This is a genomic window from Duganella sp. 1411, assembly GCF_017833525.1.
Lineage (GTDB): Bacteria > Pseudomonadota > Gammaproteobacteria > Burkholderiales > Burkholderiaceae_D > Rugamonas.
On sequence record NZ_JAFICD010000001.1, the window covers coordinates 1,439,737 to 1,495,360 of the forward strand.

Consider the following 55,624-nt stretch of genomic DNA (forward strand, 5'->3'; position numbering starts at 1 on the left):
GCGAACTGACGGTTGCGCAGCAGGTTGCCGGCGCGCAGCCGTTGCTGGATAGCGCGGGTGTCGCCGTCGGTGGCGTCGATCAGCGCGCCGGCCAACTTGGTGGCCAGCTCCAGATATTGGTCGCCGGCATGCTTGACGGCGATGCCGATCAAGTCCTCCAGCAAGCCATGCCGCGGCGAGACCGGCTGTTTCGCCGCGACGTTGGTCATCGGAATTGTTGAAGTGTCAGCCATGGCATCGGCCTGCTCAGTTATCGATCCGTAAACCTCATTCTTACACAGTATTTCCACATGGCAATACCAACAAGGAAAGAATCCCGGTTTTTTTGCAGTGTTTGCACACTGTGTAGCACTTTCCTCGTTCCAACAGCTGCTTTGACGAGGCGCAAAGAACAAGCTTGGGCTTTGCTTAACATCATTATCTGACCCGGCGTTCCCGGCCCGGTTCCCCCACCTGCGCGCCCCCATCAAGGATACCCATGAAATTCCTGCATAACCTGGAAACCTCCAGCAAACTGTTGGTCGCCTTTACCGCCGTGCTGGCGCTGACCGTGCTGCTGGGCCTCAGTTCGCTCTACCGCATGGGCGACATCAACGGCGCGTCGACCCGCTTGTCCGGCACCTGGCTACCCCAGACCATCGCCGTGCTGTCGCTCAAGAACGATCTGCAGGAATTGCGCAAGCTGGAGCACGTCGTTATCAGCGACAAGGGCAGCATCGACGGTGCCGAGCAAAAACTAAGTCTCGCACTATCCGCCTTCCGTGACAATGCCGACAGGCTCGGCAGGACCGTCAACGATGCAAACATCAAGGCCCAGGCGACCGATTTACAACGGATGGCCGCTTCCTACTTGGCCGAGCACGACAAAATGATGGCGCTGGCCAACGAAGGCAAAAAGGACGAGGCGGTCGCGCTGCTCAAGGGATCGTCGCTGCCGCTGCTCGAGGCCGCCAACGACCAGCTCGACAAATTACTTTCCAGCAATATGGAAGGCAGCCAGCAGGCGGCCCGCGACGCCGACCGGCTGTACGGCGTGGCGCGCGTCATCACGCTGGGCTTGCTCGGCGTGGCGATCAGCCTCGGTGTGCTGCTGGCGCTGTGGCTGGCGCGTTCGATCTCGGCGCCGTTGCAGCAGGTGATGCTGGTGGCGCAACGAATCGCCGACGGCGACCTGGGCACCCGCATCGAGGCGGGCCCCAACAACGAGACGGGCAAGCTGCTGCGGGCGATGCAACACATGAACGACAGCCTGCAAACGATGATCTCCCAGGTCCAAAGCGGCGCGCGCGCGATCGGCGAGGCCTCGGCCGAAATCGCCGAGGGCAACCAGGACCTGTCGACCCGCACCGAACAACAGGCCGCCTCGCTGGAGGAGACCGCGTCGTCGATGGAGCAGCTGACGGCCACCGTCAAGCAAAACGCCGAGCACGCGGTGCAGGCCAACAAGCTGGCCGTGTCGGCGTCGGCGGTCGCGGTGCGCGGCGGCAACGACGTCGAGCAGGTGGTCGGCACGATGGCGTCGATCAACGACAGCTCGACGAAAATCGCGGAAATCATCGGCGTGATCGACGGCATCGCGTTCCAGACCAACATTCTGGCCTTGAACGCGGCGGTGGAGGCGGCGCGCGCCGGCGAACAGGGGCGCGGATTCGCCGTGGTCGCCTCCGAGGTGCGCAACCTGGCGCAACGCAGCGCGGCGGCGGCCAAGGAGATCAAGAGCCTGATCGACGACTCGGTCGACAAGGTGGTGCGCGGCACGCGGCTGGCCGACCAGGCGCGCCTGACGATGGACGAGGTGGTGGGCAGCGTGCAACGGGTGACCGGGCTGATCGGTGAAATCGCCGACGCCAGCGCCGAGCAGACCGCCGGCCTGGAACAGGTCAACCAGGCGATCGCGGCGATGGATCAGGCGACCCAGCAAAACGCCGCGCTGGTCGAACAGGCGGCGGCCGCCGCCGCGTCGATGCGCGATGAAACAAGCAAGCTGAACGAGGCGATCGGCGCGTTTGCCGTCAGCGGCGCCGCCGCGACCGGCCCGGCCGTCGGGGCCTCCGGCGCGCTCGACACGCGCGGGCTGACGGCCATGAGCGGCATGGACCTCGAGCACATCGAGGACATCGAGGACGCCGAGGACGCGCCGCCGGCGCCGCCGGTACAGCCGGCCGTCGCAGCCCGCCGCGAACGCGCCAAGCCGTCCTTGCCGACCGCAGAAAAACGCCCGCCGCGCCAGCCGGCGGCCGCCGGAACCGCCGCGCCCAAGGCGCAGACCGCCCGCCCGAATGCCCGCGCCAAGCCGTCAAGCGGCCTCGGCAAAGCATCCGGCAAGCTCAGCAATGAAGTCGAGTGGGAAGAATTTTGACGACGCGGGTTTTAACGACGAGTGCGAGGCATGATCCTACAGCCGACCAAGACTCGCTCCGATAGCAAGTGCCTGAGCGAAAACGCATCATTGCTGCACCAGAAACGCGCGGTGTTTCCACCGGTTTTCGACAAACACCGCGCGTTTTTGGCGAGTACGTTCTTTCACTTTCGTAAAGGAATCAAAATGAACTCGAATCAAAAAGGCGGCAGCAGCAAGCAAGGCTCCAATCAAGGCAGCAGCAAGCAATCGGGCGACCAGGGTTCTTCCAGCGGCTCGCGTTCCGGCACCCAGGGCGGCACCCATGAGCAACACGTGGAAGCTGGCCGTCAAAGCCACAAGAACGACACCAACAAGCAGTCGGGCAACAAAAACCGCTGATTGATTGGCGGCGCTGTACCACCCCGCAACGCCAAGCGGGGTCGTACCCGTTCGTTCGGGTACGACCCCGAAGCGCAGCGGCTAGCGGCTTGACACTGCTGCTGCGGGGGTGATGCTTTAAATATTGGCCACGCGCTGGCCGCGCGGCGGCACGAAATCGCGCACCGCGTTGACCATCCCCACCGCCACCCCTTCGGCCGCCGTCAGGTGCAGGTCGGAATACGCGTGCGTGCGCCAGTGTTCCTCGGTCAGGCGCACATGGTCGCGCAGGATCTGCTCGGTGCGCGCGTCGTCGGCCTGCAAGCCTTCGACGATGATGCGCAACGCGTCCGGGCGGGCGCCGTGCGGCGCGCTGGCGTGCGACTTGTGGACCATGAAGCGCGCCGTGTCGCTGGCATACCGCTCCTCGCCGGCCAGGAACAGGATCACCGCGATCGACGCCACCGCGCCGGCGTTATAGGTGATGATCTTGATCGGCAGCTTGCTCAGGTAGTTGTACAGGCAAATACCGTCGCTGACGTAGCCGCCGTTCGACTGGATCAGGATGTGGGCGGTGGTGATGCGGTCCTCGGTCATGTCGGCGACGGCGTCGAAGACACGGCGCACCATGTCGCTGTTGACATCGCCGGACAGCGTGAACCACGCGTGGCCCTCGTAGGAATTTGGATCTTGGCTCATGGGTGGGCTCTCGAATAAGTGTGATTTATTCTAGCAAATAGTTGTTTATATGGCGTTTTTATTGTCGTCCATTCGTGCGCGCCTCCGCCGCCGCCCCGCCAGCGGCTTGCCCGCAAGATTGACATCGGGGCCCTTCTGACATATATTCCCGAGTCTTGATCGGGAGAGGGTTGCCGGGCGAATTCGCCAGCGCAGCCGCCGAAGGGGCACTACCCAAAAACTCTCAGGCAAAAGGACCGATCAAGGGACCAGCGCGGCCGCCAGCGGATGTCATCATCCCCGGCGGGATGCCAACTGGACCAACTCTGGAGAGCGGCCGCGGCACACGCCGGCGGCCCACCGAAGGGGCGCACGGGAATCGAGTCCAACTCGCCCCGTAATCTCTCAGGTACCAAGGACAGAGGGGTCTGCGATCATTGTGGAAACAGCTTTTTAGCCGTTCCTTGTATGTTCTGTTAACCCCTTTTCGATTTGGACCGAGGAATTATGACGCTCAAAGCCACCCCACTCAACAACGCACACCGTGCCGCCGGCGCCAAGATGGTCGATTTCGGCGGCTGGGACATGCCCGTCAACTACGGATCGCAGATCGAAGAACACAACGCCGTGCGCACCGACGTCGGCATGTTCGACGTCGCCCACATGTGCGTGGTCGACATCAAGGGCGCCAACGTGCGCGCCTTCCTGCGCGGCCTGCTGGCCAACAACGTCGACAAGCTGCAGGTGTCGGGCAAGGCGCTGTACTCGTGCATGCTCAACCCGCAGGGCTTCGTCATCGACGACTTGATCGTCTACTTCATCGACGAGAGCTGGTTCCGCCTGGTCGTCAACGCCGGCACCGCCGAAAAAGACGTGGCCTGGATGCAGGCGCAAAACGCCGCCACCAACAGCGGCGTGACGATCACCCAGCGCCGCGATGGCGACCCGGCCAGCGCCATGGCGCTGATCGCCGTGCAGGGCCCGAACGCGCGCGCCAAGGTGTGGGAAGTCATTCCGGAATCGAAGGCCGGCACCGCCGACATGAAACCGTTCAACGTCGCCTTCGCGCACAGCGCGGCCTTCGGCGAGGCGATGATCGCCCGCACCGGCTACACCGGCGAGGACGGCTTCGAGATCGGCGTGGCCGCCGGCCAGGCCGAGAAGCTGTGGAACGCGCTGGCCGCCGCCGGCGTCAAGCCGGCCGGCCTGGGCGCGCGCGACACCTTGCGCCTGGAAGCGGGCATGAACCTGTACGGCCAGGACATGGACGAAACCGTCAATCCGCTCGACGCCGGCCTGGCCTGGACCATCGACCTGGTGTCCGAGCGCGATTTCATCGGCAAGGCCGCGCTGCAGGCAATGGGCCAGAACGCCCAATTCGTCGGCCTGATCCTGCGCGAAAAAGGCGGCGTGCTGCGCGCCCACCAAAAGGTGATCGTGGCCGGCACCGACGCCGTCGGCGAGATCACCAGCGGCACCTTCAGCCCGACCATGCAGCAGGCCATCGCGCTGGCGCGCGTGCCCAACGGCGTGGCCGTCGGCGACACCGTGCACGTCGAGATCCGCGACAAGAAGCTGGCCGCCTCGGTGGTCAAGCTGCCTTTCGTTCGCAACGGTAAAATCCTGGCTGTTTAATTAGTTTAGTAGTCCGTACCAGCACCCTGACCCCTACCCCTCTGGAGCCTTACATGAATATTCCTGCAGACCTGAAGTACACCGAATCCCACGAGTGGGTGCGCGCCGAGGCTGACGGCACCGTCACCGTCGGCATCACCGAGTACGCGCAGGACGCGCTGGGCGATATCGTCTTCGTCGAACTGCCGAAGGTCGGCAAGAGCTACACCGCCGGCGACGACGCCGCCGTGGTGGAATCGGTCAAGGCCGCCAGCGACATCTACGCGCCGGTGTCGGGCGAAGTCATCGCCGTCAACGAGGACGTGGCCAGCGCGCCGGAATCGATCAACACCGACGCCTACGCCGCCTGGCTGTTCAAAATCAAGCCGGCCGACGCCGGCGCGATCGACGGCCTGCTCGACGCCGCAGCATACGGCAAGACCACCGAAGCGTAATTCCGTTTTTCGAGAGCCGGCGTCTTGCCGGCCTTCTTTTAACCCGCACGGCCAGGCGGGGTCGGACCCGACGGGTCCGACCCCAGGCTTGCGGGTTTGCCTCCTCTCTTTTGGCCCTGACAAATCATGACCCGCACCAGCCTGACCCAACTCGAAGCCCGCGACGCCTTCATCGCACGCCATATCGGCCCTGACGCCGCAGAACAGCAAGCCATGCTGGATGTCCTCGGCTACGCCTCGCGCGCCGCGCTGATCGACACCATCGTTCCCGCCAACATCCGCAACAAGGCCACGCTGCCGCTGGGCGCGTTCACGCAGCCGATGCCGGAACAGGAAGCGCTCAACAAGCTGAAAAAAATCGCGGGCAAGAACAAGGTCTTGAAGTCGATGATCGGCCAGGGCTACTACAACACGCTGACGCCGGGCGTGGTGCTGCGTAACATCTTCGAAAACCCGGCCTGGTACACCGCCTACACGCCATACCAGCCGGAGATTTCGCAGGGCCGCCTGGAAGCGATCCTGAACTTCCAGCAGACCATCACCGACCTGACCGGCATGGGCATCGCCAACGCCTCCATGCTCGACGAGGGCACCGCCGCCGCCGAGGCCATGACCTTGATCCAGCGCGTCGGCAAATCGAAGTCGAACGTGTTCTACGTCGCCGACGACGTGCTGCCGCAAACGCGCGAAGTGGTCGAGACCCGCGCCAAGCCGCTGGGCATCGAGGTCAAGGGCTTCCACCCGGCCGAACTGTCCGGCATCGGCGAAGCCTTCGGCGTGCTGCTGCAGTACCCGGGCGTCAACGGCGTGGTGCGCGACTACAAGGCCGGCGTCGAGGCAGTCAAGGCCAAGGGCGCGATGGTGGTCGTCGCCGCCGACCTGCTGGCGCTGACCATGCTCACGCCGCCGGGCGAATGGGGCGCCGACGTCGTCGTCGGCAACAGCCAGCGCTTCGGCGTGCCGCTCGGTTTCGGCGGCCCGCACGCCGGCTACCTGTCGACCCGCGACGAATTCAAACGCAGCATGTCCGGCCGCCTGGTCGGCGTCACCATCGACGCCCAGGGCAACAAGGCCTACCGCCTGGCGCTGCAAACCCGCGAGCAGCACATCCGCCGCGAAAAAGCCACCTCCAACATCTGCACCGCGCAGGTGCTGCTGGCGGTGATGGCGTCGATGTACGCCGTCTACCACGGCCCCAAAGGCCTGCTGCAGATCGCCCAGCGCGTGCACCGCTACACCGGCGTGCTGGCTGCCAACCTGAAGACGCTCGGCTACACCGTCACCAACGACACCTTCTTCGACACGCTGACCGTGGCCGTCGCCAACGCCGAACAGCTGCACGCCTCGGCCCACTCGCACGGCGTCAACCTGCGCGTGATCGACGCCTCGCACGTCGGCGTCTCGCTCGACGAGACCACCACGCGCGAAGACATCGCCCTGCTGTGGACCGTGTTCGCCCATCCGGTTGGCGGCCCGGCCCACGGCCCGGCCTTCGACACGGTCGAAGCGGCGGTGGCCGAGTCGTTCCCGGCGTCGCTGGCGCGTTCGAGCGAGTATCTGACGCACCCGGTGTTCAACCGCTACCACTCCGAAACCGAAATGCTGCGCTACCTGCGCAGCCTGGCCGACAAGGACCTGGCGCTGGACCGCACCATGATCCCACTGGGTTCGTGCACGATGAAGCTGAACGCCACCAGCGAAATGATCCCGGTCACCTGGCCCGAGTTCTCCAACATCCACCCGTTCGCGCCGGACAGCCAGACCGTCGGCTACCGCGAAATGATCGGCCAGCTCGAAGAGATGCTGTGCGCGGTGACCGGCTACGCCGCCATCTCGCTGCAGCCCAACGCCGGCTCGCAGGGCGAGTACGCCGGCCTGCTGGTGATCCAGGCCTACCACCAGTCGCGTGGCGAGGGCCATCGCAACATCTGCCTGATTCCATCGTCGGCGCACGGCACCAACCCGGCGTCGGCCAACATGGTCGGCATGCAGGTGGTGGTCACCGCCTGCGACGCCAACGGCAACGTCGACCTGGCCGACCTGAAGGCCAAGGCCGAACTGCACTCGAAGAACCTGGCCGCCGTCATGGTGACCTACCCTTCGACCCACGGCGTGTTCGAGGAAGGCATCCAGGAACTGTGCGAGATCGTCCATGGCCACGGCGGCCAGGTCTACATCGACGGCGCCAACATGAACGCGCTGGTCGGCGTGGCGGCGCCGGGCGCGTTCGGCGGCGACGTCTCGCACCTGAACCTGCACAAGACCTTCTGCATTCCGCACGGCGGTGGCGGTCCCGGCGTCGGCCCGATCGGCGTCGGCGCGCACCTGGCCAAGTTCCTGCCGAACCAGCGTTCGAACGGCTACATCCGCGACAACGCCGGCATCGGCTCGGTCAGCGCCGCGCCGTACGGTTCGGCCAGCATCCTGCCGATTTCGTGGATGTACATCGCGATGATGGGCGCCGAAGGCCTCACCGCCGCCACCGAGACGGCCATCCTGAGCGCCAACTACATCGCCCGCCGCCTGTCGCCGCACTATCCGGTGCTGTACTCGGGCCACGACGGCCTGGTGGCGCACGAGTGCATCATCGACCTGCGCCAGCTGCAGGACGCGACCGGCATCAGCAACGAGGACGTCGCCAAGCGCCTGATGGACTTCGGCTTCCACGCCCCGACCATGAGCTTCCCGGTGCCGGGCACCCTGATGATCGAGCCGACCGAAAGCGAATCGAAGGCCGAGATGGACCGCTTCATCGACGCCATGATCGCCATCCGCGGCGAGATCGCCAAGGTGGAAAGCGGCGAATTCGACAAGCTGGATAATCCGCTCAAGTTCGCGCCGCACACCGCCGAGGTGCTGACCGCCGACAAGTGGGAGCGCAAGTACAGCCGCGAAGTGGCGGCCTACCCTGTGCCGTCGCTGCGCAAGCAGAAGTACTGGCCGCCGGTCGGCCGCGCCGACAACGTCTACGGCGACCGTAACCTGTTCTGCGGCTGCGCGCCGATGAGCGACTACGAGTAAGCATCGGCTGGCGCGGCAAACGCCGCGCGCCCCGAAAAAAAGCAGGCGGACCTCGCGGTTTCGCCTGCTTTTTTTGTTGTAAGATGGATATTCTTTTATCTCGGGGGAGCCGAACGATGCATCCACTGTCTCTGCCACGCCTGTATTTGCTGCGGGCAGTCTATCTGATGATCGCGTTGGGACTGGCCATGCTCGTCGGACCGGGCATCATCCATCATGACAAGCCGTGGGAGTTCATGCAGGGCGTCGTTAACTGCATGCTGGCCGCTTTCGGCTTGCTGTGCGCGGTCGGCGTGCGCTACCCGCTGCAAATGCTGCCGGTGCTGCTGTGGGAGCTGATTTGGAAAACGCTGTGGCTCTCGATCGTCGCGCTGCCGGCGTGGCGCGCCGGCCAGATGGACCAGACCATGGTGGAGAATGTGTTCGCCTGCCTGCTGGTGGTGGTGATCCCGATCGTCATGCCGTGGGGGTATTTGATCGAGAATTATTGGAAGCGTCCGGGCGACCGTTGGCGCGGGGCTGCCGACAGCCCTGCCACGCGCGCTTGACATTGGGGCCGCTGGCACGCTGGCATGGCCGATTACGGCGTCCCCGCCTCATCCGCCCTACGTGGTTCCTTGGTCGTTCGGTTTCGCGGGGCCGCGGCGCGCGTGAGCAAAGATGAACCGCGTTGCCCGCAGCGCCGCCAGCATACGCCGTGCGCGTTCAATTCCTGATCGAGGCCAGCCGCAGGCGCACCACGCGCGGCGAGCCCGGTTGCTGTGGGGAGTTCGGCTCCTGACCCTCGTCGAGTTTGAACATCGCCACCGCCTCCGACAGGTTCAGCGCCTGCCGCTGCAGGCCGGTGGACGCGGCGGCCGCCTGGCGCACCAGCGCCAGATTCTGCTGCGTCACCTGATCCATCTCCAGGATCGCCATGTGCGCGCCCTGCAGCTCCTCCGCGTTCTCGGCGCTGGCCTCGCTGATCTGGCCGATGATGTCGCCCACCTTCTGCACCGAGGCGACGATCTCCGCCATGCTGTCGCCAGCCTCCTCCACCGAGCGCGCGCCGCCCTCGATCTCGGCCACCGACTCGGCGATCAGCGCCTTGATCTCGTGCGCCGCCGTGGCCGAGCGCTGTGCCAGCGACAGCACGTCGCTGGCCACCTGCGCGAAACCCTCGCCTTGGGCGCCGGCGCGGGCCGCCTCCACCGCCGCGTTCAGGGCCACCAGATTGGTCTGGAACGCCAGGCCGTCGATCACGCCGACGATATCGACCACCCGGCGCGAACTGCCGCGGATGGACGCCATCGTCACCACCAGCCGCTGCACCACGCTGCCGCCGCGCACCGCGAAATTGGTGGCGCAACGCACCAGCTGATTGGCCAGTTCGGCGTTGTTGGCGGTGCGCGCCACCGTGGAGCTGAGCTCGCGCATCGCGCCGCTGGTCTCGCCCAGCGAGCTGGCCTGCTTTTCGGCGCGCTGGGTCAGGTCGGCGCTGCCCTGGGCGACCGAGCGCGAGGCGGTATCGATCGACTGGGCCGACGCCAGTATCGTCTTGAGCGTGGTGTTCAGATTGCGGATGCTGGTGTCGAGCGCGCGCGACGTCTCGGAGATCTCGTCGCGGCCATACACCCGGTTCTTCACCGTCAGGTTGCCCTCGGCCAGATCGATCGCCGCCGCGCCGATCTCGCGCACCTCCTTGAGCAGCGCGTTACGCACCACCATCGTCACCAGCAGCGACAGCACGATCGACACTGCCACCATGATCGGCATCCACACCGACACGCTGGTGAACTCCGATTCGGCCTCGGAGAACGCCCGTTCGCTGAGCGACTGTTCCAGCTTGGAGAGCTCCTCGAGCCGCTGCGACACCACGTCGAACGCCCGCTCGGCCTTGAACATGGCGTTGGCGGCCATCGAGTGGTCGGCGATTCCCAGCTCGATGACGTCGGCGACCGCCTTCACGTACTGGGCGTGCGCCGCCTGCGACTGCGCCACGAAACGGCGCTCGGCCGGATTCGATTGGGTGACCATCTCCAGCTGCGCGAACTGGCGGTCCAGCACCGCGTGGCGGTTGTGGATGCCGCGCACCAGCGCGTCGACGCGCGCGGTGGCGAAGCTGGCGTTGATCCAGGTGAGCAGCTGGTAGATTTCGGTGTGGGCGCGGTTGGCGCCGGCCACCAGGTCGGCGGTGGCCTTCAGGCGCACCGCGCGCTGCTGCACCATGTTCTCGAGCGATTGGTTTTGCCGCACCATCCCGAGATAGGCGCCCGCCGACAGGACGATCAGCAGGATCAGCACCACCCCGGGCGCCAGCAGCAGTTTGGGACCTATACGCAGTTTGCTAAGCATGACAATTGGCCATTCAGTGTTTGTAGATGCCGGCTTCCAGCGCCACGTCGCCCACCCGCAGCACGTAGGTGCTCTTGGGTGCGACCTTGCCGGTTTCCGGATTGCGGAATTTGTAATCGACCCAGCCCTTGCCCCGGCCCCTGGCCACCGCCACCATCTCGTGGCGGAAAGCCTTGCCGTCGGCGTCCGGCACGTCGAGGAAATCCTTGCCGATCAGCGCGGTGGTGGGATGGGCGATGGTGATGCCGCGCAGGTCGCGCATCGCCAGATACAGCGAGCCGTGGTAGAACATCGGGTCCTTGCGGTTGATGCGCGCGATCATCTCCTCCTTGCCATAGGTTTTGATGAACTGCGCCCCTTTTTCGGCCAGCGCGACGGCATCCTTTTCGCAAGGCTCGGCGTGGACCGACAAACAGCTTAACAATGTGACGATTCCGAATATGGCGCGCATGATTTTCCCCCGCAGGTAACATGCTGTAATCTACGCCCCGTACCCCCACGCAATCTTGCGCTGTCTCAACTCGGCGCCAGCGCTACCAATAAACAACAGGAAACAAGCACCCATGATGAAACCCACAACCAAGGCGGCGCTGGTGTCGGCGCTGATTTTCCCCGGCTTGGGGCATCTGGTGTTGAAACGGCCGCTGCGCGGCTGTCTGTTCATCGTGCCGGCGCTGCTGGCCGTCGGCTTCCTGCTGCGCACCACGCTGACGCTGGCCAGCGCCCTGGTCGACGAGATCAACAACGGCACGCTGGCGATCGACCCGATCCAGATCATCGCGCGGATCCACGCCTCCGGCGTCGACAACGCGGCCGCCAACGCGGCCTCGCTGGTGATCGTGCTGTGCTGGGTCGGCTCGGTTGCCGACGCCTACTGGCTGGGACGGCGCGGACAGGCGTAGAATCGGACGGCGCTCCCGCGCTTCGAGGTCCAATCCATCACAGAAAAGGATACGCCATGAGACAGCCGCCGCCCGTCCGCCGCCGCCGCCCCAAGATTCAGTTGCTCCTGCCGATAATGCTGCTTGCCGCCAGCGTGGTGACGGCGACCGCGCTGGCGCAAGCGCCGGGCATCCGCCGCACCGTGATTCAAAAGGGAGAGGTCTCGGTGCCCGGCCGCGAGGCGGTCGTGGTCCGCGTCGAACTGGATAAGGGCGCAACGGCCGGGCGCCATTCGCACCCGGGCGATGAAATCGGCTACGTGGTGGAGGGCGAAAGCGACTTGCTCGTCGACGGCGAGGACCCGCGCCGCATCAAGGCCGGCGAATCGTTCATCATCCCGGCCGGCACCGTGCACGACGCCGTCAACGTCGGCGCCGGCATGGTCAAGGTGGTCAGCGTGTTCGTGGTCGAAAAGGGCAAGCCGCTGGCGAGCGCCGCCAAGTAGCGCTCCCGCCTCGTCAATCGGCCAGGCGGCCGACGGGGAACGCCGGTGGCAGCATTGTGACCATGGACCGCCACTGTACCCACAGCGCCAGGAAGGTGCCGGCCGCGATGACGCCGGCCGGCATCAGCCACGGAAAATCGGGATGGCGGTGGTTCATCGCGACAAACAGCGCAAACGTCACGACCAAGGCCACCGCCCAGCCGATGACGATGCGATTGGGGCGCAGCCGCGCGTAATCCGGCAGCAGGAGGCAGGCCAGGGGCAACGTCAGCGAGGCCAGCGCCAATGGGTAGGCGCGCGGTACCAAGCTGCCGGTATGCGCCATATCGATGCAAACCAAACCGGCCAGCGCCACCAGCCAAATCCGCGTAAAGCGCCACAGCAAGGCCCCGGCGAACACGCGGTTGAAGTCGCGCGCCGGCGGCGCCGCCGGCGCCAGTCGATACAACGCCTGCTCCCCGGCGCGGGCGCCAGCCACCGTCAGCACGGCGAAGGTGTACGACTGGACCGACCACAGGATCGAGATTTGCAGCAGGTGGTAGCCGGGCAGCCAGCCGAAAAACCTGAACTCGGGAGCTTTCGCCAGCAATGCCCCAACCGCCACCGCCGAAAAAGCCACCATCGAAAAGAGCTGCCATCCATCGTGCACGCCCGTTCCCAGCGCGTGCAGCATTTTGCGGCCCGGCGCCCCCGGCCGCGCGCTGTCTCGACGCAAGGCGCCCGCGTAGCCCGCGCTCCAGAAGCGGCGGCGTTTGCGCGCCCGCAGCGCGGCGCCTTCCGCCCCGGGCGTGCGCCACATCTCGATCCGGTCCTGCGAGGCGAAGTGCCGGTCGCCTCCGCGCGGCAGAGCCCATTTCAGCCCGAGTGCCAACAACGCAATGCCGAGCGCGATGCCGAGCGCCGACAGCGCGGGCTCGCTCAAGGCCGACACCAATGCGGCCAGCCGGTCCAGCCACGCTTCGGGCAGCAGCTTGGAAAACCACCAGCTGGCCACCGGCAGCGCGGCCGCCAGCGGGAAGCGCTGCGCCAACAACAAGAACGGGAACAACAGGCCCGCGCCCGCCAAGGCCAGGCCGAAATGGCCAAAAAACAGGCTGGTCACGCTTGCCAGCACCACGCTGGAGGCGACCGCCAGCACCACGCAACAGGTTATCAGGCGCCGCCGCAGATGCGGCACCAGGCAGGCGTTCGCCGGATGGTTCTGGCGCGCGGCGCTGACCACGAAGGTGCCGCCACACATCATCAACAGTATCAACAGCGCCAGGCAGCAAAAAGCATCCCCCACGGCGGCGCTGTGCATGACCGCGCGTGAAAACCAGAACACGGCGGCGGTGGCGGCGCCCAGGATGCCGACCAAACGCGCCAGCGAACGCCGCGCGGGCGCATCCCCAATCAGCTGATGGAACAGCGGCATGTAAGCGCGCAGGACGCCGGCGCTCATTTGGTCACCTCGACGAACAGGTCTTCCAGGTTCAGGGTTTCGACCCGCAGGCCGGGGCCCGCGCGCAGCGCCGCCGCCTCCGCGTCCGTCAGACGGGCCAGGATGGTGGCGCCGCCGTCGGGGCCGTGGTGGCGCCGGATCTCGTCGCCAAAACGCAGGCCGGCCAATGCCGCGGCGGTTCCCGTGACGCGGTGCGCGCTTTCGAGCAGCTCGTCGAGCGGCGCCTGCAAGGTGATCTTGCCCCCCTGCAGAAACGCCACGTCCAGCGCCACCCGCTCCAGGTCCGACAGGATGTGGGTCGAGAAGATCACCGTCGTATCGCGCTCGATCACGTCGTCCACCAGTTCATGCAGGAAGTCGCGGCGGCCCACCGGATCGAGGCTGGCGACCGGCTCGTCGAGCACCAGCAGCCGCGGGTCGTGCGCCAGCGCGCGGATGATCGACAGGCGCTGCTTCTCGCCGCCGGACAGCTTGCCGATCCGCTGCTGCGCCGACTGCCCGTCCAGGCCCCAGCGCCGCATCAGGCCCGCCACCTTGGTGGCGTTCCAGCGCGGATACAAGGCCTTGAAGTAGTCGAGCATCTGCACCGGCGTCATCCACTCGAACAGGTCCGACTTCTGCGGCACGTAGCCGATTTGCGCGCGCACGGTGTCGCTCAGGTCCGTCACCCGCTCGCCGAACAAGGCGGCGGTGCCGCTGTCGGCCTCGCGCAGGCCGAGCAGGCAGGCCAGCAAGGTCGATTTGCCGGCGCCGTTGCGGCCCAACAGGCCGATCACCTTGCCCGGTTCGATGGTCCAGTTCACACCTTGCAGCACCTGCTGTCCGCCGAACGATTTGTGCAGGCCGGCGACATCGACGATGGATGATTTCATTGTTCTTCCTTGAGGATTTTTTTAAAAAGGGCGAGGACGGTGTCGGGATCGAGTTCGAGCTGGCGCGCCTCGGCCGCCGCCCGTTGCAAGGTGGGACGCAGCAGGTCTTCGCGCCCGCCCCGGTTGCGCGCCTGCGCCGGGCGCTCGGCCACCAGCATGCCGATGCCGCGCGCGCGCGACAGCACGCCCTCGGTTTCCAGCATGTTGTAGGCCTTGGAGACGGTCATCGGGTTGACGGCCAGCGCCAGCGCGACTTCGCGCACCGACGGCAGCACGTCGCCGGGCGCCAGCACGCCGGCGGCGGCCAGCCGGCGCGTTTGCTCGATCAGTTGCCGGTAGATCGGGTCCGACGAACCGACGGCGATCGTAAATAATGTGGCGGTATGGGCGGTCATCGATCGGTGTATGGCTTCATGTATTGGTGTATTAGTCGAATAATACATCAAACCGCAAAGCCGTGCGACGAAATTTCGCCGACGGTAAAATCGCTGGCTTATTGCTTGTCCTGGTTTTTGAGGGCGCCGCGCACATTGGTGGCGACCAGGCACAGTTGCAGCGCAATCAGCGCGTAGGCCTGGTCGTGCAGGCCCCACGCCACCCACAGCGCATTGCTGGCTAGAAAGCACCAGAACCCGACTTTGCGCCGGGTGTGGTGGGACGACGCCACCAGCCACGCGGCCAGCACCGTCACCGCCATCGCCGGCCACTGCAAAAGATTGATCCAATCTGTCATGGGCACAGCTTATGCGGGGCGGCGCCCGGCCTATGTGCGTTAGTTCACGGCCGCCGCGATTTGCCTCGGCACCAGCGCGCCATGCGCGGTACGCGCTGCATATAATGCAAGAAAACTGGAACGGACACGGGAGTTGAAAACATGTTCGATATGGAATTGCCTTGGTGGGAATTCGTCTTGCGCGCCAGTATCGTGTATGTCGCCTTGCTCATCATGATGCGGTTTTCCGGCAAGCGCACGGTCGGCCAATTCACGCCGTTCGACCTGCTGGTTGTTATGCTGCTGAGCGAGGCGGTATCGTCGTCGCTGTCCGGCGGCGACGACTCGATACCGGGCGCCTTGATCCTGGCGCTGACGCTGATCGTGCTGAACGTCGCGATCGCGGTGGCCACCTCGCGCAGCGAAAAAATCGCCGCCATGGTCGACGGCGAAGCGGTGCTGCTGGGGCGCGACGGCAAGGTGTTCCAGGACGCGATGCGCCGCAACCACGTGGCCAAGGGCGACGTCGACCAGGCGCTGCGTGAGGCCAACTGCTCGCAGGACAAAATGAAATGCATCTTCCTCGAAGCGAACGGCCAGATCACCGTCCTCCACGACGAATAAACCAACAAGGAGCACCATGCGCATCGCCACCTTCAACGTCAACGGCATCGGCAGCCGCCTGCCCGCCCTGCTCCAATGGCTGGCCGAAAAACAGCCGGACGCCGTTTGCCTGCAGGAGCTCAAGGCACCGCAGGAGAAATTCCCCGAAGCGGCGATCAACGAGGCCGGCTACCAGGCCATCTGGCACGGCCAGAAAAGCTGGAACGGCGTCGCCATCCTGGCGCGCGGCGTGGCCCCAATCGAAGTCGGACGCGGCCTGCCGGGCGATCCGGACGACGAGCAAAGCCGCTACATCGAAGCGGTGGTCAACGGCGTGTTGATCGCCGGCCTGTATCTACCGAACGGCAATCCCGCGCCCGGCCCCAAATTCGACTACAAGCTGCAATGGTTCGAACGGCTGATCACGCACGCCGCGCGCCTGCTCGACAGCGGCACGCCGACGGTGCTGGCGGGCGACTTCAACGTCATGCCCACCGAGCTAGACGTCTACAAGCCGGAGCGCTGGGTCGACGACGCGCTGTTCCGGCCGGAGGTGCGCGAGGCGTTCCACCGGCTGGTCGCGCAGGGCTGGACCGACGCGCTGCGCACCATGCATCCGGGCGAAACGATCTACACGTTCTGGGACTACTTCCGCAACGCCTATGGCCGCAACGCCGGCCTGCGCATCGACCACCTGCTGCTCAGTCCCGACCTGGCGCCGGCGTTGAAGGCGGCCGACGTCGACCGCGACGTGCGCGGGCGCGAAAAGCCCAGCGACCACGCGCCGGTCTGGATCGAGCTCGATATCGACGGGGGCAAGTGATGGAACAGGAACCGAAACGCGAACAGAAATGGCCTGATCACATTTGGCTGGTGCGGCACGGCCAAAGCGCCGGCAATGTCGCGCGGGACGCGGCCGAAGCGGCCTCGCACCTGCTGATCGACATCGCCGAGCGCGATGTCGACGTGCCCTTGTCGGAGCTGGGCCGGCGCCAGGCGGGCGCGCTGGGCGACTGGTTCCGCGCGCTGGGCCCGGACGCGCGGCCGACGGTGGTGCTGTTCTCGCCCTACGTGCGCGCCCACGCCACGGCGGGCGCGGTGCTCGACCGGCTCGGGCGCGAGGGCCTGTGCGCGGTGGTGGCCGACGAGCGGCTGCGCGAAAAGGAATTCGGCATCCTCGATCGCCTCACGCCGCTGGGCATCCGCGACAAATATCCGGAGTTGGCCGAGCAGCGCCAGCACGTGGGCAAATTCTATTTCCGTCCGCCGGGCGGCGAAAGCTGGTGCGACGTCATCCTGCGGCTGCGCAGCACGCTCGACACGATCAGCCGCGAATACCGGGGCGAGCGGGTGCTGATCGTCGCCCACCAGGTGATCGTCAACTGCTTCCGATACTTGCTGGAGCGGCTGGACGAGGAAGGCATCCTGGCGATCGACCGCATGGGTGACGTGCCCAACTGCGGCATCACCGAATACCGCTACGATCCCCGCGCCGGCAAGCACGGCAAGCTGGTGCTGGTGCAGGCCAACTTCGTCGCGCCGCTGGAAGAAACGGGCACGCCGGTCACGCACCAGCCGGACATGCCGGCCGCCCCCAAATCATGAGCGCGCCCAATCAACAAACTCCGGGGTCAGGTCCACCATTTCTACACGACCCCGACCGTACGGAACTTCTACAGAACAGCCCGTGTAGAAATGGTGGACCTGACCCCGGAGTGGAAGTGGCGATCACGGCGGGTTCGTTGCGCGACTGGAAGTTGCCGATGCCGGGCGTGGACGCCGACAAGGAGGTGCGCGGCCATGTGTTGATCGTGGCCGGCTCGCGCGAGATGCCCGGCGCCCTGCTGCTGGCGGCGACCGCCGCGCTGCGGGCCGGCGCCGGCAAGCTGACCATCGCCACCGCGGCCAGCGTGGCGCCGCAGTTGGGCGTGGCGCTGCCGGAGGCGCGCGTGATCGGCCTGGCCGAGACGGCCGATGGCGGCTTGCTCGCCGATGGCGCGCAGAGTTTGTTCAAGGCTTGCGAGCGCGCCAGCGCGGTGCTGATCGGGCCGGGCATGCAGGACGAGGCGGCCAGCGCGGCGCTGGTGCGCGCGCTGCTGCCGCATTGCGCACACGCGCCGTTGGTGCTCGACGCCGGCGCCATGTGTTTGGCGCGCGATGGCTTTCGCTTCGATAGTCCGGTGCTCTTGACGCCTCATGCGGGCGAGCTGGCCGGGTTGACCGGTGGGGACAAGGAGGATATTGCCCAGGCGCCTCAGGTGGCGGCGCAGCGCGCGGCGCGTAATTGGCGGGCGGTGGTGGCGCTCAAGGGCGCGGTGACGGTGATCGCGGAGCCTTCCGGTAGGCGCTGGCGTCATGAAGGTGGCAATACGGGGTTGGCGATTTCCGGGTCGGGCGACGTGTTGGCGGGGTTGATCGCGGGCCTGGCCGCGCGCGGGGCGGCCTTGGAGCAGGCGGCGGCGTGGGGCGTGGCCTTGCATGCGATGGCCGGCGAGCAGTTGTCGCTGCGGCATGGGCCGCTCGGTTATCTGGCGCGCGAGATCAGCGGCGAGGTGCCGGCGCTGTTGCGGGCGCTGGCGGCGCATTGATGCGGTGTTGGCGGAGCGGTGGCGGATTACGCTGCGCTAATCCGCCCTACGTGTTTCCTTGGTGGGTTGGGGTTGGGTGTCCGCAGGCCCGCGCGAATGCGGACCACGGAGACACGTAGGGCGGATTAGCCGGAACGGCGTAATCCGCCATGCGCGCGTCGCCAAAGACGGCGCGCCCACCAATTACGGCGTTACACCAGCTTGGCCGAGTGCTCGCGCGTGGCGTGGAACTTGAGCTTTGGCCAGCGCTCCTCCGTCAACCGCAAATTCACGCTCGACGTGGCCAGGTACGCCATGTTGCCGGCGGCGTCGTACGCCACGTTGTGTCCGAGCGCGTTCTCGAAGTCGGCCAGCGCCTTCTTGTCGTCGCTCGAGATCCAGCGCGCGCTGCTGATGCTGGTGCCCTCGAACACGGCGTCGACGCCATATTCGTTCAGCAAACGGCTGGCCACCACCTCGAACTGCAGCACGCCGACCGCGCCCAATACCAGCTCGCCGCCCTGCACCGGCTTGAAGACCTGCACCGCGCCCTCCTCGCCCAGCTGCTGCAGACCTTTGTGCAATTGCTTGATCTTGAGCGGATTGCGGATCCGCACCGAGCGGAAAAAGTCCGGCGCGAAGTACGGAATCCCCGTGAACGTCAACAGCTCGCCCTCGGAGAACGAGTCGCCGATCTGCATGTTGCCGTGGTTCGGCAGGCCGATGATGTCGCCGGCGTACGCCTCCTCCACCTGCTCGCGCGACGACGCCATGAACGTCACCACCGACGAGACCTTGATCTCGCGCCCCAGGCGCAGGTGCTTGACCTTCATGCCGCGCTCGAAACGCCCCGAGCACACGCGCAGGAAGGCGATGCGGTCACGGTGCGCCGGGTCCATATTGGCCTGGATCTTGAACACGAAACCGGTGAACGGCTGCTCCTTCGGATCGACCGCGCGCACCGTGGCGTCGCGCTCGCGCGGCGCCGGGGCCCAGTCGACCAGCGCCGACAAAATCTCGCGCACGCCGAAGTTGTTGATCGCCGATCCGAAGAACACCGGCGTCTGCACGCCCGACAGGAACTGCTGCAGGTCGAACGGGTGCGAGGCGCCGCTGACCAGCTCCACTTCCATGCGCAGCTGGTCCATCTCCAGCGGGAACATCTCCTGCAGGCGCGGATTGTCGATGCCCTTGATGATCTCGAAGGCGCCGTCGGCCTTTTCCTCGCCGGCCTTGAACAGCATGATCTCGTCATTCAGCAGGTGGTACACGCCGCGGAAGTTCTTGCCCATGCCGATAGGCCAGGTGACCGGCGCGCATTGGATCTTGAGCACCGATTCCAGCTCGTCGAGCAGTTCGAGCGGATCGCGCGTCTCGCGGTCCATCTTGTTCATGAAGGTGACGATCGGCGTGTTGCGCATGCGGCAGACGTCGAGCAGCTTGATGGTCTGCGCCTCCACACCCTTGGCGGCGTCGATCACCATCAGCGCCGAGTCGACCGCCGTCAGCACCCGGTAGGTGTCTTCCGAGAAGTCCTGGTGGCCCGGGGTGTCGAGCAGGTTGACCACGTGGTCGCGGAATTCGAACTGCATCACCGACGAGGCCACCGAAATGCCGCGCTGCTTCTCGATCTCCATCCAGTCCGAGGTGGCGTGGCGGCCCGATTTACGCGCCTTGACGGTGCCGGCCATCTGGATCGCGCCCGAGAACAGCAGCAGCTTTTCGGTCAGCGTGGTTTTACCCGCGTCCGGGTGGGAGATGATGCCGAAGGTGCGGCGGCGCTGCACTTCGCGCGCGATCAGCGCCGGCGTTTTGGCGCTGGCCACCGGGGCGGCGTCGTCGTTATTTTCGGGTATTGCGGTGTCGATATCGTTGACCATGTGTGCGCGATCTAAGGCGGTTCTGCAAAACCCTCGATTTTACCGGCAGTTGGCCCCGCCGTGTGAATTGTTTGGCGGCGCCGCCCGGCCCCAACCCCGGTTTACTCCCCTTTGACGCGGCGCCAGCCCACCCGGTGCGCCTCCGCCGCCACCTCCTCCTGGCCGTCGTTGTTGACTTTTCGACCATCGGCTAAGGTGGTGATCAGCTTTAACTGGCCGTTCGGCAGGCGCACGATGATGAAACCGACCGCCGCCGAGGTGTTCGACAGGGTGATGCCGGCCGGCCGGGTGCCGATCGACTGGCCATTGCAGACGTTGACCTGATACAGATTGCTCGAGCCGCCCACCGAGCAGGACGAGGAGGACGTCGGCAGGTTGGTCACCACGTTGGCCACGCCGCTGACGATCTGCGGGTCCAGGTTCATGCGCTCGCCCGGCACCAGCGCCCAGTCGAAGAACCAGCCGTCCTTCTGCGTCAGGTCGACCGGATTGCTGGTGATCGCGTAGCTGTTGGTGTTGCTGCTCGACCCGAGCAGGCTGAGGGTCTGCTGCACCATCGTCGCACCGCGGACGTTGCTGATCGTCGCGCCGCTGTCCTTGAGCAGATACAGGCTCTGGATCGCCGTGTTGGAGGTGTCCGGGATATCGAGCAGGCGCCCGGTGCCGTACAACACCACGCGCACGCCCTGCACGCTGGTGGTCGTCACGCCGCCCGTGGTGGTGGTGGTCGGCACGCCGCACATCGTCACGTCCGGACGGGTGGTGATCGGCTTGTTGACGCCGGCGTCGCCCATTTTGAGCACCGTCACCGCGCCGCTGTCGGCGGTCAGGTCGAAGCGCCACATCTGGCCCTGGTTGTCGCCACCGTAGACATAGGTGGCGCGCGGATCGGCGCCGGGGTCGTCGGAAATGGCGGTGATCTTGGCCAGCCCGGACGGCGTGGCGGTGTCGCCGGAATTGGTGCTCACCTTCTTCAGCAGCTCGCCCGTGTAGGCGTCCAGGACGTACAGGTAGCCCTTGCCGTCGCCGCCGCTGACGCCGTCCGTGCCGGTGATGTTGTTGTAGCCGGAGGTCAGGAACACCACCCAGCGGCCGTCGGCCAGCGTGCCGAACTGCGGATTGCCGAAGGTCAGCCCGAGGTCCGGATCGTTGAGCGCGCACACGGCCGGATCGGCGCAGAACTCCCACAGTTGCTTGGGCGCGGCGCCGGTGTCGGTGATGTCGAGCGCGTAGTAGCCGCGGCCGCCGCCGTTCAGGCCGGCCACCAGGATGGTCTTCCACTGCTTGCCGGACGGCGTGGCGGCCTTGACGTCGGCCACCTCGGGCGTGCCGTCGGTGGTGTACTGGTGGTTGGTGCCGTAGGTGGTGCTGGCCAGCGCCGCCAGCTTTTTCATCGTGATGCGCGGCACGTAGGCCCACACCTCTTCGCCCGTGCCGGCGTTGAAGGCGTGCAGCATGCCGTCGTTGGCGGCGGTGTACACGGTGCCGGCGCGGTAGGTTGGGCTGTCCGGGTTGCCGTACTTGTCCTTGAAAGCGTCGTAGTCGGCGTCCGGGTAGTCGCCCAGCGGCGCGCGCACGAAGGCCGGCTTGGACGAGGCGATGTCGCCCAGCACGATCGGCACCGGCCCGGTGGCGCCGGCCGGCGTGTTGGTGGTCAGCGTGTAGGCCCGGAACAGGTTGTCGTCGGCGTACTGCTGCTGGCCGCGCAGCCAGTTGACCAGGTTGTTGCCGTCGTTGACGATGGCCTTGTCGGCGGCCGACAGCAAGGTGCACTGCGACAGCGCCGCGCATTTATTGCTGAACCAGCCGGCGGTGATGCCGCTCATGTTGGCGAAGCGGAACTCGAGCAGGTCGGCGCCGGCCGTGCCGGTCGGACTCGTCATGTAGATGCGGCGCGTGTCGGTGCTGCCGGCCACGCGCTTGCCCAGCGTGTCGCTGGTGGTCCACACCGCCGCCGCATTGACGCTGCCGTCGGTGATGTCGATCTTCTGGTCGGACAGCTCGCCGTACCATTTCACGGTGGTGAAGGTGTCGGAGAAGATATCGTTGTCGGTGCGGGTGATATTCGGCGTCGAGGTCGCGGCGGCGGCCGCCGCGCCGGTGCGCACCTGCATGTTCGACAGCGCCTCGCTCAAGCCGCTGACCACGTCCTTGGGCTCCTGCGCGCTGAAGTACTTGCCGTGGCCGTTGATGGCCGCGTGCCACAGGTCGTCGACCCGCTCCTGCACCGTGCTGGCGGTGCTGCCGGTGTTGGGGTCGGGCCAGACGTAGGCGCCGTTGCCGTTCCACGGGCAGCCGCTGGTGGCGCCGGTGATCAGGTTGTAGAAGTCGCCGCCGGCCTTGGCCGCGGTGTCGTAGTTCGGCTCGTAGTTCATCACGCCGTCCACGCCCAGGCCCAGCGTGTAGGTGTTCATGTGCAGGTGGGTGTTCTCGCCGCTGCCGGCCGGCACCGAGCCGGGACGCGTCATGTCCGGCTCCAGCACCGGCCGCAGCGACACCGTGGTGGTGCTCGATCCGCCGTTATACCAGTGCAGCGCCACGTCCGAGATCGACGGCTGCGCCTGCGCCCGGGCGTCGACGCAGCCGCGCGCCTGGGTGCAGAAGCGCGCCGGGTTCTCGACGTTGTCGTTGTTGACCACGTTGTTGGTCGAGCTGCCGTTCCAGTAGCCGTCGGTGGTCAGGATCAGGAAGTTTTGCTGGCAGGGGTATTGCACCACCTCCTGGCCGGCGCCGTAGTCGTACGGCGCCAGGTTGGCGAACATGCGGCCGACGTTGTCCATCGCGGTGCGGATCGGCGTCGAGCCGGAAGTGGTGGTGTTGTACAGGTTGTCGTACCAGGTGGCGCGCGCGCTGCCGGTGAAGTCGGCCGGCTTCTGGTCGATCGACTGGGCGGCGCCGGCGCTCGACAGCCTGACGTAGCCGACCTTGTAGTTGCCGGTGATGGCCGAGAAGGCCAGCCCGACCGAGGTCTTCATCATTTGCAGGCGGCTCTTGTAATACACGTACCAATTGGCGAAGTTGGTCATTTCCTCGTCGTAGGTGCAGCTGGTGGCGGCGGCGCAATCGGTGCGGTCGGTGCCCTTCGGATAGGTCTGGCCGCTGACGATGTTGACGCGCACAAAGGGATTGGGCGCGCCCGAGCCGGCCGAGATGGCCGCCGTGGTGGTCGGAATGCCGTCGTTGACGGCCGCCTGGTAGCCGCTGGTGGCGCCGCGCGTCCAGCTGACGCCGCCCTGGTTGTCCATCGTGAAATTGCTGATCGCGGCGCTGTTGGACGTCGCGCCGTAATCCAGCAGGCAGACGCTGGTGTTGGTCAGCCCCGGGCACAGCGTGGTGCCGCCGAGATAGGCGCGGATGGTGCCGCCGACGCCGATGCGGGTGGCCAGCGCGTTGGCCACGTAGCTCTGGCTGCGGTTGCCGCCCATGCTGAGGTAGGCCGGGTTGCTGGTGCTGGTGCCGCCGACCAGGGTCGTCGTGCCCAGCGACAGATTGCGGATGATGGCGCTCTGGTTGTTGCCGGTGGCGGCGTTGCTGGTGCCGGTGAAGGTGATCACCGACTTGGCCGGCACCATGGCGCTGGCCACCACCTGCGGCGCGGTCACCGTCAGGCCCCAGCCGGCGCGCGAGGCGTCGCTGGTGACGACGCAGCCGCTGACGGTCTTCGGCGTGCCGGTGCACGTGACCGGTAACACGGCGACGATGTTGTCGGCCGACAGGGTGATGCCGAACACGCTGCAGGCGGGCACGCTCGACTGGCTGATCGGCGTGCGCACGCAGGCGTACATCTGTTTCCCCGTGGGGTTGCTGGTGGCGATGATGTTGGCGGCCAGCGCGCTGGCCACCGTCTGCTGCTTGAGCAAGGTGTTGGTGCCGCTGTTGGCGGGGATCGTGGCGTTGGTGATGGTGGTCTGGACGCTGGCCGCGTCGGTCAGCACGACGCTGGTGATGCTCATCGAGGCCGCCGTGGCCGAGGCGCCGATGGCGATGGTGCCGTAGGCGGCCACCGCCCCGGCCGGCGCCGAATAGCTCGGGTAGATGAACGCGCCGACCCGCTTGCCCTGGCACTGCGTCAACAGCCGGTCGCTGCACCAGCGCACCTTGACCGGCACCGGATAGCCGGCCGGCGCGGTCGCCCCGACCGAGGTCGACTGGCAAACCTTCATCGTGTCGTCGGTGCAGAACTGGCCGACGCCGATGGTGTAGTAGTACGGGCCGGTGGTGACGGCGTTGGCGGTTTGGTAAGTCGCGTCCGGATAGGTGTAGCTGGAGGTGTTGGTCCTGCAGGTGCCGCCGGAGCACCAGCGCAGGTCCGGGAAGCCGGTCACCAGATTGAGGTTGGCGGTGACGCTGGCGCCGGCCAGGTCATGCTTACTGACGCCGAAGCCGTCGCCGCTGACCGAGGTCCAGTCGACCGTGTTGGCGCGGTTCTGCTCCGGATAAAAGCTGCCGTCGGCCTTGATCGGCACCGCGTAGCGGATCTTCGGATTGTAGTATTGCTTGTTGAAGTCCGGGCTCATGAACGGCGGGTGGCCGACCGCGCAGGCGGTGATGCCCGCCTGCAAGGTGGCGCCGCTGCGGCACAGGTTGTCGTTGACGTAGTCCGGCGTGTAGGTCTGGTCCATCGAGCCGGAGTTATCGAACAGCAGCATCAGATTGGGCTTGACGGTGCCGGTGCCGGTGATGTTGAGCAGCGGCACCTGGGCGATCTGGGTGGCGGCGGCGCCGGCCGGGAGCGGCGCCAACGCGTACGACAGGGCCAGCGCCAGCGCCAGCCCGGGGATGAATCTGTTCATGGCGGTTCCCTTCCTCTCGACGGCCTTCACTCAAGGCCCCTTCAACACCACGGCTTGCGTCACCACGTTGCCGCCGCGCGCACCGTTGATGCGCGCCGTCACCACGTAATGGATTTGCGGCTGCTGCAAAAATTTCGGCGCGCCTAGCGCCAGCGACGTGCCGAACGGCTGCGAGGCCTTGCTGTTGGGGCGCGCCGACGTCGTCCGGCAACTGTTGTTGACGTCGTTGTACGCGCCCGGGAAGGTGCACATGCGGTGGATCACGTACTGGACCTGGTCGCCGGTGGCCGGATTGGCCGGCAAGGTGACGGCGCCGATCCAGAAGGCGGCGTTGCTCACGGTCCAGGTCGGCGTCAGGGTCGCCACATAGCCCTGGGCCGGCTGGTTGACCAGCAGGTCGGCGCGGTTGGTCACCGAGCGCAGATAGGCGAAGCCGGCGTGCAGACCGGCGTCGGCCGACTTGCCCAGCGCCGAATCGTAGGCCAGGTTGGCGGTGGTCATCGTCGTCGACGTGCTCGACTTGAGCAGGTAGATGCTGCTCACCAGCATCACCGTCAACATGATCAGCATCACCGGCAAGGCGATGCCGCGCTGGCGCCGTGGCGCACGCAAGGGTCGCATCATGGCCTCCACTGCGCGTTACGGATCGGCACGATCGTCTCGAACACGCGGTAGCGATAGCACTTCCAGTCGACCGTATCGCCCAGCACGGCCACGTTCACCTGCACCGGCGCGGCCGCCACCGTGGCCGGCGCGGCGCCGGCGAACACGGTCGGCTGCACGGTGGTTGCGCGGCACTGGCCGGAGCTGTCGGGCTTCTCGGCGGTCTTGCTGCGCGCCACCACCGCCAGCCGCACCGAACCGATGCGCTGGTAATCGCCGGCGCCGCCGACCACGCCGTCGTTGTCGGCGTCGATCATGGTCGAGCTCCACACGCCGATGCGCATGCCGCTGGCGGTGGACGCCTGCGCCGCGCCGTTGCCGGGCGTGTTGGGGTCGTAGTCGGCCAGCGCCCGGTTGTCGAAACCGTACTGCGCCTTGAGCGAGACCACGTTGTCGATCACCGACGCGCCCTGCTGCGCCGAGCCGGGCATATCGGTGGCGCGCAGCCGCAGGATGCCGTTCTGCACCGACCAGGTGTGGAAATGCAGGCGCCGCGCGCTGCCCAGGTTATAGATGTAGCTGACGTTGAGCGGATACGCCGTGGTCAGGCCCACCTGCGGATTGAACGGGAAGTCGGCGCCGCTGGCGACCTGCAACTGGTTGCCGTTGACGCCGATGCCAAAGCCCGACAACTGGAACAAGGTGCAGCGCCGCGCGCCGGGCGTGATCGGCGCCACCACCAGCACGTCGCCGACGTTGAAGTCGTAGGGATTGCGGCTGTCGACGGTCAGGGTGCTCTCGCCGGGCACATAGTTGGTCACCAGCTTGGTCGAGCCGACCGCCGTTTGCGACGAGCCGCTCTGGAACGACACCACGTCGCTGTTGACGCCGTTGGACTGGATCACCACCGGCGCCAGCGGCGTGATGTTGGCGCCGCCGCGCTGATCCACCGCCAGTTGATAGCCGTTGTTATCGGAAAATACCGTATCGCAGCCGGCCAGCATCGTATCGTTCAAGCCCCAGCCGGCGTCGGCGGCGTCGCCGCTGAGCGAGAACAGCGCCAGCATGCCGTTCTGCATCGAATCGGAGCCACCGACGGCGGCGTCCTTGTTCTGTTCGCCGCTGACGACCAGCCGCGTGGCGAACACCAGCGCCAGCAGGCCGATCACCACGCTGACCATCAGCTCGACGAGCGAAAAGCCGCCGCTGCCGGGCCGGCGGCGCGCGATGGAGGATACGGGGGAAGGATGGGCGCGCATGTCAATTGGCGATATAGGCGGTGACCAGATGGCGGTTCTGGTCCGTGTTGGCCTTGCGCTGCCAACGGATGGCGATATCGACCTGGGTCTGGAACGTCTGCCGGACCACGGTGACGGAGACGAGGGCGCCGGGGATGGCCGCGCGCGTCTCGGTCAGCCACGGCGCGATGGCGGCGCCGGGCGTGCCGTTCTCGGCCAGGTTGTAGCTGGCCAGGTTGGCGGCATCGGCCGTCATCACGCCCAGCAGCTTCTCGCCGGCCATGGTGGCCTCGGCGCGCATGCCGGCGTCGGACAGCGCCGAATACGCACGCGCCTGCAAACCGATCGTGCCCAGCAGGCCGATGCCCAGGATCACGATGGCCAGCATCGCCTCCAGCAGCGCGATGCCGCCCTGGCGGCGGCGGGCGGGAACGGGCCTCATGGCGGGCACCCGCGGTTATCGGTATCGGGCAAGGTCGGATTGCACTTGGTCGCCATGCCGGCCAGGGTCACCACCAGCGCCACCGGCGGCACGTCGGCGGCGTAGGCGGTGGACGGATCGAGGCGCAGGCTGTTGACGCGCCCGGCGAACAAAGGATCGACCCAGCCCAGCGGCGTGTAATAGACCTGGTTGCTGCCGACCGGCTGCGTGGTCGGCTGCAGGATCTCGGCCGGCGGCAGCGCGTCGGCGGCGCGGAACACCGATTTCCAGCCGGCGGCGCCCTCCGGATCGCTGGCCGAGGGCGCGTCGGTGGTCGACCACGCGCCCTGCGTGGCGGAGCACTGGGCGGCCTGGGTGGCGAAGCAGATATCGACCTGCCAATCCAATTGGCCGGTGTTCCCGTTCGGCGTCAGCGAAATGCGGCTGAAGGCGTTGTGGGCCACGGCCTGGCGGCGCGCCAGGCTGAAACCGTCGGCGTAGAACTCGCTGGCGCCGCGCGCGCGGTTGGCCAGCAGCCAGCGGCTGGCGTTGGGAATGCCGATCGCCAGCATGATGCCGAAAATAGTCATCGTCACCAACAGCTCGACCAGCGTCACGCCATGCTGGCCGGGCCGGGACGCTGGCGTCAATTGGTGCATGCGCCACCTTTGTGGTCGACCCAGCAGGCGGCGTTGACGCCCCAGCCGGGGGGCGAGCCGGTGGTCGCGTGGGTGCCGTTCTGATCGATGGTGTAGACGAAGCCGGCCATTTTACCGACGCCGGTCGCGGTCAAGGTATAGGTCGACGCCGACGCCGCGCTGAGCGAGTAATTAAAGTAGGCGGTATTGGTGGGAAAGGCATTGGCCGTGCCGAAGCCGAGGTAGGTGCGGTTGTTCGACCAATACTGTTCGGCCGCCGGCTGGGCGCCGCCGAGGGCGGTGAAGGCCTCGCTCAAGCGGCCGCGGATAACGTAATCGCCATACGCCGGAATGGCCACGGCCAGCAGGATGCCGACGATGGCGACGGTGACCATGACCTCGATCAGCGTAAAACCGTTGCGCAAACGTTTATTCATGGCCGGCTCCCGAAAGTTATCTTCTGGAACCAGTCTACGCCCCCAAGCTTGCATTACCCTGAGGAAATGCTGACAAACACCTGACAAACAACAACTCCGGGGTCAAGTCTAACATTGCTACACGACCTAGACCGTAAGCGGCGATCCTCCGCCCTTACAACCGGGCTGGCAACTTCGGGGTCAAGTCTAACATTGCTACACGACCTGAACCGTAAGCAGCGATCCTCCGCCCTTACAACCGGGCTTATGTAGTAATGTTAGACTTGACCCCGGAGTTGGGGAAGCGGACCGTGAACAGCGCGCCCTGGCCGCCGGCGGCGTCGCCGATGTCGAGGCCGGCGCCGTGGACCACGGCGATGTCGCGCACGATGGCCAGCCCCAGCCCGCTGCCGTGGCTTTTGTCGTCGAGCCGCACGTAGCGGCTGAACACTTGCTCGCGCTTGGCCGCCGGGATGCCCGGGCCGCTGTCCTCCACCGTCAGCCAGCCGTTACCCGCCGCGTCCGGCCGGCAGCCGACCGTCACCGTGCCCCCCGCCGGCGTGTAGCGGATCGCGTTGTCGATCAGGTTGTCGATCAGGTCGCGCAGCAGGAAACGGTCGCCGTTGACCTCCACCGGCCGCAGATCGAAGCCGATGTCTATCCCCTTGCGCGTGGCTTGCTCGACGAACGATTGGATCGCGTCCTCCACCAGCAGGTTCAGCGCCACCGGCTCCAGCCGCGTCCTTTCGAAGTGGTTCGGCTCGGCCCGCGCCAGCGCCAGCAACTGGTTGGTCTGCCGTATCATGCGCTCGGTGGCCGATAGCATCAGCTTGACCGAGTGCGCCGTGTCCGGCTCGGCGTGGCGCGCGCCCAGCCATTCGAGCTGCGTCTTGAGCCCGGCCAGCGGCGTGCGCAGCTGGTGCGCGACGTTGGCCAGGAAGTCCTGCCGCGCCTTGGCGCCGTCGCCGACCTTGTCCAACAGCCCGTTGAGGGCCGATACCACCGGCTCCAGTTCATACGGGACATCGGTGAGCGCGATCGGCGCGAGGTCGTCGCCGTCGCGCGCGTTGAGGCCGGCGCGCAGGCGGTTCAACGGCCGCAGCCCGTTACTCACCGAGAACCAGATCAGGCCGATGCAAGCGAGCGCGATCAATACTTCCAGCAGCACCAGCCCGCGCACCACGGCTTGCCGGATCTGGTGCGGCATGTTGTCGACCGCGATCTGTGCCGTCGGCGCGGCCCGGGTGGCGCCGGCCGGCCCTTGCCCTTGCCCCGGCGCCTCCGACTGGCCAGTCTCGAGGACGATCCGCGTCGGCAGCCACGCCAGCATGTAGGCCAACGCCCCACCCGCCAGGTTGATCAGCAGGATGGGGACGATCAGCGTTTTGAGCAGCCGCACCCTGATGCTAGTCATCCGCCCCCCGCGCCGCGGCCGACTCCAGCATGTAGCCGAAACCGCGGATGGTGCGGATCGAGACGCCGGCGTCGGCGATCTTCAGCCGCAGCCGCGAGATGTAGACCTCCACCGCGTTCAGCGTCAGGTCGTCGCCCCACGGCAGGATCGCTTCGATGATCTGCTGCTTGGACACCACCCGCGCGCCGTGCTGCAACAGGTATTCGAGCACCGCCCATTCCCGCGCCGACAGCTCGACCGGGTTGCCGCGCACCCGCGCGCGCCGGGCGGTCAAATCCAGCGCCAGTTCGCCCAGCGCCAGCACGGTCGGCTTCGGCGTGTTGCGGCGCGCGAGCGCCCGCAGCCGCGCGACCAGCTCGGCGGTGGCGAACGGCTTGACCAGGTAGTCGTCGGCGCCCAGCTCCAGCCCGCGCACGCGGTCCTCGACGGCGTCGCGCGCCGTCAGCAATAGCACCGGCACCAGGCTGCCGCGCGCGCGCAGCCGGCGCACCACGTCGAAGCCGTCGATGCCGGGCAGTCCGATATCGAGCACGACCACCTCGGCGCCGCCGGCGCGCTGCAGCAGCGCGTCGGCACGGGCGCCGTCCCCGACCACTTCGACGACCATGCCGTGGCCGCCCAACACACGGCTCAGACCGTCCGCGAGGACGGCGTCGTCTTCCACTACGAGTACATGCATGTTGTGCGCCCTTCGACTGGGATTTGTGCATTATGCACCGGGGCCGACAGGAAATATAGCTGCGGTGTAGGACCAGACCTACAGCCAACCATGTTGCAAGCCTACATTTGTGCGTCCACTCCTCTTATGTTCGCAAACTAACATTCCCCCTAAAGTGGCATCAACGCGTCAGCTATCCCCGACGTGATGTGTATAGCCAGAGATTAGTGAGGAAAATATGAACAACACCCAAGTCAACGCAACCGAGAAATCCACCGTGTCGAGCACCATGGCGGTCGATTCCAAAGAGTTTAAGGTTGCGTCGCGGCCTGTTGTCAGCTACAGCGGCACCCAGCAGAACGAACTGCTGGCCGCGCTTCCGCGCGAGGTGCTCGAATCCCTGTTCGAACATCTGGAACTGGTCACCCTGCCCTTTGGCAAAGAGCTGTTTGAATTCGGCGGCGCGATGGAATATGTCCACTTCCCCACCACCGCCATCGTGTCGCTGCTGTACGTGATGGAAGACGGCGCCACCACCGAGATCGCCGTGGTCGGCCACGAGGGCGTGGTCGGCGTGTCGCTGTTCGCCGGCGAGCGCGCCATGTGCAGCGCCGTGGTGCAGGCGGCCGGCTACGGCTACCGCATGAAGGCGCAGCACCTGCGCGACGCCTTCAACCAGGGCGGCGCCCTGCCGGCCCTGCTGATGCGCTACAACACCGCGCTGTTCGCGCAAATGGCGCAGAACGCCGTCGGCGGCCGCCACAGCTCGATCGAACAAAAGCTGTGCCGCTGGTTGCTCGACCGTCTGGACCGTTCGCCATCGAACGAGCTCAAGGTCACGCAGGAAATGATTTCGATCATGCTGGGCGTGCGCCGCGAGAGCATCACCGCCGCCGCCGGCAAGTTGCAGGACGAAGGCTTGATCACCTACCGCCGCGGCAACATCACCGTGCTTGATCGCTCAGGCTTGGAGGATTATGCGGGTGAGTGCTATAAGGTGGCGAAGACGGAGTACGATCGTCTGCTGGTGGATGTAGCACGCTGTTAAGCACATCGGTGAGGGCGGCCGGCAGCGGCGGCAACGGCGCCGGCGCCGCCGTCACCGCCTCATCGAGGATGGAAGCCCGCATGCGGCGTTCCTGACCCGGCGCCGGCGCGGCGTCCTCGCCACCGCCATCGCGGCCGTCGGTGCGGCGCAGCGGAATGGCCACCTCGATACACGTCCCCGCATCGTTACGCCCACGGCGTATCGTCATCGTCCCACCCAGCAGCAAGGCGCGCTCGCGCATCCCCAGCAAACCGTGCGACATCGGCTTGACGATGTTATTGGCGTCGATGCCGATGCCGTCGTCGATAATGCGCAGCATCAGCGCTTCCTGGTTGCGGTTCAAGGTCACCGTCACGCGGCTGGCCTTGGCGTACTTGCGGATATTGGTCAGCGACTCCTGCACGATGCGGAACAGCGCGATCGACAGGTCGCCCGAATCGCGGCCCAGCGCCTCGATGTCGGCGGCGACGTCGCAATCGCAGCGCACCTTCGACATCCGGCTGAATTCGTCGCAATAGCTTTCGATGGCGGCGCACAGGCCAAGGTTGTCCAGCAGGCTGGGTCGCAGATTCTCGACGATGCGGCGCTTCATCTCCACCGCCTCCATCAGGGTGCCGCGCGCGCGCTTGAGCTGCACGGCCAATTCCGGCTGGTTCTTCTGCAACTGCTGGGTGACGGCGGCGATATCCATGCTGATCGACGTCAGGAAGGCGCCCATCTCGTCGTGCAGCTCGCGCGACAGCCGGACCTTCTCCTCCTCGCTGATGCTGATCAGGTGGCGCGACAGCACCGATAGCTGCTCGGTGCGCTGCTCGACCTGCGATTCGAGCGTCTCGTTGGCCGCCTGCAGCGCGTGCTCGACCTGCGCGCGGTTGGCGAAGCTGCGCCGCACCAGCTGGTAGAACATGATCAGCACCACGATGGCGACGGCGTTGATGCTCATGCCGAGCAACACCGCCTTTTGGTATTCCTGATAAAACATGGCGCTGCGCGTGGCCATGGTTTCGTTCTGCTCCTGCTCCATGATGACGACCTGCAGGCGGATCTCGTCCATGCTGCCGCGCCCGTCGCTGAGCTTGGCGATCTTGACGATCTCGTCCAGGCCGCCCTCGCGGTAGACATCGATCGCCTGGCTGACGGTGGTCAGGCGGCGGCGCACCAGGGTTTGCAGCTGGGTCAGGTTCTTGAGCTGGGTCGGATTATCGGCCAGCAACTTTTGCAGTTCCTTGAATTCGTGTTCGCTGTCGGCCAGCGCGCTGCGGGTCGGCCCCAGATAGGCGTCGCTGCCGGACAGGAAATAGCCGCGCATGCTGCTTTCGGCGTCGAGCACGAGCACGTTCAGATATTGCAGCCGGTCGGCCACGCGCGCGCTCTGCCCCAGCAGCACCTGGGCGCCGCGCAGCGCCTGCAGATTGTAAAACAGGCTGAAGCCGTTCACGATCAGCAACAAGGCGCAGGTCACGCACAAGACGGTCTTGTACAGCGGCAAGCGATGATGCGGCGCTGTTTCGACGGTGAAATACATCCACTTCCTTCGCGACGGGGTTTAGATGCCAGGCAACACGCCATGCCGGGTCATTATAGTCCGTTAGGGAAATAGATGCAGTAGCCGCGCACCCCAAGAGTGCGCAACTGTATCCTTTAAGCAAGCGGCCTGGAGCGTGGCCGGCGGGGCTGGCGTCAGTCCAGCAAATTGTTTTTCATAGCGTAATATGTTAAATCGCTATTCGATTGCATCCCCATCTTTTCCATGATGCGGGTGCGGTAGGTGCTGACGGTTTTGATGCTCAATGACAACGCCACGCCGATATCGGACACCGTCGCCCCGCGCGCCAGCCGCAGGAACACCTGGAACTCGCGGTCGGACAACTCGGTGTGCAGCGCCGTGTTCGGATCGCGGTCGAAGCTTTGCGCCAGCAGTTCGCCGACGGTCGAGCTGACATAGCGCCGGCCCTGGTAGACGGTGCGCACGGCGGTGATCAGCTCGTCGGCCTCGCATTCCTTGTTCAGATAGCCGTTGGCGCCCATCTTGAACAGGTTCAGCGCGTACTGCTGGGCCGGATACCCGGACAGGATCAGCACCGGCAGATCGGGCTGCCCCTGGCGGATGGTGCGCAAGGTATCGATGCCGCTTTGGTCGGGCATGGCGATATCGAGCAGCAGCACGTCGCAAATCTCGCGGCGCGCGATATCGAGCGCCTCGCGCCCGGTGCCGGCTTCCGCGACCACGTCGAAATCGTCCGACGCCGAAAAAATCTGTTTAAATCCTGCTCTAACTATTTGATGGTCGTCACAAATGGCAACGCGTATCATTGTTTCCCCTCGTCTTGTCCGGCTCGCGCCCGCTCGGGCCCGCCGGACTTCACGCCACCGTGTATATCAGCGTCGCTGATAAATGAATAATATTGAAAGTATATCAGGAATTAGCTTCTTGCCACCCCGCGCGCAGCGGTGCGCGCGCTAGTCTTGCTGAAGCAGACTGAGGATGGAAAGCAGTTCGCTGCGTATCATTTCGCGGTCCAACGGAGCGGGAACGGCTTGCGCCTCCTCGCCGGAACCGCCATCATACTCCGCCGCCGCGCCATCGTAGGCACGGCTGTCGAGTTTATTGCGCGCCCCGCTGATGGTGAAGCCCTGTTCATACAACAGTTCGCGGATGCGGCGGATCAGCAGCACTTCGTGATGCTGGTAATAGCGGCGGTTGCCGCGCCGTTTGACGGGCTTGAGCTGGGTGAATTCCTGCTCCCAGTAACGCAACACATGCGGCTTGACGCCGCACAGCTCGCTGACCTCACCGATGGTGAAGTAGCGCTTGGCCGGTATCGGCGGCAGGACGACCAGTTCGGACTTGGCGAGACGATCGTTCATCGCTTCTCAGCTCCCACTCAGGCGGCGCGCGCCATCGGATTGCTCTCTTCGACCATGCCCTTGAGTTTTTGACTGGCATGGAAGGTCACCACGCGGCGCGCCGTGATCGGGATTTCCTCGCCGGTCTTGGGGTTGCGGCCGGGGCGCTGCGGCTTGTCGCGCAACTGGAAGTTGCCGAATCCGGACAGCTTGACGGCCTCGCCACGCTCGAGCGCGTTGCGGATCTCGTCGAAGAAAGTCTCCACCATGTCCTTGGCCTCGCGCTTGTTCAGGCCGACCTGTTCGAACAGCAGTTCGGCCAGCTCCGCCTTGGTGAGCGTGGGCAAATCTTTTTCCGCATCCTGGCGTACCTTGGCGACCTGCATGGCGCGATGCAAATCGGCAGCCAATGCGGATTGGAGTACGGCGGAATCAACGTCGTTGTTATTAATTTTCCTGCCCTGCCTTATCAAAGAACGAATGAGTCCGGCCTTGTGCCGGACTCCCGAATGATCAAAAAAAGAAACCGCGTCGGTCTGCTGGACGTCTCGCCGGCGCGTCAGGTGCGCAGGCGGGCGCCGTGTTTTTGCTTGGCCGCATCGCCTGCGGCGCTCATCACCGCCTCGACGACATCGTCCTGCAGCGTGTTTTGAGTATCTTGCAAGCTAAAGCGGAAAGCAAGCGATTTCTCGTCCGACTCCAAACCTTTTCCACGATATTCATCAAACAAAACAATGGCTTGCACGATCTTTCCTTGCGGACTTGCTTGCACGGCAGCATTAAATGCGTCCAGCAAATCCTGTGCCGGAACGGCCTGCTTGACGACGACGGCCAGATCGCGGGTGGCGCCGGGGAACTTGGAAATCTCCACGTATTCTGGCACAGGTCGTTGCTGCAAAGCAACAGCATCCACTTCGAACACGACCGCCGCGTTCGGCAGCTCGTACTTCTGCAGCCAGCGCGGATGCAGCTCGCCGATGAAGCCGATCACTTTGCCGTCGAGCACCACGTGCGCCGAACGGCCCGGGTGCAGCGCCGGATGCTCGGCCTTGACGAAGCGCGGCTGCAGCGGCGCGAACAAGTGCTCCAGGTCCGCCTTGAGGTCGAAGAAATCGACCGCGCGGCTATCCTGGCCCCACTGCTCGTCCGCCACGCTACCGTAAGCGATCGCGGCCACGCGCTTCGGCTGCCGGTAGCCGGCCACCGTCAGCGGGCCGTCCGCCACGCTGTCGTCGCGCTGGTACACCGCGCCCACTTCGAACACGCGCACGCGGTTGGTCTTGCGGTTCAGGTTGTAGCGCACGTTGGCCACCAGGCTGCCGACCAGGGTCGAGCGCATCACGCTCATCTGGCTGGCGATCGGGTTTTGCAGCTTGATCGGATCGGCGTTGCCGCCGAAATCCTGCTCCCACGCCGCTTCGACAAAGCTCATGTTGACCACTTCCTGGAAGCCCAGGTCGGCCAGCTGGTGGCGCACCGCGAACAGCGACCGGGTGTTCTCCGGCGCGAGGATCATCGTGTTGGCGGCCACCGGCGCCACGGTCGGGATGTTCTCGAAGCCGTAGACGCGCGCCACTTCCTCGATCAGGTCTTCCTCGATCTCGATGTCGAAGCGGTAGCTCGGCGAGGTCACCGAGAACACCCCCTCCTCCAGCGTGAACGGCAGCGCCAGGCGGGTGAAGATGTCGGCCACAAGCTTGTCGTCCAGCGCCACGCCGATGACTTTCTGCGCGCGCGCGGTGCGCATCTTGACCGGCTCGCGTTGCGGAATGTTGACGATCTGGTCGTCGACCGGGCCGACCTTGGTCGCCGGCGTGCCGCAGATCTCTATCAGCAGCGAGGTGATGCGCTCGATGTGCTCGACCGTGGTCGCGTAGTCGACGCCACGCTCGAAGCGGTGCGCCGCGTCGGTCGAGAAGTTATATTTGCGCGCGCGGCCCTGGATGGCGTTCGGCCACCAGAACGCCGCTTCCAGGTAGATCGATTCGGTGTCGAGCGACACGGCCGTGGCGTCGCCGCCCATGATGCCGGCCAGCGATTCGATTTCCTTGTCGTCGGCGATGACGCCGACCCATTCGTCGATGTTGACCGTGTTACCGTTCAACAGCTTCAACGTCTCGCCGCTCTTGCCCCAGCGCACGGTCAGGCCGCCGTGGATCTTGGCCAGGTCGAACACGTGGGTTGGACGGCCCAGCTCCAGCATGACGTAGTTGGAGATGTCCACCAGCGCCGACACCGAGCGCTGGCCGCTGCGCTCGAGGCGCTGCTTCATCCAGTCCGGCGTGGCGGCCTTGGCGTTCAGGTGGCGGATCACGCGGCCGGAGAAGCGGCCGCACAGGTCCGGCGCCGCGATCGTCACCGGCAGCACTTCGTCGCTGTTGACGGCGACCTTGCGGGACTGCGGCGCGTGCAGCGCCACGCCGGTCAGCGCCGACACTTCGCGCGCCACGCCCAGCACCGACAGGCAATCCGCCTTGTTCGGGGTCAGCTTGATGGTGAACTTGAGGTCGTTGAGCGCGTAGTAGTCGCGGAAGTTCTGGCCGACCGGCGCGTCGTCCGGCAGCGACGGCAGCGTGCTGCCCTCTTCCGGCAGCCGCAGCTCCTTGGCGCCGCACAGCATGCCCTGCGACTCGACGCCGCGCAGCTCGCCCACCTTGATCTCATACGGCTTGCCGTCGGCGCCCGGCGGCAGCACCGCCGGCGCCACGGCGACCACGACCTTCAAGCCCTGGCGCATGTTCGGCGCGCCGGTGACCACCTTGAGCAGGGTGCCGGTGCCGATGTCCAGCTGCAGCAGGGTCAGGCGGTCGGCGTTGGGGTGCTTGGCCACCTCGCGCACCTCGGCCACGACGACGTTGGAGAACGGCGGCGCGACCGCTTCGACCTCTTCCACTTCGAGGCCGGACATCGTCAGCAGGTGGGCCAGTTCGTCCGAAGTCATCTTCGGATCGACCATGGTACGGAGCCAGTTTTCGGAGAATTGCATAATCAAGCCTTCAAAGAGTGTCCAGCGGGAGCGCCTGCCGTGCCAGCCGGCCGCGCTCGACCGCGTGTAGTGTACTGAACAGTGTTCTTAGTTGAACTGCTTCAGGAAGCGCAGGTCGCCCTCGTAGAACAGGCGCAGGTCGCTGACGCCGTAGCGCAGCATCGTCAGGCGCTCGAGGCCGGAGCCGAACGCGAAGCCGATGTACTTTTCCGGGTCCAGGCCGAAATTGCGCACCACCGTCGGATGCACCTGGCCCGAGCCGGAAATTTCCAGCCAGCGGCCCTTCAGCGGTCCGGAGCCGAAGGCGATATCGATCTCGGCCGACGGTTCGGTGAACGGGAAATACGACGGACGGAAGCGCACCTGCAAGTCGTCGGTCTCGAAGAAGGCCTTGACGAAGTTCAGGTACACGCCCTTGAGGTCGGCGAAGCTGATGTCCTCGGCGATCCACAGGCCCTCGACCTGGTGGAACATCGGCGAGTGCGTGGCGTCGCTGTCGACGCGGTAGGTGCGGCCCGGCGCGATGACCTTGATCGGCGGCGTGTGGCTGCGCGCGTAGCGCACCTGCATCGGGCTGGTGTGCGTGCGCAGCAGCAGCGGCTTGCCTTCGCTGTCGTTGCCGTCGATATAGAAAGTGTCTTGCATCGAGCGCGCCGGATGGTTCTCCGGGCTGTTCAACGCGGTGAAGTTGGTCCAGTCGTTTTCGATCTCGGGGCCGTCGGCCACGTCGAAACCGATCGAGCGGAAGATCTCCTCGACCCGCTCCCAGGTGCGCATGACCGGGTGCAGGCCGCCGCCGGCGCGTCCGCGGCCAGGCAGCGAGACGTCGATCGCCTCGGCGTTCAAACGGGTTTGCATCTGGGCGTCGGCCAGCGCGTCGCGCCGGGCCGTCAACGCCGCTTCGATTTGTCCCTTGGCGGCGTTGATCAACGCGCCCTGCGCCTTGCGCGCTTCCGGGTCGAGCTTGCCCAACCCCTTCATCAATTCGGTGATCTGGCCGGTCTTGCCCAGGTATTTGGCTTTGGCATTTTCCAGCGCGGCGGCGTCATCTTGCGCGACCGTGAAATCCTGCACTGCTGAGGCGACGAGTTGTTCCAGGGAGTCCATGCGTTTTTCTTATCCTCAATCAAAAACGGGGCACAGGTCTAGACCTTTGCCCCGTTCCCAACCACCGGCCCGGTGAGGGGCCAGCGATCAACAATCAATGCTTACGCAGCGATTTTTGCTTTCACAGCGTTGACAATCGCGGCGAAGGCCGGCTTGTCCATCACTGCCATATCGGCCAGAACCTTGCGGTCCAGTTCGATCGAAGCTTTTTTCAGACCGTTCATGAACACGCTGTACGTCACGCCATGCTCACGGGAAGCGGCGTTGATACGGGCGATCCACAGGCGGCGGAAGACGCGCTTCTTGTTACGACGGTCGCGGTAGGCGTATTGGCCAGCGCGCATGACTGCTTGCTTGGCAACACGGTAAACCTTGCTGCGACGACCACGGTAACCTTTGGCCAGGTTTAAGACTTTTTTATGACGGGCACGAGCTGTAACCCCACGTTTTACTCTAGGCATAGTAACTCCTTAAAAGTGTGAGATTAAGCGGATGGCATCATGCGCATGACGGACGTGACGTCCGATGCGTTGATGTTACGGGTGCCGCGCAGCTGACGCTTGTTCTTGGTGGTCTTCTTGGTCAGGATGTGGCGCTTGAACGCCATACCCGATTTAACAGTACCACCCGGACGCACGCGAAAACGTTTCTTCGCGGAGCTTTTGGTTTTCATTTTTGGCATAGCAATCTACCCTCTTGGGTAGCTCCATATCAAACAGGATTGCAGGTGGTGACACGACGTCACGCTTAGATGCCTGCTTTCACTTGTTTTTGCAGCAGATGCGAGTCCACTACATTTACAACAGCCGGCAATTATAGACCAGTTGCGGCGATTCTGCAGCAAATAAAAAGGGCGCCATGGTGGCGCCCTTCCTTAACCCACAGACCGAAGGGGTCGTACCCCGTCCGGGGTACGACCCCGCGACGAATCGCCGTGCGGGTCTAAAGCTTACTTCTTTTTCTTCGGAGACAACACCATGATCATCTGGCGGCCTTCCATCTTCGGGAACTGCTCGACCTGGCCGTACGGCTCCAGATCGGCCTTCAGGCGTTCCAGCATGCGGAAGCCAATATCCTGGTGCGCCATCTCGCGGCCGCGGAAACGCAGCGTGATCTTGGTCTTATCGCCCTCGTCGAGGAACTTGATAAGGTTGCGCAACTTGATATTGTAATCGCCGTCATCGGTGCCCGGACGGAATTTGACTTCCTTGACCGCGATGATCTTTTGCTTCAATTTAGCTTCGTGAGCCTTTTTCTGCTCCGAATACTTGAATTTGCCGTAGTCCATCAAACGGCAAACCGGCGGTACCGCCGTTGGCGCGATCTCGACCAGGTCGACATTGGCCTCTTCCGCCAGGCGGAAGGCTTCGGCCAAAGTGACGATACCGAGCGGCTCGTTCTCGACCCCGGTTAAACGCATTTCAGGGGCAGTGATTTCGCCGTTGATGCGATGCGACTTGTCAGTAGCTATGGTGATTCCTTTTAAAATCTAATGGTAAGGCCAGTGCGATCAGGCTTTATTGGCGACGTCTTGCTGGAGTCGCTCGATCAGGGCATCGACGGACATGACGCCCAGATCGACATTGCCCCGTGCCCGCACGGCCACGGTGTTGGCATCCCGCTCTTTATCGCCGACTACAAGGATGTAGGGCAGTTTTTGGACGGAATGTTCACGTATTTTATAGGTTATTTTCTCGTTGCGCAAATCGCTCTGCACGCGGAAGCCGCTGCGGCGCAGCTTTTCCGTCACTTGGGCCACATAATCGGCCTGCGCGTCGGAGATGTTCAGCACCGATACTTGCACCGGAGCAAGCCAGGCCGGCAAAGCGCCCGCGTAGTTCTCGATCAGGATGCCGATGAAGCGCTCCATCGAGCCGACGATGGCCCGGTGCAGCATGACCGGCACCTTGCGGCTGTTGTCGGCCGCCACGTATTCGGCGCCCAGGCGCTCCGGCATGAAGAAGTCGACCTGCATCGTGCCGACCTGCCATGGACGGCCCAGCGAATCCTTCAGGTGGTACTCGATCTTCGGACCGTAGAACGCGCCCTCGCCCGGCAACTCGGTCCAGGTCACGCCGCAGGCGCGCAGGCCGGAGCGCAGCGCGTCCTCGGCCTCGTCCCAGACTTCGTCGGTGCCGATGCGGTTGTCCGGACGCAGCGCCAGCTTGACGTCGATGTTGTGGAAATCGAAGTCCTTGTACACTTCCATCGCTTGCGTGTGGAAAGCCACCACTTCCGGCTCGATCTGCTCTTCGGTGCAGAAGATGTGGCCGTCGTCCTGGGTGAAGCCGCGCACGCGCATGATGCCGTGCAGCGCGCCGGACGGCTCGTTGCGGTGGCACTGGCCGAACTCGCCGTAACGCAGCGGCAGGTCGCGGTAGCTGCGCATGTTGCTGTTGAAGATCTGCACGTGGCCCGGGCAGTTCATCGGCTTGAGCGCGTAGGAACGGTTTTCCGATTCCGTCACGAACATGTTTTCGCGGTAGTTGTCCCAGTGGCCGGTCTTGCCCCACAGGCTGGAATCGAGGATCTGCGGCGCCTTGACTTCCTGGTAGCCGTTGATCTGGTACTTGTTGCGCATGTATTGCTCGACCTGCTGCCAGATGGTCCAGCCCTTCGGATGCCAGAACACCAGGCCCGGCGCCTCATCTTGAAAGTGGAAGAAGTCCAATTGCTTTCCAAGCTTTCTGTGGTCGCGCTTTTCCGCCTCTTCCAACTGGAACAGGTACTGCTCCTGGTCTTCCTTCTTGGTCCAGGCGGTGCCGTAGACACGCTGCAGCATTTCATTCTTGCTGTCGCCGCGCCAGTAGGCGCCGGCCAGCTTCATCAGCTTGAACACTTTCAGCTTGCCGGTCGACGGCACGTGCGGACCGCGGCACAAGTCGGTGAATTTGCCTTCCGAGTACAGCGACACGTCCTGGTCGGCCGGAATCGACGAGATGATCTCGGCCTTGTAGTCCTCGCCGATCGACTTGAAGTAAGCGACGGCCTCGTCGCGCGGCAGCACCTTGCGGGTGACCGGCTCGTCCTTCTTGGCCAGTTCGGTCATTTTCTTTTCGATCGCCACCAGGTCGTCCGGCGTGAACGGGCGCTTGTACGAGAAGTCGTAGTAGAAGCCGTTTTCGATGACCGGGCCGATGGTCACTTGCGCGTCCGGGAACAGTTCCTTGACGGCGTAGGCCAGCAAGTGGGCGGTCGAGTGGCGGATCACGTCGAGGCCTTCCGGGTCCTTGTCGGTGATGATGGCCAGATCGGCATCCTTCTCGATCAGGAAAGAGGTATCCACCACTTTGCCGTCGACCTTGCCGGCCAGCGCGGCCTTGCCCAGGCTGGTGGCGATGCTGGTCGCCACTTGAGCCACGGTGACTGGGCCGTCGAATTCACGGGCAGAACCATCTGGAAGGCGGACTGAAAGCATAGTGATCTCCTGTCGGCGCGGGGCCGGTGTAGTAACAACGTTGAAGCGTGAATAAAAACGCGGACGAAAAAAAAACGCGGGCTAGCCGCGTTTTCTCTTTTTTTGAGCAAAAGAATCCCGATCGACTAGCGTCACTCCCAAAGCTTGGTAGTAGTTCGCGGTGTCATAACCGGATTGCCTTTCTCGCTCTTACATGTTCTGGTGGGCGGTGCAGAATTCGAATCTGCGACCCCTTGGATGTCGACCAAGTATTCTAACCAGCTGAACTAACCGCCCGTTGTACTGCATTACTTCTATTTTACCGCTTTTTACCACTGTGCTACGTAATCTGGTGGGCGGTGCAGAATTCGAATCTGCGACCCCTTGGATGTCGACCAAGTATTCTAACCAGCTGAACTAACCGCCCGAAGACCAGCATTATAGAGAGCGATTCGGAGAAAAACAAGGGCAATAATCGGAAACATTTACAAAACGCACTATGACTGCGCGAGACGCGCCGCGTGCCCATCCTTTAAACTGTGGTTGTTACGATCACCGACGGATCCCATGCAAGCTGAAACCCGCATCCACACAGGCGCCGAGGCGCCCCCCTCGCCTTCCGCCCACCTGCACGAGCACCGCGACGGCGACGCCAAGCACGCCCACTTCACGGTTCAGCGCAGCCAGTCGGTGCTGGCGTGGTCGCTGGCGCTGACCCTGGGCTTCGCCGTGGTAGAGGTCGTCACCGGCTTCATGTCCAACTCGCTGGCCTTGATTTCCGACGCCGGCCACATGGTCACCGACGCCGCCGCGCTGGGGCTGGCCCTGCTGGCGCAGCTGATCGCCAAGCGGCCGCCGTCGGCGCGCCACTCGTTCGGCTTCGGCCGCGCCGAGGCGCTGGCCGCGTTCGTCAACAGCCTGGTGCTGCTGGTGCTGGTCGGGTGGATCGTGTTCGAGGCCGCGCAGCGCTTCGCCCATCCCGAGCAGGTGCATGGCGCGACGGTGTTCATCGTCGCCGCCATCGGCCTGGCCATCAATCTCGTGCTCGCTTATATGTTGTCGCGCGGCGACAGCAACATGAACACGCGCGCGGCGCTGGTCAACGTCATCGGCGACCTGCTGGGATCGGTGGCGGCGCTGGTGGCCGGCGCCGTCATCTATTACACGGGCTGGATGATGATCGACCCGCTGCTGTCGGTCTTTGTGGCGTTGCTGATTTTAAAATCGACCGTCGGCGTGCTGCGCGAGTCCTACCACTTCCTGATGGGCGGCGTGCCCGAGCCGATCGACTACCTCAAGGTCGGCGCCGATCTCGAACAGATCGGCGGCGTCTGCTCGGTGCACGACCTGCACGTATGGGACATGTCGCCCGGCGAGCCGGCGCTGATCGGCCACGTCGAAATCGCCGACCTGGCGCGCTGGCCCGAGATCCTGCACGCGATCAAAGCCATGCTGCTGGAAAAACACGGCATCGACCACATCACCTTGCAGGCCGAAGTCGCGCCGCAAGCGCCCCTTTAACCACAGCCCCTGGAACACCATGCACAATTTTGAGAAACGCCGCGACCGTTACGAGTTGTTTGCCGCGTTCGAAAAGCCGCTCGTCAACGTCAGCTTTGAAATGGTCGTGCCGGACTTCCGGCCGTACTGCAAGGAGCACAAGCTGCCGCCGTTCCATTTTTTCCTGTATTGCATACTGAATTCGATCAAGGAGATCGACAACTTCATGTACCGCATCCACGACGGCGAGGTCATCAAGATCGACGAATTCTGGGCCTCGTACACCGTGCTCAACAGGGACAACAACCTCAACTTCGCCTGCTTCGCGATGTCGACCGACCTGCGCGAATTCATCGCCCGCAGCCTGGAGGCCAAGGCCGTCGCCGAGGCCAGCGGCGCGATGATTAACTCGGCCAAGCAGCAGTCCGAGCGCGAACAGAAGAACAACGTCCACATCACCTGCATGCCGTGGTTCAAGCTGACCTCGATCGAGCACCCGGTCTACCGCCACGGCGGCTACGACATCCCCTCGCTGGCGTGGGGCAAGTTCGGCGACGCCGCCGACGGCAAGATGACGGTGCCGTTCTCGGTGCAGGCGCACCACGGCTTCGTCGACGGCTACCACATCCATTTGCTGGCCGTGGCGATCGCCGCGCGGGTGGCAGGGATCATGCAGCCATGACAACTCCGGGGTCAGGTCCACCATTTCTACACGAGCGGAACCGTAGGCGACAAAAACCCGCACAAAACACGCATTCACGGCGTGTTGGTCCGTACATTCCACCCGAACCGATCAGCCCGTGTAGAAATGGTGGACCTGACCCCGGAGTTGCTTTTAGGCGCGGCGGGCTTCCTGGACGCCGCTGACCTCGGCGATGGCGTTGAGCGCCTTCTGTAGTTGCGCGGTGGCGCCGATTTCGGCCGTGAAGGTCATGCGCGCGTAGCCCTTGGCGCTTTGCGTGTTGACGCCGATGACGTTGATCTTTTCACGCGAGAAGATTTCGGAGATGTCGCGCAACAGCCCCTGCCGGTCGCCCGCCAGGATGAAGATGTCGACCGGGTACACCGTGTCCGATACCGCGCGCCCCCACTCCGTGACGATCACCCGCTCCGGCGCCTTGGCCCGCATCTCGGCGAAGTTCTTGCACGTGGCGCGGTGGATCGAGACCCCCTTGCCGCGCGTGACGAAGCCGACGATGCCGTCCGGCGGCGCCGGCTTGCAGCATTTGGCCAGCTGCGTCATCAGCCCGTCCGTGCCCACCACCAGCACGCCCGATTTGGCGCCCTGGTCCACGCTCGAGGCCTTGCTCTTGCCCAGCACGACCGCGTCCTCCGGCTCGACCGGCTCGCCGCTGTCGTGCAGCGCCTGCTCGACGTGGCGCAGGCTGAACTCGTCCTTGCCCACCGACAGGAACAGGTCGTCGACCTTGGCGAAGCCGAGCTTGTTGGCCAGCGCCTCCAGGTTGACCGCCGTCTTGCCTTCGCGCTGCAACGATTTTTCCACCATCGCCCGCCCGTGCGACAAGGTTTCCTGCATGTCGATGGCGTGGAACCAGGCGCGGATCTTCGAGCGCGTGCGCGTGGCCACCGTGTATTCGTCGCTGAGCCAGTCGCGCGACGGCCCGGCCGTGCCCGGCGCGCCCTTGGCGGTGATGATCTCGCAGGTCTGGCCGTTCTTCAGCGGCGTGTTGAGCGGCACCATGACGCCGTCGACCCGCGCGCCGCGGCAGCGGTGGCCGACGTCGCTATGCAGGTGATAGGCGAAGTCGACCGGCGTGGCGCCGACCGGCAGTTCCAGCACCCGCGCCTGCGGCGTGAGCACGAAGATGCGGTCGTCCAGCGCGGCCGACTTGAGCTTTTCCACCCATTCGCGCTGCTGCTCCTCCTGGCCGACGACGGCGTCGGCGACGTCGGTCTTCCACGCCAGCAGCTGGCGCAGCCAGGCGATCTTCTCGTCGTATTTTTGCCCGGCGAAGTTCGAGCCGCCCTCCTCCTTGTAGCGCCAGTGCGCCGCCACGCCGTACTCGGCGAAGCTGTGCATCTCCTGCGTGCGGATCTGCACCTCCAGCGGCCGGCCGTCCTCGGCCGTGACGACCGTGTGCAGCGACTGGTAGCCGTTCGGCTTCGGCCGCGAGATATAGTCGTCGAATTCCTTGGGGATCGGGGTCCAGATGTTGTGCACCACGCCCAGCACCGTGTAGCAAGTCTTGACGTCCGAGACGATGACGCGGAACGCGCGCACGTCGTACAGGTCGGTGAAGTCGAGCTCCTTGCCCTTCATCTTGCTCCAGATCGAGTAGATGTGCTTGGGCCGGCCGAACACCTCGGCCTGGATGCCGGCGGCCGCCATCTCCGATTGCAGCCGGGCGATGGCGTTGGTGACGAACCCTTCGCGCATCATGCGCTTTTCCTCGAGCATCTTGGCGATGCGCTTGTACGCCTCCGGCTCGATGAAGCGGAACGACAGGTCCTCGAGCTCCCACTTCAGTTGCCAGATCCCCAGCCGGTTGGCCAGCGGCGCGTACAGGTCGAGCGTCTCGCGCCCGTAGGCGCACGTCATGTCGTTGAACAGCTTGAGGTCGGCGAAATAGCGCAAGGTCGTCACGCACGAGGCCAGCCGCACCAGCACCACGCGCATGTCCGAGGCCATCGCCAGCAGCATCTTGCGCAAGGTTTCCACCTGCGCCACGGCCATCTGCGCGGCGTTGCGCCCGCGCCCCACCGCTACCGGCGCGGCCGCGCCGCCATGGCCGCCCGGCGCCTGCGTCAGCTCGCGCAGCCGTATCAGCTGGCGCACGCCGGCCACCAGGTCGCCGACCTCTTGGCCGAAACGCGGCTCGATGACCGCCGCCTGGGTCGTATCGAGCAGGGTCAGCTCGAACATCAGGCCGGCGATGCGGGTCTCGACGTCGGTGCGCATGAACGACAAGGTGCCGGCCACGCCGATCGAGAAATCGAGCGCCGACTGGCCGCTGGTGCTGAGCTTGTCGCCATAGGCGGTGCCGGCGAAGTCGAGCGCCGACAGCATGCGCGCGCTGTCGTCCGGCGTGAGCCCCTGCACCAGTTGCTCCGAGGTAGCGCTGGTGAGTGCGGTGATGGAAACCATGTTCTTCCTAACGCTGGGCGGCGACGATGACGATCTCGACCAGCACTTCCGGATTGGCCAGCTTGGCTTCGACCGTGGCGCGCGGCGGCGTGTGGCCGCCCGGCACCCAGGCGTCGTACTCTTCATTCATGCCGGCGAAATCGGCCATGTCGGCCAGGTAAATCTGGCAGCTCAGGATACAGGTCTTGTCGCTGCCCGCTTCGGCCAGCAGGCGGTCGATGTGACCCAGCACCTCGCGGGTTTGACCGCGGATATCGAGACTGGTTTCCTCGGCGATCTGGCCCGCCAGATAGACGGTGCCCTGATGGATTGCCACTTCGGACAATCGTTTTCCTACATGCAGTCGTTTAATTTCCATGCTTTTTCTTCTTTAACTTCGATACGGTGTGCGCCGGCCGTTCAGCCGAGCAGGAATGTCTTGGCGATCGCGATCTGATCGTCGTGGATGAAGGTCGGCGCGTGGCCGACGTCCGGGATTTCCACCAGGGTGGCCTTCGGACCGCGCCCCGCCATCATGGCCGCCGTCTCGCGCGTGAGCAGGTCGGACTCGGCGCCGCGCACCAGCAAGGTCGGACAGGTGACGGCGTCGTAGGCGGCCCACAGCATCGCCTCGTCGGCGCCGGCCGACTCCGGTGTCGCCGAGCGGAACGGCAGGGACAACCCCATGTCGTAATGGCGCACCCATTTGCCGTCCTTGTCCTGGCGCAGCACATCGGTGGCCAGCTTGTGCCATTCCTGCTCCGTGTGCGGGCCGAACGAGGCCGAGACGTCGCGGATGAATTTGGCGCCGTCGTCGAACGTCTCGAAGCGCAAGTCCTGGCCGATGTAGTCGCCGATACGCTGCAGCGCCGCCGGCGCCAGCACCGGGCCGATGTCGTTGAGCACCAGCTTGCGGATCGGATTGTCCGGCAGCGAGGCCAGGCCCAGGCCGATCAGCCCGCCCATCGAAGTGCCGAACCAGTCGACCTGTTGCTCGGCCCCCTGGTCCAGCACGCGCGCCAGCAAGGTCACCATGTCGCTGACATATTGGGGAATGCGGTACAGCTGGGGATTGCGCAGCCAGTCGGAACGGCCGCGGCCGACGACGTCCGGGCAGATCACGCGGTAGTCGGCGGCCAGCGCGCGCGCCATGCTGTCGAAATCGTCGGAGACGCGGGTTACGCCGTGCACGCACACGAGCACGTTCGGGTTGCCCTCGTCGCCCCATTCCTTGTATGCCATCCGGTGCAAGCCAGCCAACGACAGGCACTGAACAGACTTTATTTTCGCTTCGAACATGCGGCTTCCTCGATGTTTTTATGTAATGATGTTCTGAAATACCATTTTACCGGGCGTTGCGCTTAAACTCCTACCGAAGTGTAGCGCAGCGAGCCTTTTATCTCCAACCCCGCAGAGGACAGCATGACAAACAAGACTTTGAGCGGCAAAACAGCATTGGTCACCGGCTCCACCTCCGGCATCGGCCTGGGCATCGCGCGCGCGCTGGCGGCCGAGGGCGCCAACGTGGTGCTCAACGGCTTCGGCGACGCCGCCGAGATCACGCAATTGCAAACCGACCTGGCCAAGGAATTCGGCGTCCAGGTCGCTCACCACAACGCCGACATGTCCAAGCCGGCCGAGATCGAAAGCATGATCGCCTTCGCCGGCGAGCAGTTCGGCGGCGTCGATGTGCTGGTCAACAACGCCGGCATCCAGCACGTGGCCAACGTCGAGGATTTCCCGGTCGAGAAATGGGACGCCATCATCGCTATCAACCTGACGTCGGCGTTCCACACCTCGCGCCTGGTGCTGCCGCGCATGCGCGCCAACAACTGGGGCCGCATCATCAACCTGGCCTCGACCCACGGCCTGGTGGCGTCGGCCGGCAAGTCGGCCTACGTGGCGGCCAAGCACGGCCTGATCGGCCTGACCAAGGCCGGCGCGCTCGAGACGGCCGCCACCGGCGTGACCGTCAACGCCATCTGCCCCGGCTTCGTGCTCACGCCGCTGGTGCAAAAGCAGGTCGACGCCCGCGCCGCCAAGGACGGCATCAGCAACGACGCGGCCAAAAAAGCGCTGCTGGCCGACAAGCAGCCGTCCGGCGAGTTCGTCACGCCCGAGGAACTGGGCGCGCTGGCCGTGTTCCTGTGCGGCGACGCCGCCAAGCAGGTGCGCGGCGTGGCGTGGAACATGGACGGCGGCTGGGTCGCGCAATAACCGGGTATTTCTCCCGGGCGCACTGGCGGGCCCCGCCCGCCTGTCCGCCGTACGTGTTATCCCTCATATGGAAGAGTTATCACAGCCAGTGATTTGCGGTTTTCCACAATAGTGATAACTCTGCGGTTGCGACATCATGGACTCCTCAAACGAACGCGAGGAGACCCCGTGAAAAAGCCATTCTATAAAGTCCTATATGTCCAGGTGCTGTTCGCCATCGCCTGCGGCATCCTGCTCGGCATCTTCCTGCCCGCCGACGCGGTGGCCATGAAACCGCTGGGCGACGGCTTCATCAAGCTGATCAAGATGATCATCGCCCCGGTGATCTTCTGTACCGTGGTCTCCGGCATCGCCGGCATGCAGGACGTCAAAAAAATCGGCCGCGTCGGCGGCAAGGCGCTGCTGTACTTCGAGGTGGTCTCCACCTTCGCGCTGGCCATCGGCCTGATCGTCGCCAACGTGCTGAAACCGGGCGCCGGCTTCAACGCCGATCCGGCCCACCTGGACGCCAAGTCGATCGCGCAGTACACCCACGCCGAAGGCTTGACCACGGTCGACTTCATCATGAACATCATCCCCAAGACCTTCGTGGACGCGTTCGCCAAGGGCGACATCCTGCAGGTGCTGCTGATCGCCATCCTGTTCGGCTTCTCGCTGTCGCTGCTCGGTGAGCGCGGCCGTCCGATCACCAAGCTGATCGACGAGCTGTCGCACGTCATCTTCGGCGTCGTCAACATCATCATGAAAGTCGCCCCGATCGGCGCGTTCGGCGCGATGGCCTTCACCATCGGCAAATACGGCCTGGCCTCGCTGATCCCGCTGGCAAAGCTGATGGGCTCGTTCTACCTGACCTGCGGCCTGTTCGTGTTCGTCGTGCTGGGCCTGATCGCCCGCTACACCGGCTTCTCGATCTTCAAGTTCGTCAAGTACATCAAGGAAGAGCTGCTGATCGTGCTGGGCACGAGCTCGTCGGAAAGCGCGCTGCCATCGCTGATGACCAAGCTGGAGCGCCTCGGCTGCGCCAAACCGGTGGTGGGCCTGGTGGTTCCGACCGGCTACTCGTTCAACCTGGACGGCACCAACATCTACATGACGATGGCCGCGCTGTTCGTTGCCCAGGCGACCAACACCGAGCTGACCTTGTGGCAGGAACTGACCATCCTGGGCGTGGCGATGCTGACCTCCAAGGGCGCCTCGGGCATCACCGGCGCCGGCTTCATCACCTTGGCGGCGACCCTGGCCGTGGTGCCGACGATCCCGGTGGCCGGCATGGCGCTGATCCTGGGCATCGACCGCTTCATGAGCGAGTGCCGCGCGCTGACCAACTTCATCGGCAACGGCGTGGCCACGGTGGTGGTCTCGAAATGGGAAAAAGAACTCGATGTCGCCAAGATGAACGCCGAGCTGAACAATCCAGGCTCGACCGTGTCCGCCGACGAGTTGAAACCGGTGATCGTGCCAGCCCACTAAGCCGGCGCACCGTCCAGCAAAGCCCCGCGCAGCGATGCCCGGGGCTTTTTTCTTAAGATCGCGACATCTTTTGCAAACTTACCAATCTCTGCCAGCGGCGAAAATTATCGAGATAGTCATTTATCAAGTCCCGTCACGCGGGGGGAGCCTGACGCCCCAGGCTGAGGCGAACTGTCGTGCGGTGGCTCTCGCGCCATGGAGCTGCAAAGATTCCAGCAAGCGCGCGCGGGTGTACAGCGGATTTTTCAAGCTCTTGACGCATCGATCGAGCGCCGAGCCAACACGGGCCGCGTCAGCCCGCGTCAGACTGTCGATGAACTTTCCGGGCGCTACGACCAGAATACCGAGCCGTTTCATGTCTGCTACCGCGAGATGTTTGACATTGCTTGAAACTATGAAAACCTTGTCGTCGGGGTTGTCTTGCAGCGCTAAATCCCGCAAGACCAAAGCGGCGGCGGCGACATGCTTGTCCCCGACATCCACTGCGGCGGGCACCCGGGCCAGAACCGAGGGTGCTCCATGGCCAATAATTTCGTGACCACGGACGGCTCGTTTATAGCTATCCAATCGCCTCTGTGCTTTGACGGTTTCGCCGGCGGCTTGTTGTGACGACATGTCGATGGTGGCGCCAGCCACCACCCTTGGCCAATTGCGCAAGAATTCGGCTTCGATGTCGGCGCTCCATCGCGCCCAAAACAAACCCTCCAAGCACAAGTCGAACAAAACATCGGATAAGCGCGGAGGCAACAAGACGTTAGCATCAAGCAGCGCGTGCGTAGCGCCGCCGGGCGACAGGGGATGGTCGACCACCATCTCACGGGCGACGTCGCTTGTCCGCTTGAATGAATGCCGTCTCCGGAACCTCGTACATGCCGTTCGCCTCGGCGACCGCGTGATAGTCGGCTCCCTCGGCAGCGGCCTCATGTTCCTTGATCCATTGACGCACCGACGATTCGGGCACGCGTCGATGCCCGTCCTCGGACACCGACGCTCCCGGCAGCTTCTTGTTGTCGATCAGCATGGCGACATATGACCGGCTGCAATGCATCAGCTCGGCCGCAGCCTCGGGGCTTAACAGCGCACCTCTCGGCTGGCGCGGCACGCGGCCCTCCAACGGGGCGACCTCAAGTGCGTCCCGCGCGACGGACGACAATTTGCGTTGTCTTTTAGGTCCAATACTCACGGAAATCTCCAGTGAATTCTCGTTCTATTTTAGTGAAAATCGAAGACAACGCAATGACATTCCTGCCTGGGTTGAAGCTGGCATGAATGAAGAAAAACGGCCAGCATCTCAGGCGCTGGCCGTTTTTAAAACTCAACAGATCAATGACACACTAAACTTCAAGTCCGCATTTTTACACGGTGCGACAGATCAGCGGCCGCTCGTCACAGCGCCGAGAAATCCAGCTCGACGCCGGTGGCGGCCTGGATCTGGTCCTTGTTCACGCCAGGCGCCAATTCGGTCACCTTCAGGCCGGTCTCGGTCACTTCCATGACGCCCAGGTCGGTGACGATCAGGTCGACCACGCCCACGCCGGTCAGCGGCAGGTCGCACTTTTTCAGCAGCTTGTACGACGTCGTGCCGTCCTTGGCGGTGGCGACGTGCTCCATCAGCACCACCACCCGCTTGACGCCGGCCACCAGGTCCATCGCGCCGCCCATGCCCTTGACCATTTTGCCCGGAATCATCCAGTTGGCCAGGTCGCCGCGCTCCGACACCTGCATCGCCCCCAGGATCGCCAGGTTGATCTTGCCGCCGCGGATCATGCCGAACGAGTCGGCCGAACTGAAATAGGCGGCGCCCGGCAGCGCCGTCACGGTCTGCTTGCCGGCGTTGATCAGGTCGGCGTCGATCTCGTCCTCGGTCGGGAACGGGCCGATGCCCAGCAAGCCGTTCTCCGACTGCAAATACACTTCGATTCCCGGCGGCACGTAGTTGGCCACCAGGGTGGGCAAGCCGATGCCCAGGTTGACGTAAAAACCGTCCTGCAATTCCTTCGCCGCGCGCGCGGCCATTTCGTCACGAGTCCATGCCATGATAGTGTCTCCGATGTTCTTAGTTGGCGCGCACGGTGCGCTGCTCGATGCGTTTTTCCGGCGTCGCGTTGACGACGATGCGGTGCACGAAAATACTCGGCAGGTGCACCGCGTCCGGATCGATCTCGCCGATCTCGACCAGGTGCTCGACCTCGACGATGGTGATCTTGCCGGCCATCGCCGCGTTCGGGTTGAAGTTGCGCGCGGTCTTGCGGAACACCAGGTTGCCGGCCTTGTCGGCCTTCCACGCCTTGACCAGCGCCACGTCGGCCACCAGGCTGCGTTCCATCACGTATTGCTCGCCGTCGAACTCGCGGATCTCCTTGCCGTCGGCGACGATGGTACCCACGCCGGTCTTGGTGAAGAAGGCCGGAATGCCGGCGCCGCCGGCGCGCAGCTTCTCGGCCAAGGTGCCCTGCGGCGTGAATTCGAGCTCGAGCTCGCCGGCCAGGTACTGGCGCGCGAACTCCTTGTTTTCGCCGACGTAGGATGCGATCATCTTCTTGATCTGGCGCGTTTCCAGCAGCTGGCCCAGGCCGAAACCGTCGACGCCGGCGTTGTTGGAGATGGCGGTCAGGCCGGTCACGCCGGAGTCGCGCAAGGCGCCGATCAGCGCCTCGGGGATGCCGCACAGGCCGAAGCCGCCGACGGCGATCGTTTGGCCGTTTTGAACGACGCCGGCCAAGGCTGCGGCGGCATCCGGATAGATTTTGTTCATGTTGTCCCTTAACTGTCTCGTATTGAAGTGTTACTGGTCTTTTGTAGGCGTGTGGTGTTGCTAAATCAGTTGATAACATTGTTAACTACACTACCGACGCGGCGTCTCAGCATAGAATACGCTCTCTAAAAGCACAATACCGTAGAACTACCTGCCACTTTCGCCATGAACGCCGCCCCCGTCATCGACTACGAATCCATTTTCCTGCACGCGCCGGTGGGCATGTGCATCTCGGAAGATCGCGTCATCCAGCGCTGCAACGAGGCGCTGGCGGCGATGTTCGGCTATACCCGCGCCCAGCTCGAAGGCCTGTCCTTCCTGGCACTGTACCCGACGATGGACGAATTCCTGCGCACGGGCGACCGCATCATCCCGATCATGAACGCCAAGGGCCGCTATTCGGACGAGCGCATCATGCGCCGCGCCAGCGGCGAGCTGTTCTGGTGCCACGTCACCGGCCATTCGATGAAGGCCCAGGAGCCGCTCGGGCCCGGCATCTGGACGTTCGAGGACGTCAGCGAAAAACGCCCCGTCACCGCCGAGCTGACCCCGCGCGAGCGCGAGATCGCCGCCCTGCTGGTCGAGGGCAAGACCAGCAAGAGCATCGCCCGCCAGATCGACCTGAGCCCGCGCACGGTGGAAATGCACCGCGCCAAGCTGATGCGCAAGTTCTCGGCGTCGACCTCGTCCGAGCTGGTGCACAAGCTGGTGGGCATCCAGCTGTAATTGCTCTTGCCGCCGCGGCTGCTTGAATCGGTTCGTGGCTAGGCGCGGCAACGAAGACAGTGCGCAAGCACGGCAAGGCGCCGCAATGACGCCACGGACCGATTCAAGCGGCCGTTACATCGCCGTCATGCCGTCGTCGGCCGAGATAATCGCGCCGTTGATGAAATTCGAATCCTCGCCGGCCAGCAGCAACAGCAGCCCGTCCAGGTCCTCCGGCGTGCCCGGACGCTTGCGCGGCAGCATGTTGATCAGTTTTTGCCCCTGCTCGCTGGCGAAATAGTCCTCGTTGATCTCGGTCGAGATGTAGCCGGGGCAAATGGCGTTGGTGTTGATGCCGTACTTGCCCCACTCCACCGCCATCGCCTTGGTCATCTGCACCACGCCGGCCTTGCTCATGCAATAGACGCCGATCTGCGGCAACACCCGCAGGCCGGCCACCGAGGCGATGTTGATGATGCGGTGCTTCTTGCTCGGGTCGCCCTTGGCGCGCGCGATCATGCGCTTGGCCGTTTGCTGGGCAACGAAGAACGCGCCGCGCAGATTGGTGTCCATCACGAAGGCATAGTCGTCCGGCGTGACGTCGACCAGCCGCTGCGTGGTCGACACGCCCGAATTGTTGACCAGGATGTCGATCGGCCCGGCCTCGGTCTCGGCGTGGGCGATGGCCGACTTGATGCTGGCGAAATCGGTCACGTCCAGGCTCACCACGTGGGCGGCGCCGCCGTCGGCCTCGATCTCGGCGCGCAGCTCCTTGAGCCGCTCGGTGCGGCGCGACGCCAGCACCACCTGGGCGCCGGCCTGGGCCAGCACTTTGGCGAACCGGGCTCCCAAACCGCTGGAGGCGCCCGTGATCAGCGCGATTTTTCCCTCAAAGTTGACTTCTATGCCCACAGCTTGCTCCTAGATATATTGAATGACAGATGCACGACCGCCCGGCCCGGACCCGGCTGTCGAAACGTAATCATTACACAAATCGCCAGTATTAGATTGCGGTGTCTAATAATGTCCCTCAAAATGGCGCCAACGTTGCATTCGGGCGGAAAAAGAAGCACACTCGTGCTAAAATTTTCCCCGCCATCCCATTCCACCATTAAAACCACTATAAAAACCATGACACAGCCTCAAAATCTCGTAGAACAGTACGGACCGCGCGACGCGATGGAATACGACGTCGTCATCGTCGGCGGCGGCCCGGCCGGCCTGTCGGCGGCGATCCGCCTCAAGCAGCTGGCCGCCGCCCAGGGCCGCGAAGTGTCGGTCGTCGTGCTGGAAAAAGGCGGCGAGCTCGGCGCCCACATCCTGTCGGGCGCGGTGATGGACCCGAAGGCGCTCACCGAGCTGATCCCGGACTGGAAGGACAAGGGCGCGCCGCTCAACACCGCCGTCACCGAAGACCGCGTGCTGTTCCTGACCGAAACGAAGTCGTTCAAGACCCCCAACTTCGCGCTGCCGGCGTGCTTTGAAAACCACGGCAACTACGTCATCTCGCTGGGCAACGTGGTGCGCTGGCTGGGCCAGCAGGCCGAGGCGCTGGGCGTGGAGATCTTCCCCGGTTTCCCGGCCGCCGAGATCCTGTACGGCGACGATGGCCAGGTCAAGGGCGTGGCCACCGGCAACATGGGCGTCAAGCGCGACGGCCAGCCCGGCCCCGACTTCCAGCTCGGCATGGAGCTGCATGGCAAATACACGCTGTTCGCCGAGGGTTCGCGCGGCCACCTGGGCCGCCAGCTGATGGCCAAATACGACCTCAACAAGGGCAAGGACCCGCAATCGTACGGCATCGGCATCAAGGAACTGTGGGAAATCGACCCCGCCAAGCACCAGCCCGGCCTGGTGGTGCACACCACCGGCTGGCCGCTCGACACCAAGACCTACGGCGGCTCGTTCCTGTACCACCTGGAGAACAACCAGGTGGTGGTCGGCTATGTCGTCGGCCTGAACTACGAGAACCCCTACCTGTCGCCGTACGAGGAATTCCAGCGCTATAAAACCCATCCGGCCATCAAGCCGTTCTTCGAGGGC

Annotated in this window: 54 protein-coding genes, 2 tRNA genes and 2 riboswitches (2 of these 58 running past the window's edge); of the genes, 19 read left to right on the forward strand and 37 right to left on the reverse strand. The window is 64.7% G+C overall.

The window, feature by feature from the left end:
• Positions 1-233: the start of a DUF1631 family protein gene (locus JOD97_RS05665; RefSeq protein ID WP_209714114.1), read on the reverse strand. Its footprint begins 2,260 nt before the window's first position; 233 of the gene's 2,493 nt are visible here — the first part of the coding sequence; it begins with the start codon at positions 231-233; its stop codon lies off the left edge, out of view.
• 245 nt (positions 234-478) lie between these two features.
• Here JOD97_RS05665 and JOD97_RS33085 point away from each other — a divergent pair, with 245 nt between their 5' ends.
• Positions 479-2,359, forward strand: coding sequence for a methyl-accepting chemotaxis protein (locus tag JOD97_RS33085; protein WP_209714116.1), 1,881 nt, complete (start codon positions 479-481; stop codon positions 2,357-2,359).
• A 186-nt stretch (positions 2,360-2,545) separates the two neighbouring features.
• The gene (locus tag JOD97_RS05675; RefSeq protein WP_209714118.1) at positions 2,546-2,740 is read left to right on the forward strand and encodes a hypothetical protein; all 195 of its coding nucleotides are present in this window, start codon (positions 2,546-2,548) and stop codon (positions 2,738-2,740) included.
• Between the two features lie 117 nt (positions 2,741-2,857).
• Here JOD97_RS05675 and JOD97_RS05680 read toward each other — a convergent pair whose 3' ends face one another.
• Positions 2,858-3,418, reverse strand: a complete 561-nt coding sequence (locus JOD97_RS05680; RefSeq protein WP_209714120.1) for an ATP-dependent Clp protease proteolytic subunit — start codon at positions 3,416-3,418, stop codon at positions 2,858-2,860.
• Positions 3,419-3,568: 150 nt separating this feature from the next.
• Positions 3,569-3,667, forward strand: a riboswitch (glycine riboswitch).
• Positions 3,668-3,713: 46 nt separating this feature from the next.
• Positions 3,714-3,829: riboswitch (glycine riboswitch) on the forward strand.
• Between the two features lie 75 nt (positions 3,830-3,904).
• Between JOD97_RS05680 and gcvT the strand changes: the two genes are divergently transcribed.
• The 4 genes from gcvT (at position 3,905) to JOD97_RS05700 (ending at position 9,035) form a co-directional block, all read left to right on the forward strand.
• A complete protein-coding gene (gene gcvT / locus JOD97_RS05685; RefSeq protein ID WP_209714122.1) occupies positions 3,905-5,032 on the forward strand; it encodes a glycine cleavage system aminomethyltransferase GcvT in 1,128 nt (375 codons plus the stop codon).
• 53 nt (positions 5,033-5,085) lie between these two features.
• On the forward strand, positions 5,086-5,466 hold the full coding sequence (gcvH, locus tag JOD97_RS05690) for a glycine cleavage system protein GcvH (protein WP_209714125.1): 381 nt from the start codon (positions 5,086-5,088) through the stop codon (positions 5,464-5,466).
• 126 nt (positions 5,467-5,592) lie between these two features.
• Positions 5,593-8,487, forward strand: a complete 2,895-nt coding sequence (gcvP, locus tag JOD97_RS05695) for an aminomethyl-transferring glycine dehydrogenase (RefSeq protein WP_209714127.1) — start codon at positions 5,593-5,595, stop codon at positions 8,485-8,487.
• Positions 8,488-8,603: 116 nt separating this feature from the next.
• Positions 8,604-9,035 carry a hypothetical protein gene (locus JOD97_RS05700; RefSeq protein WP_209714129.1) on the forward strand — a complete coding sequence of 144 codons (432 nt, stop codon included), beginning with the start codon at positions 8,604-8,606 and terminating at the stop codon, positions 9,033-9,035.
• A 157-nt stretch (positions 9,036-9,192) separates the two neighbouring features.
• Here JOD97_RS05700 and JOD97_RS05705 read toward each other — a convergent pair whose 3' ends face one another.
• Positions 9,193-10,821, reverse strand: coding sequence for a methyl-accepting chemotaxis protein (locus JOD97_RS05705; RefSeq protein WP_209714131.1), 1,629 nt, complete (start codon positions 10,819-10,821; stop codon positions 9,193-9,195).
• A 13-nt stretch (positions 10,822-10,834) separates the two neighbouring features.
• Positions 10,835-11,272 (reverse strand): cache domain-containing protein, encoded by a 438-nt coding sequence (locus tag JOD97_RS05710; RefSeq protein ID WP_209714133.1) that lies wholly within the window; start codon positions 11,270-11,272, stop codon positions 10,835-10,837.
• 112 nt (positions 11,273-11,384) lie between these two features.
• Here JOD97_RS05710 and JOD97_RS05715 point away from each other — a divergent pair, with 112 nt between their 5' ends.
• On the forward strand, positions 11,385-11,723 hold the full coding sequence (locus JOD97_RS05715; RefSeq protein WP_229264192.1) for a DUF6677 family protein: 339 nt from the start codon (positions 11,385-11,387) through the stop codon (positions 11,721-11,723).
• Between the two features lie 56 nt (positions 11,724-11,779).
• Positions 11,780-12,208, forward strand: a complete 429-nt coding sequence (locus JOD97_RS05720; RefSeq protein ID WP_209714135.1) for a cupin domain-containing protein — start codon at positions 11,780-11,782, stop codon at positions 12,206-12,208.
• A 13-nt stretch (positions 12,209-12,221) separates the two neighbouring features.
• Here JOD97_RS05720 and JOD97_RS05725 read toward each other — a convergent pair whose 3' ends face one another.
• From JOD97_RS05725 to JOD97_RS05740, 4 genes are all read right to left on the reverse strand, one after another.
• Positions 12,222-13,649: a hypothetical protein gene (locus JOD97_RS05725; RefSeq protein WP_209714137.1), complete on the reverse strand. Its 1,428-nt coding sequence runs from the start codon at positions 13,647-13,649 to the stop codon at positions 12,222-12,224.
• A complete protein-coding gene (locus JOD97_RS05730) occupies positions 13,646-14,521 on the reverse strand; it encodes an ABC transporter ATP-binding protein (RefSeq protein ID WP_209714139.1) in 876 nt (291 codons plus the stop codon). Before JOD97_RS05730 ends, JOD97_RS05725 begins: the two co-directional genes overlap by 4 nt.
• A complete protein-coding gene (locus JOD97_RS05735; RefSeq protein ID WP_209714141.1) occupies positions 14,518-14,916 on the reverse strand; it encodes a GntR family transcriptional regulator in 399 nt (132 codons plus the stop codon). Before JOD97_RS05735 ends, JOD97_RS05730 begins: the two co-directional genes overlap by 4 nt.
• A gap of 98 nt (positions 14,917-15,014) precedes the next feature.
• Positions 15,015-15,254, reverse strand: a complete 240-nt coding sequence (locus tag JOD97_RS05740; protein ID WP_209714143.1) for a hypothetical protein — start codon at positions 15,252-15,254, stop codon at positions 15,015-15,017.
• 141 nt (positions 15,255-15,395) lie between these two features.
• On the opposite strand from JOD97_RS05740, the gene JOD97_RS05745 reads away from it, so the two are divergent.
• The 4 genes from JOD97_RS05745 (at position 15,396) to JOD97_RS05760 (ending at position 18,424) form a co-directional block, all read left to right on the forward strand.
• Complete coding sequence (locus JOD97_RS05745) at positions 15,396-15,857, forward strand: DUF421 domain-containing protein (protein ID WP_209714145.1); 462 nt, start codon at positions 15,396-15,398, stop codon at positions 15,855-15,857.
• A gap of 16 nt (positions 15,858-15,873) precedes the next feature.
• Positions 15,874-16,659 carry an exodeoxyribonuclease III gene (gene xth / locus JOD97_RS05750; protein WP_209714147.1) on the forward strand — a complete coding sequence of 262 codons (786 nt, stop codon included), beginning with the start codon at positions 15,874-15,876 and terminating at the stop codon, positions 16,657-16,659.
• The gene (locus tag JOD97_RS05755) at positions 16,659-17,441 is read left to right on the forward strand and encodes a histidine phosphatase family protein (RefSeq protein WP_209714149.1); all 783 of its coding nucleotides are present in this window, start codon (positions 16,659-16,661) and stop codon (positions 17,439-17,441) included. The genes xth and JOD97_RS05755 overlap by 1 nt, the downstream gene beginning before the upstream one ends.
• Positions 17,442-17,557: 116 nt before the next feature.
• Positions 17,558-18,424: an NAD(P)H-hydrate dehydratase gene (locus tag JOD97_RS05760; protein ID WP_373999793.1), complete on the forward strand. Its 867-nt coding sequence runs from the start codon at positions 17,558-17,560 to the stop codon at positions 18,422-18,424.
• Between the two features lie 191 nt (positions 18,425-18,615).
• Here the strand turns inward: JOD97_RS05760 and JOD97_RS05765 are convergent, their stop codons facing one another.
• From JOD97_RS05765 to JOD97_RS05805, 9 genes are all read right to left on the reverse strand, one after another.
• Positions 18,616-20,283, reverse strand: a complete 1,668-nt coding sequence (locus JOD97_RS05765) for a peptide chain release factor 3 (protein WP_209714151.1) — start codon at positions 20,281-20,283, stop codon at positions 18,616-18,618.
• Between the two features lie 101 nt (positions 20,284-20,384).
• A complete protein-coding gene (locus JOD97_RS05770) occupies positions 20,385-25,076 on the reverse strand; it encodes a pilus assembly protein (RefSeq protein WP_209714153.1) in 4,692 nt (1,563 codons plus the stop codon).
• A gap of 30 nt (positions 25,077-25,106) precedes the next feature.
• Positions 25,107-25,697, reverse strand: a complete 591-nt coding sequence (locus JOD97_RS05775) for a hypothetical protein (protein WP_229264193.1) — start codon at positions 25,695-25,697, stop codon at positions 25,107-25,109.
• Positions 25,697-26,938, reverse strand: a complete 1,242-nt coding sequence (locus JOD97_RS05780) for a PilW family protein (RefSeq protein WP_209714157.1) — start codon at positions 26,936-26,938, stop codon at positions 25,697-25,699. The genes JOD97_RS05775 and JOD97_RS05780 overlap by 1 nt, the downstream gene beginning before the upstream one ends.
• 1 nt (position 26,939) lies before the next feature.
• Entirely contained in the window at positions 26,940-27,359 is a 420-nt protein-coding gene (locus tag JOD97_RS05785) for a prepilin-type N-terminal cleavage/methylation domain-containing protein (RefSeq protein ID WP_209714158.1), read from the reverse strand.
• A complete protein-coding gene (locus JOD97_RS05790) occupies positions 27,356-27,997 on the reverse strand; it encodes a Tfp pilus assembly protein FimT/FimU (RefSeq protein WP_209714160.1) in 642 nt (213 codons plus the stop codon). Before JOD97_RS05790 ends, JOD97_RS05785 begins: the two co-directional genes overlap by 4 nt.
• On the reverse strand, positions 27,985-28,413 hold the full coding sequence (locus JOD97_RS05795) for a type IV pilin protein (protein WP_209714162.1): 429 nt from the start codon (positions 28,411-28,413) through the stop codon (positions 27,985-27,987). Before JOD97_RS05795 ends, JOD97_RS05790 begins: the two co-directional genes overlap by 13 nt.
• A 244-nt stretch (positions 28,414-28,657) precedes the next feature.
• Positions 28,658-29,806 (reverse strand): cell wall metabolism sensor histidine kinase WalK, encoded by a 1,149-nt coding sequence (locus tag JOD97_RS05800; RefSeq protein WP_209714164.1) that lies wholly within the window; start codon positions 29,804-29,806, stop codon positions 28,658-28,660.
• Positions 29,799-30,485, reverse strand: a complete 687-nt coding sequence (locus JOD97_RS05805) for a response regulator transcription factor (protein WP_209714166.1) — start codon at positions 30,483-30,485, stop codon at positions 29,799-29,801. Before JOD97_RS05805 ends, JOD97_RS05800 begins: the two co-directional genes overlap by 8 nt.
• Positions 30,486-30,702: 217 nt before the next feature.
• On the opposite strand from JOD97_RS05805, the gene JOD97_RS05810 reads away from it, so the two are divergent.
• Positions 30,703-31,512 (forward strand): Crp/Fnr family transcriptional regulator, encoded by an 810-nt coding sequence (locus tag JOD97_RS05810; RefSeq protein ID WP_209714168.1) that lies wholly within the window; start codon positions 30,703-30,705, stop codon positions 31,510-31,512.
• Here the strand turns inward: JOD97_RS05810 and JOD97_RS05815 are convergent.
• The 12 genes from JOD97_RS05815 to JOD97_RS05870 form a co-directional block, all read right to left on the reverse strand.
• The gene (locus JOD97_RS05815) at positions 31,409-33,037 is read right to left on the reverse strand and encodes a CHASE3 domain-containing protein (protein WP_209714170.1); all 1,629 of its coding nucleotides are present in this window, start codon (positions 33,035-33,037) and stop codon (positions 31,409-31,411) included. The two genes, JOD97_RS05810 and JOD97_RS05815, sit on opposite strands and share 104 nt — an antisense overlap.
• Positions 33,038-33,192: 155 nt before the next feature.
• Positions 33,193-33,825: a response regulator transcription factor gene (locus tag JOD97_RS05820; RefSeq protein WP_090313944.1), complete on the reverse strand. Its 633-nt coding sequence runs from the start codon at positions 33,823-33,825 to the stop codon at positions 33,193-33,195.
• A gap of 147 nt (positions 33,826-33,972) precedes the next feature.
• Positions 33,973-34,380 carry a MerR family transcriptional regulator gene (locus tag JOD97_RS05825; RefSeq protein WP_209714172.1) on the reverse strand — a complete coding sequence of 136 codons (408 nt, stop codon included), beginning with the start codon at positions 34,378-34,380 and terminating at the stop codon, positions 33,973-33,975.
• Between the two features lie 17 nt (positions 34,381-34,397).
• Positions 34,398-34,745, reverse strand: a complete 348-nt coding sequence (locus JOD97_RS05830; RefSeq protein ID WP_019919772.1) for an integration host factor subunit alpha — start codon at positions 34,743-34,745, stop codon at positions 34,398-34,400.
• Between the two features lie 173 nt (positions 34,746-34,918).
• Positions 34,919-37,345: a phenylalanine--tRNA ligase subunit beta gene (pheT, locus tag JOD97_RS05835; RefSeq protein ID WP_209714174.1), complete on the reverse strand. Its 2,427-nt coding sequence runs from the start codon at positions 37,343-37,345 to the stop codon at positions 34,919-34,921.
• Positions 37,346-37,432: 87 nt separating this feature from the next.
• The gene (gene pheS / locus JOD97_RS05840; protein ID WP_209714176.1) at positions 37,433-38,452 is read right to left on the reverse strand and encodes a phenylalanine--tRNA ligase subunit alpha; all 1,020 of its coding nucleotides are present in this window, start codon (positions 38,450-38,452) and stop codon (positions 37,433-37,435) included.
• 101 nt (positions 38,453-38,553) lie between these two features.
• Positions 38,554-38,913, reverse strand: a complete 360-nt coding sequence (gene rplT / locus JOD97_RS05845; protein WP_090313948.1) for a 50S ribosomal protein L20 — start codon at positions 38,911-38,913, stop codon at positions 38,554-38,556.
• 23 nt (positions 38,914-38,936) lie between these two features.
• Complete coding sequence (rpmI, locus tag JOD97_RS05850; RefSeq protein ID WP_119811915.1) at positions 38,937-39,134, reverse strand: 50S ribosomal protein L35; 198 nt, start codon at positions 39,132-39,134, stop codon at positions 38,937-38,939.
• A gap of 267 nt (positions 39,135-39,401) precedes the next feature.
• A complete protein-coding gene (infC, locus tag JOD97_RS05855) occupies positions 39,402-39,941 on the reverse strand; it encodes a translation initiation factor IF-3 (protein ID WP_330920917.1) in 540 nt (179 codons plus the stop codon).
• A gap of 21 nt (positions 39,942-39,962) precedes the next feature.
• Entirely contained in the window at positions 39,963-41,870 is a 1,908-nt protein-coding gene (thrS, locus tag JOD97_RS05860; protein ID WP_209714178.1) for a threonine--tRNA ligase, read from the reverse strand.
• Between the two features lie 199 nt (positions 41,871-42,069).
• A tRNA-Val gene (locus tag JOD97_RS05865) sits at positions 42,070-42,146 on the reverse strand.
• Between the two features lie 53 nt (positions 42,147-42,199).
• Positions 42,200-42,276: transfer RNA gene (locus tag JOD97_RS05870), tRNA-Val, on the reverse strand.
• Between the two features lie 140 nt (positions 42,277-42,416).
• Here JOD97_RS05870 and JOD97_RS05875 point away from each other — a divergent pair.
• Together JOD97_RS05875 and JOD97_RS05880 are read left to right on the forward strand one after the other, a co-directional pair.
• Positions 42,417-43,370: a cation diffusion facilitator family transporter gene (locus JOD97_RS05875; protein ID WP_209714179.1), complete on the forward strand. Its 954-nt coding sequence runs from the start codon at positions 42,417-42,419 to the stop codon at positions 43,368-43,370.
• 19 nt (positions 43,371-43,389) lie between these two features.
• Complete coding sequence (locus JOD97_RS05880) at positions 43,390-44,031, forward strand: CatA-like O-acetyltransferase (RefSeq protein WP_209714181.1); 642 nt, start codon at positions 43,390-43,392, stop codon at positions 44,029-44,031.
• 153 nt (positions 44,032-44,184) lie between these two features.
• Here the strand turns inward: JOD97_RS05880 and JOD97_RS05885 are convergent, their stop codons facing one another.
• The 3 genes from JOD97_RS05885 to JOD97_RS05895 are packed head-to-tail and all read right to left on the reverse strand — an operon-like array spanning position 44,185 to position 47,733.
• Entirely contained in the window at positions 44,185-46,455 is a 2,271-nt protein-coding gene (locus tag JOD97_RS05885) for a bifunctional (p)ppGpp synthetase/guanosine-3',5'-bis(diphosphate) 3'-pyrophosphohydrolase (RefSeq protein ID WP_209714182.1), read from the reverse strand.
• A gap of 7 nt (positions 46,456-46,462) precedes the next feature.
• Positions 46,463-46,813 carry a RidA family protein gene (locus JOD97_RS05890; protein WP_209714184.1) on the reverse strand — a complete coding sequence of 117 codons (351 nt, stop codon included), beginning with the start codon at positions 46,811-46,813 and terminating at the stop codon, positions 46,463-46,465.
• 41 nt (positions 46,814-46,854) lie between these two features.
• Entirely contained in the window at positions 46,855-47,733 is an 879-nt protein-coding gene (locus JOD97_RS05895) for an alpha/beta fold hydrolase (RefSeq protein ID WP_209714186.1), read from the reverse strand.
• A gap of 123 nt (positions 47,734-47,856) precedes the next feature.
• Between JOD97_RS05895 and JOD97_RS05900 the strand changes: the two genes are divergently transcribed.
• Positions 47,857-48,651: a 3-hydroxybutyrate dehydrogenase gene (locus tag JOD97_RS05900; RefSeq protein WP_209714188.1), complete on the forward strand. Its 795-nt coding sequence runs from the start codon at positions 47,857-47,859 to the stop codon at positions 48,649-48,651.
• Positions 48,652-48,819: 168 nt separating this feature from the next.
• Complete coding sequence (locus JOD97_RS05905) at positions 48,820-50,121, forward strand: dicarboxylate/amino acid:cation symporter (RefSeq protein WP_209714190.1); 1,302 nt, start codon at positions 48,820-48,822, stop codon at positions 50,119-50,121.
• A 123-nt stretch (positions 50,122-50,244) separates the two neighbouring features.
• Here the strand turns inward: JOD97_RS05905 and JOD97_RS05910 are convergent, their stop codons facing one another.
• The 4 genes from JOD97_RS05910 to JOD97_RS05925 form a co-directional block, all read right to left on the reverse strand.
• Entirely contained in the window at positions 50,245-50,934 is a 690-nt protein-coding gene (locus tag JOD97_RS05910; protein ID WP_209714191.1) for a hypothetical protein, read from the reverse strand.
• Position 50,935: 1 nt separating this feature from the next.
• Positions 50,936-51,304: a helix-turn-helix domain-containing protein gene (locus JOD97_RS05915; RefSeq protein ID WP_373999794.1), complete on the reverse strand. Its 369-nt coding sequence runs from the start codon at positions 51,302-51,304 to the stop codon at positions 50,936-50,938.
• A 203-nt stretch (positions 51,305-51,507) separates the two neighbouring features.
• Positions 51,508-52,158: a CoA transferase subunit B gene (locus tag JOD97_RS05920; protein ID WP_209714196.1), complete on the reverse strand. Its 651-nt coding sequence runs from the start codon at positions 52,156-52,158 to the stop codon at positions 51,508-51,510.
• A gap of 19 nt (positions 52,159-52,177) precedes the next feature.
• Positions 52,178-52,876 (reverse strand): CoA transferase subunit A, encoded by a 699-nt coding sequence (locus tag JOD97_RS05925; protein WP_209714198.1) that lies wholly within the window; start codon positions 52,874-52,876, stop codon positions 52,178-52,180.
• Between the two features lie 165 nt (positions 52,877-53,041).
• On the opposite strand from JOD97_RS05925, the gene JOD97_RS05930 reads away from it, so the two are divergent.
• Positions 53,042-53,602 carry a PAS and helix-turn-helix domain-containing protein gene (locus JOD97_RS05930; RefSeq protein WP_209714200.1) on the forward strand — a complete coding sequence of 187 codons (561 nt, stop codon included), beginning with the start codon at positions 53,042-53,044 and terminating at the stop codon, positions 53,600-53,602.
• Positions 53,603-53,716: 114 nt separating this feature from the next.
• Here JOD97_RS05930 and JOD97_RS05935 read toward each other — a convergent pair whose 3' ends face one another.
• On the reverse strand, positions 53,717-54,493 hold the full coding sequence (locus tag JOD97_RS05935; protein WP_209714202.1) for an SDR family oxidoreductase: 777 nt from the start codon (positions 54,491-54,493) through the stop codon (positions 53,717-53,719).
• A gap of 219 nt (positions 54,494-54,712) precedes the next feature.
• Between JOD97_RS05935 and JOD97_RS05940 the strand changes: the two genes are divergently transcribed.
• Positions 54,713-55,624: the 5' portion of an electron transfer flavoprotein-ubiquinone oxidoreductase gene (locus JOD97_RS05940; protein WP_209714203.1), read on the forward strand. Its footprint extends 765 nt past the window's final position; only the first 912 of its 1,677 coding nucleotides appear in the window; its start codon is at positions 54,713-54,715; its stop codon lies off the right edge, out of view.

Coding starts and splice junctions, on each gene's coding strand:
- gcvP (WP_209714127.1), top strand. CDS start 5,593: ATGACCCGCACCAGCCTGACCCAACTCGAAGCCCGCGACGCCTTCATC.
- JOD97_RS05830 (WP_019919772.1), bottom strand. CDS start 34,745: ATGCAGGTCGCCAAGGTACGCCAGGATGCGGAAAAAGATTTGCCCACG.
- rplT (WP_090313948.1), bottom strand. CDS start 38,913: ATGCCTAGAGTAAAACGTGGGGTTACAGCTCGTGCCCGTCATAAAAAA.
- JOD97_RS05755 (WP_209714149.1), top strand. CDS start 16,659: ATGGAACAGGAACCGAAACGCGAACAGAAATGGCCTGATCACATTTGG.
- JOD97_RS05925 (WP_209714198.1), bottom strand. CDS start 52,876: ATGAACAAAATCTATCCGGATGCCGCCGCAGCCTTGGCCGGCGTCGTT.
- JOD97_RS05720 (WP_209714135.1), top strand. CDS start 11,780: ATGAGACAGCCGCCGCCCGTCCGCCGCCGCCGCCCCAAGATTCAGTTG.
- JOD97_RS05890 (WP_209714184.1), bottom strand. CDS start 46,813: ATGGAAATTAAACGACTGCATGTAGGAAAACGATTGTCCGAAGTGGCA.
- JOD97_RS05705 (WP_209714131.1), bottom strand. CDS start 10,821: ATGCTTAGCAAACTGCGTATAGGTCCCAAACTGCTGCTGGCGCCCGGG.
- JOD97_RS05810 (WP_209714168.1), top strand. CDS start 30,703: ATGAACAACACCCAAGTCAACGCAACCGAGAAATCCACCGTGTCGAGC.
- gcvT (WP_209714122.1), top strand. CDS start 3,905: ATGACGCTCAAAGCCACCCCACTCAACAACGCACACCGTGCCGCCGGC.
- JOD97_RS05930 (WP_209714200.1), top strand. CDS start 53,042: ATGAACGCCGCCCCCGTCATCGACTACGAATCCATTTTCCTGCACGCG.
- JOD97_RS05920 (WP_209714196.1), bottom strand. CDS start 52,158: ATGGCATGGACTCGTGACGAAATGGCCGCGCGCGCGGCGAAGGAATTG.
- JOD97_RS05715 (WP_229264192.1), top strand. CDS start 11,385: ATGATGAAACCCACAACCAAGGCGGCGCTGGTGTCGGCGCTGATTTTC.
- pheS (WP_209714176.1), bottom strand. CDS start 38,452: ATGGACTCCCTGGAACAACTCGTCGCCTCAGCAGTGCAGGATTTCACG.
- JOD97_RS05710 (WP_209714133.1), bottom strand. CDS start 11,272: ATGCGCGCCATATTCGGAATCGTCACATTGTTAAGCTGTTTGTCGGTC.
- JOD97_RS05730 (WP_209714139.1), bottom strand. CDS start 14,521: ATGAAATCATCCATCGTCGATGTCGCCGGCCTGCACAAATCGTTCGGC.
- JOD97_RS05885 (WP_209714182.1), bottom strand. CDS start 46,455: ATGGTTTCCATCACCGCACTCACCAGCGCTACCTCGGAGCAACTGGTG.
- JOD97_RS05910 (WP_209714191.1), bottom strand. CDS start 50,934: ATGGTGGTCGACCATCCCCTGTCGCCCGGCGGCGCTACGCACGCGCTG.
- JOD97_RS05745 (WP_209714145.1), top strand. CDS start 15,396: ATGTTCGATATGGAATTGCCTTGGTGGGAATTCGTCTTGCGCGCCAGT.
- JOD97_RS05820 (WP_090313944.1), bottom strand. CDS start 33,825: ATGATACGCGTTGCCATTTGTGACGACCATCAAATAGTTAGAGCAGGA.
- JOD97_RS05900 (WP_209714188.1), top strand. CDS start 47,857: ATGACAAACAAGACTTTGAGCGGCAAAACAGCATTGGTCACCGGCTCC.
- JOD97_RS05880 (WP_209714181.1), top strand. CDS start 43,390: ATGCACAATTTTGAGAAACGCCGCGACCGTTACGAGTTGTTTGCCGCG.
- JOD97_RS05805 (WP_209714166.1), bottom strand. CDS start 30,485: ATGCATGTACTCGTAGTGGAAGACGACGCCGTCCTCGCGGACGGTCTG.
- JOD97_RS05740 (WP_209714143.1), bottom strand. CDS start 15,254: ATGACAGATTGGATCAATCTTTTGCAGTGGCCGGCGATGGCGGTGACG.
- JOD97_RS05765 (WP_209714151.1), bottom strand. CDS start 20,283: ATGGTCAACGATATCGACACCGCAATACCCGAAAATAACGACGACGCC.
- JOD97_RS33085 (WP_209714116.1), top strand. CDS start 479: ATGAAATTCCTGCATAACCTGGAAACCTCCAGCAAACTGTTGGTCGCC.
- JOD97_RS05680 (WP_209714120.1), bottom strand. CDS start 3,418: ATGAGCCAAGATCCAAATTCCTACGAGGGCCACGCGTGGTTCACGCTG.
- pheT (WP_209714174.1), bottom strand. CDS start 37,345: ATGCAATTCTCCGAAAACTGGCTCCGTACCATGGTCGATCCGAAGATG.
- gcvH (WP_209714125.1), top strand. CDS start 5,086: ATGAATATTCCTGCAGACCTGAAGTACACCGAATCCCACGAGTGGGTG.
- JOD97_RS05735 (WP_209714141.1), bottom strand. CDS start 14,916: ATGACCGCCCATACCGCCACATTATTTACGATCGCCGTCGGTTCGTCG.
- JOD97_RS05700 (WP_209714129.1), top strand. CDS start 8,604: ATGCATCCACTGTCTCTGCCACGCCTGTATTTGCTGCGGGCAGTCTAT.
- JOD97_RS05815 (WP_209714170.1), bottom strand. CDS start 33,037: ATGTATTTCACCGTCGAAACAGCGCCGCATCATCGCTTGCCGCTGTAC.
- JOD97_RS05895 (WP_209714186.1), bottom strand. CDS start 47,733: ATGTTCGAAGCGAAAATAAAGTCTGTTCAGTGCCTGTCGTTGGCTGGC.
- thrS (WP_209714178.1), bottom strand. CDS start 41,870: ATGCTTTCAGTCCGCCTTCCAGATGGTTCTGCCCGTGAATTCGACGGC.
- JOD97_RS05675 (WP_209714118.1), top strand. CDS start 2,546: ATGAACTCGAATCAAAAAGGCGGCAGCAGCAAGCAAGGCTCCAATCAA.
- JOD97_RS05790 (WP_209714160.1), bottom strand. CDS start 27,997: ATGCACCAATTGACGCCAGCGTCCCGGCCCGGCCAGCATGGCGTGACG.
- JOD97_RS05725 (WP_209714137.1), bottom strand. CDS start 13,649: ATGAGCGCCGGCGTCCTGCGCGCTTACATGCCGCTGTTCCATCAGCTG.
- JOD97_RS05800 (WP_209714164.1), bottom strand. CDS start 29,806: ATGACTAGCATCAGGGTGCGGCTGCTCAAAACGCTGATCGTCCCCATC.
- JOD97_RS05875 (WP_209714179.1), top strand. CDS start 42,417: ATGCAAGCTGAAACCCGCATCCACACAGGCGCCGAGGCGCCCCCCTCG.
- xth (WP_209714147.1), top strand. CDS start 15,874: ATGCGCATCGCCACCTTCAACGTCAACGGCATCGGCAGCCGCCTGCCC.
- JOD97_RS05785 (WP_209714158.1), bottom strand. CDS start 27,359: ATGAGGCCCGTTCCCGCCCGCCGCCGCCAGGGCGGCATCGCGCTGCTG.
- JOD97_RS05825 (WP_209714172.1), bottom strand. CDS start 34,380: ATGAACGATCGTCTCGCCAAGTCCGAACTGGTCGTCCTGCCGCCGATA.
- JOD97_RS05795 (WP_209714162.1), bottom strand. CDS start 28,413: ATGAATAAACGTTTGCGCAACGGTTTTACGCTGATCGAGGTCATGGTC.
- rpmI (WP_119811915.1), bottom strand. CDS start 39,134: ATGCCAAAAATGAAAACCAAAAGCTCCGCGAAGAAACGTTTTCGCGTG.
- JOD97_RS05770 (WP_209714153.1), bottom strand. CDS start 25,076: ATGAACAGATTCATCCCCGGGCTGGCGCTGGCGCTGGCCCTGTCGTAC.
- JOD97_RS05780 (WP_209714157.1), bottom strand. CDS start 26,938: ATGCGCGCCCATCCTTCCCCCGTATCCTCCATCGCGCGCCGCCGGCCC.
- JOD97_RS05775 (WP_229264193.1), bottom strand. CDS start 25,697: ATGCGACCCTTGCGTGCGCCACGGCGCCAGCGCGGCATCGCCTTGCCG.